The 41,823-nt window shown below is 57.3% G+C and carries 34 protein-coding genes and 2 pseudogenes; 24 read left to right on the top strand and 12 right to left on the bottom strand.

What is annotated here, in order from left to right:
• Nucleotides 1–240 precede the first annotated feature (240 nt).
• Both PKO02S_RS33910 and PKO02S_RS33905 read left to right on the top strand, forming a co-directional pair.
• Nucleotides 241–414: a DUF6075 family protein gene (locus PKO02S_RS33910; protein WP_373865220.1), complete on the top strand. Its 174-nt coding sequence runs from the start codon at nucleotides 241–243 to the stop codon at nucleotides 412–414.
• A gap of 204 nt (nucleotides 415–618) precedes the next feature.
• A pseudogene (locus PKO02S_RS33905) lies at nucleotides 619–801 on the top strand (RHS repeat-associated core domain-containing protein); the annotation flags it as partial.
• Nucleotides 802–1,305: 504 nt separating this feature from the next.
• Here PKO02S_RS33905 and PKO02S_RS19265 read toward each other — a convergent pair.
• Nucleotides 1,306–1,599, bottom strand: a complete 294-nt coding sequence (locus PKO02S_RS19265) for a DUF3817 domain-containing protein (protein ID WP_127585468.1) — start codon at nucleotides 1,597–1,599, stop codon at nucleotides 1,306–1,308.
• Nucleotides 1,600–1,874: 275 nt separating this feature from the next.
• Between PKO02S_RS19265 and PKO02S_RS19260 the strand changes: the two genes are divergently transcribed.
• Nucleotides 1,875–3,410: an MDR family MFS transporter gene (locus PKO02S_RS19260; RefSeq protein WP_127585467.1), complete on the top strand. Its 1,536-nt coding sequence runs from the start codon at nucleotides 1,875–1,877 to the stop codon at nucleotides 3,408–3,410.
• 120 nt (nucleotides 3,411–3,530) lie between these two features.
• Here the strand turns inward: PKO02S_RS19260 and PKO02S_RS19255 are convergent, their stop codons facing one another.
• A complete protein-coding gene (locus PKO02S_RS19255) occupies nucleotides 3,531–4,277 on the bottom strand; it encodes an SDR family oxidoreductase (RefSeq protein ID WP_127585466.1) in 747 nt (248 codons plus the stop codon).
• Between the two features lie 240 nt (nucleotides 4,278–4,517).
• Here PKO02S_RS19255 and sigJ point away from each other — a divergent pair, with 240 nt between their 5' ends.
• The 6 genes from sigJ to PKO02S_RS19225 all read left to right on the top strand — a co-directional run bounded on the left by sigJ (nucleotide 4,518) and on the right by PKO02S_RS19225 (nucleotide 11,180).
• On the top strand, nucleotides 4,518–5,390 hold the full coding sequence (gene sigJ / locus PKO02S_RS19250) for an RNA polymerase sigma factor SigJ (protein WP_127585465.1): 873 nt from the start codon (nucleotides 4,518–4,520) through the stop codon (nucleotides 5,388–5,390).
• Between the two features lie 184 nt (nucleotides 5,391–5,574).
• Entirely contained in the window at nucleotides 5,575–6,585 is a 1,011-nt protein-coding gene (locus PKO02S_RS19245; protein ID WP_127585464.1) for a hydroxyacid dehydrogenase, read from the top strand.
• A gap of 68 nt (nucleotides 6,586–6,653) precedes the next feature.
• On the top strand, nucleotides 6,654–7,304 hold the full coding sequence (locus PKO02S_RS19240) for a pyridoxamine 5'-phosphate oxidase family protein (RefSeq protein WP_127585463.1): 651 nt from the start codon (nucleotides 6,654–6,656) through the stop codon (nucleotides 7,302–7,304).
• A 375-nt stretch (nucleotides 7,305–7,679) separates the two neighbouring features.
• Nucleotides 7,680–8,234, top strand: coding sequence for an SLOG family protein (locus tag PKO02S_RS19235; RefSeq protein WP_127585462.1), 555 nt, complete (start codon nucleotides 7,680–7,682; stop codon nucleotides 8,232–8,234).
• A 146-nt stretch (nucleotides 8,235–8,380) separates the two neighbouring features.
• Nucleotides 8,381–9,775: a class II fumarate hydratase gene (gene fumC / locus PKO02S_RS19230; RefSeq protein ID WP_127585474.1), complete on the top strand. Its 1,395-nt coding sequence runs from the start codon at nucleotides 8,381–8,383 to the stop codon at nucleotides 9,773–9,775.
• A 73-nt stretch (nucleotides 9,776–9,848) separates the two neighbouring features.
• Nucleotides 9,849–11,180 carry a GntR family transcriptional regulator gene (locus PKO02S_RS19225; RefSeq protein WP_246067131.1) on the top strand — a complete coding sequence of 444 codons (1,332 nt, stop codon included), beginning with the start codon at nucleotides 9,849–9,851 and terminating at the stop codon, nucleotides 11,178–11,180.
• Nucleotides 11,181–11,366: 186 nt separating this feature from the next.
• On the opposite strand, the pseudogene PKO02S_RS19220 reads toward PKO02S_RS19225, so the two are convergent.
• The 3 genes and pseudogenes from PKO02S_RS19220 to hprK form a co-directional block, all read right to left on the bottom strand.
• A pseudogene (locus PKO02S_RS19220) lies at nucleotides 11,367–11,557 on the bottom strand (histidine phosphatase family protein); the annotation flags it as partial.
• Nucleotides 11,558–12,021: 464 nt separating this feature from the next.
• Entirely contained in the window at nucleotides 12,022–12,297 is a 276-nt protein-coding gene (locus tag PKO02S_RS19210) for a hypothetical protein (RefSeq protein WP_127585460.1), read from the bottom strand.
• Between the two features lie 204 nt (nucleotides 12,298–12,501).
• A complete protein-coding gene (hprK, locus tag PKO02S_RS19205; RefSeq protein WP_127585472.1) occupies nucleotides 12,502–13,419 on the bottom strand; it encodes an HPr(Ser) kinase/phosphatase in 918 nt (305 codons plus the stop codon).
• A 216-nt stretch (nucleotides 13,420–13,635) separates the two neighbouring features.
• Between hprK and araD the strand changes: the two genes are divergently transcribed.
• The 5 genes from araD to PKO02S_RS19180 all read left to right on the top strand — a co-directional run bounded on the left by araD (nucleotide 13,636) and on the right by PKO02S_RS19180 (nucleotide 20,148).
• Nucleotides 13,636–14,346 carry an L-ribulose-5-phosphate 4-epimerase gene (araD, locus tag PKO02S_RS19200; protein WP_127585459.1) on the top strand — a complete coding sequence of 237 codons (711 nt, stop codon included), beginning with the start codon at nucleotides 13,636–13,638 and terminating at the stop codon, nucleotides 14,344–14,346.
• 112 nt (nucleotides 14,347–14,458) lie between these two features.
• Nucleotides 14,459–16,189 carry a ribulokinase gene (locus tag PKO02S_RS19195; RefSeq protein WP_127585471.1) on the top strand — a complete coding sequence of 577 codons (1,731 nt, stop codon included), beginning with the start codon at nucleotides 14,459–14,461 and terminating at the stop codon, nucleotides 16,187–16,189.
• Complete coding sequence (locus PKO02S_RS19190) at nucleotides 16,183–17,760, top strand: L-arabinose isomerase (protein WP_127585458.1); 1,578 nt, start codon at nucleotides 16,183–16,185, stop codon at nucleotides 17,758–17,760. The genes PKO02S_RS19195 and PKO02S_RS19190 overlap by 7 nt, the downstream gene beginning before the upstream one ends.
• Nucleotides 17,761–17,893: 133 nt before the next feature.
• The gene (locus PKO02S_RS19185; RefSeq protein ID WP_246067130.1) at nucleotides 17,894–18,916 is read left to right on the top strand and encodes a GNAT family N-acetyltransferase; all 1,023 of its coding nucleotides are present in this window, start codon (nucleotides 17,894–17,896) and stop codon (nucleotides 18,914–18,916) included.
• Between the two features lie 410 nt (nucleotides 18,917–19,326).
• Entirely contained in the window at nucleotides 19,327–20,148 is an 822-nt protein-coding gene (locus PKO02S_RS19180) for a nitroreductase family protein (RefSeq protein WP_307720030.1), read from the top strand.
• A gap of 1,353 nt (nucleotides 20,149–21,501) precedes the next feature.
• Here the strand turns inward: PKO02S_RS19180 and PKO02S_RS19175 are convergent.
• The gene (locus tag PKO02S_RS19175) at nucleotides 21,502–23,916 is read right to left on the bottom strand and encodes an alpha-amylase family protein (protein ID WP_127585456.1); all 2,415 of its coding nucleotides are present in this window, start codon (nucleotides 23,914–23,916) and stop codon (nucleotides 21,502–21,504) included.
• 313 nt (nucleotides 23,917–24,229) lie between these two features.
• On the opposite strand from PKO02S_RS19175, the gene PKO02S_RS19170 reads away from it, so the two are divergent.
• On the top strand, nucleotides 24,230–27,802 hold the full coding sequence (locus PKO02S_RS19170) for a polysaccharide lyase family 8 super-sandwich domain-containing protein (protein WP_127585455.1): 3,573 nt from the start codon (nucleotides 24,230–24,232) through the stop codon (nucleotides 27,800–27,802).
• Here the strand turns inward: PKO02S_RS19170 and PKO02S_RS19165 are convergent.
• A complete protein-coding gene (locus PKO02S_RS19165) occupies nucleotides 27,780–28,082 on the bottom strand; it encodes a hypothetical protein (RefSeq protein ID WP_127585454.1) in 303 nt (100 codons plus the stop codon). The genes PKO02S_RS19170 and PKO02S_RS19165 overlap by 23 nt on opposite strands.
• Nucleotides 28,083–28,218: 136 nt before the next feature.
• Nucleotides 28,219–28,902 carry a C40 family peptidase gene (locus PKO02S_RS19160; RefSeq protein WP_127585453.1) on the bottom strand — a complete coding sequence of 228 codons (684 nt, stop codon included), beginning with the start codon at nucleotides 28,900–28,902 and terminating at the stop codon, nucleotides 28,219–28,221.
• A 179-nt stretch (nucleotides 28,903–29,081) separates the two neighbouring features.
• Between PKO02S_RS19160 and PKO02S_RS19155 the strand changes: the two genes are divergently transcribed.
• From PKO02S_RS19155 to PKO02S_RS19140, 4 genes are all read left to right on the top strand, one after another.
• The gene (locus PKO02S_RS19155; RefSeq protein ID WP_127585452.1) at nucleotides 29,082–29,333 is read left to right on the top strand and encodes a hypothetical protein; all 252 of its coding nucleotides are present in this window, start codon (nucleotides 29,082–29,084) and stop codon (nucleotides 29,331–29,333) included.
• A 104-nt stretch (nucleotides 29,334–29,437) separates the two neighbouring features.
• Complete coding sequence (locus tag PKO02S_RS19150) at nucleotides 29,438–30,238, top strand: YidC/Oxa1 family membrane protein insertase (RefSeq protein ID WP_127585451.1); 801 nt, start codon at nucleotides 29,438–29,440, stop codon at nucleotides 30,236–30,238.
• A gap of 128 nt (nucleotides 30,239–30,366) precedes the next feature.
• The gene (locus PKO02S_RS19145; RefSeq protein WP_127585450.1) at nucleotides 30,367–31,353 is read left to right on the top strand and encodes a bile acid:sodium symporter family protein; all 987 of its coding nucleotides are present in this window, start codon (nucleotides 30,367–30,369) and stop codon (nucleotides 31,351–31,353) included.
• A gap of 67 nt (nucleotides 31,354–31,420) precedes the next feature.
• Entirely contained in the window at nucleotides 31,421–31,990 is a 570-nt protein-coding gene (locus PKO02S_RS19140) for an NUDIX hydrolase (protein WP_127585449.1), read from the top strand.
• Nucleotides 31,991–32,130: 140 nt separating this feature from the next.
• Here PKO02S_RS19140 and PKO02S_RS19135 read toward each other — a convergent pair whose 3' ends face one another.
• Nucleotides 32,131–32,781, bottom strand: a complete 651-nt coding sequence (locus PKO02S_RS19135) for a GntR family transcriptional regulator (protein WP_127585448.1) — start codon at nucleotides 32,779–32,781, stop codon at nucleotides 32,131–32,133.
• 184 nt (nucleotides 32,782–32,965) lie between these two features.
• Here PKO02S_RS19135 and PKO02S_RS19130 point away from each other — a divergent pair, with 184 nt between their 5' ends.
• Nucleotides 32,966–33,739 (top strand): SDR family NAD(P)-dependent oxidoreductase, encoded by a 774-nt coding sequence (locus tag PKO02S_RS19130; RefSeq protein ID WP_164821553.1) that lies wholly within the window; start codon nucleotides 32,966–32,968, stop codon nucleotides 33,737–33,739.
• 18 nt (nucleotides 33,740–33,757) lie between these two features.
• Entirely contained in the window at nucleotides 33,758–35,530 is a 1,773-nt protein-coding gene (gene ilvD, locus PKO02S_RS19125) for a dihydroxy-acid dehydratase (protein WP_174819929.1), read from the top strand.
• Nucleotides 35,531–35,809: 279 nt separating this feature from the next.
• Here ilvD and PKO02S_RS19120 read toward each other — a convergent pair whose 3' ends face one another.
• Nucleotides 35,810–36,709: an aminoglycoside phosphotransferase family protein gene (locus PKO02S_RS19120; RefSeq protein WP_127585446.1), complete on the bottom strand. Its 900-nt coding sequence runs from the start codon at nucleotides 36,707–36,709 to the stop codon at nucleotides 35,810–35,812.
• Nucleotides 36,710–37,008: 299 nt separating this feature from the next.
• Between PKO02S_RS19120 and aroC the strand changes: the two genes are divergently transcribed.
• On the top strand, nucleotides 37,009–38,064 hold the full coding sequence (gene aroC, locus PKO02S_RS19115) for a chorismate synthase (RefSeq protein ID WP_127585445.1): 1,056 nt from the start codon (nucleotides 37,009–37,011) through the stop codon (nucleotides 38,062–38,064).
• 579 nt (nucleotides 38,065–38,643) lie between these two features.
• Here aroC and PKO02S_RS19110 read toward each other — a convergent pair.
• Nucleotides 38,644–39,492 carry a sugar phosphate isomerase/epimerase family protein gene (locus tag PKO02S_RS19110; protein ID WP_127585444.1) on the bottom strand — a complete coding sequence of 283 codons (849 nt, stop codon included), beginning with the start codon at nucleotides 39,490–39,492 and terminating at the stop codon, nucleotides 38,644–38,646.
• 88 nt (nucleotides 39,493–39,580) lie between these two features.
• The gene (locus PKO02S_RS19105) at nucleotides 39,581–40,588 is read right to left on the bottom strand and encodes a phosphotransferase enzyme family protein (RefSeq protein ID WP_164821552.1); all 1,008 of its coding nucleotides are present in this window, start codon (nucleotides 40,586–40,588) and stop codon (nucleotides 39,581–39,583) included.
• A gap of 215 nt (nucleotides 40,589–40,803) precedes the next feature.
• On the opposite strand from PKO02S_RS19105, the gene PKO02S_RS19100 reads away from it, so the two are divergent.
• The gene (locus PKO02S_RS19100) at nucleotides 40,804–41,040 is read left to right on the top strand and encodes a glutaredoxin family protein (RefSeq protein WP_127585442.1); all 237 of its coding nucleotides are present in this window, start codon (nucleotides 40,804–40,806) and stop codon (nucleotides 41,038–41,040) included.
• A gap of 96 nt (nucleotides 41,041–41,136) precedes the next feature.
• Nucleotides 41,137–41,730 carry a hypothetical protein gene (locus PKO02S_RS19095; protein ID WP_127585441.1) on the top strand — a complete coding sequence of 198 codons (594 nt, stop codon included), beginning with the start codon at nucleotides 41,137–41,139 and terminating at the stop codon, nucleotides 41,728–41,730.
• The last annotated feature ends 93 nt before the right edge of the window (nucleotides 41,731–41,823 follow it).

Here is a 41,823-nt window from a genome sequence, read left to right as displayed (position 1 = left end):
TTTTCCTCCAATTCGTTAGGTTACCCCTATCATAATTGCGAATCGGAGCGGTTCATACATCCTTTAGTATGTTTTTGATGCTCTTCGTTATGAGCTTTCGTTAATTGTTAACAGAGAAGCTGTTTGGGTATCAGAGAAATGCAAGTCTACAAGCCTTAACGTCGCTGTACGGACAGCTACCATCGCGCCTATTTTTACACATTGGGTCTGTTGAAGGATATCCGCACCCATATTTAGGAGTTGTTTTACTTTTTCGATGGCGGCATCAAACTGAAAGGAATGTCTGCTTCCTGGCAAACCGGAGGCTCCCTCCGCATCTGTCGCTTGGCGTTCAATTTCTGGAACGGCTTGTTTTGCGAACGTGGGAGGACGAAGCGTTCAGGAGCCGATGAAGCCCGAAGGGAATCCGCGTGATTCCCTTTTCTCATAGACACGGGACACCCTACCCCAATCTTCCAAAATCCGGTATGCTGAGATCAGTCGAATTGTCGCTGCGGTGAACTGCGGAATCTGTTCAATGAATGGTTCGTTCGCGATACGAGCCGGAAGGTCAAGAGCGGCTACCGCCAGCGGGCGTTATACGGCGATTACACGGGAGCCTTGCCCCCTGCCTCAGTTACGTATGACATTTGGGGAAATCCGCTTACGGTGTCGGAATATGTGCCGCAGCCATTCCGCTACTCTGGCGAGTATTGGGATAGTGCAACTTCATTGCAGTATTTACGTGCTCGGTGATATGATCCAAGTATTGGTCGGTTTATGGGTGAGGATACGTATGAGGCGCAGATTACGAATCCGCTAGGGCCAGACGAATTAGGAATACGTTTTTATTGTGTGGTACTCATGGGATCGCCTCCAGAGAACTATAGCTTTACATTATCCGGAGGCGGCAGTTTTTCTTCAAAAAATCTGATTTCAGAGTAGTTTCACATGCGAAATGTGGGGTTATTCTAGGTGTGAAGAATGATTTCATTAATTAATTCAGCCCCGTTAACCATATATTTATTGCAGTCAGTAGGTTTAGGGTTGCTTGTATTATTCTACTTCATTAACAAGTATTCCAAGTATCCAACTGGTATATTAATTGGTGCAATATTACTCTCTTTTACATTGATATCATCAGGCGTTATTAGACTCATGCGTGAAATGAATTATGGTCCACATTATGTGGATTTATTTGAAAGCATTTCTTTGATGGGATTGATTGGGATTTTTTTCTTGATGTACGGGGCTATACAGGCAACAAAAAAAGACCAGAGGCTAGACTTCCCCCGCCCCCAAACAAAAAAAGCAGGACCCAAGGTCCTACTCTTCCCGCAGCAAGCGGCGGTCCAGCAAGAAGTTGCCCAGCGGCACGAAGGCGGCGCCGACGGCGAACAGCACTTTGCCGATCGACCACCGATGCACGAACGTCACGTGAGCCACAGCCAGCATGTAGAGCACGAACAGCAGCCCGTGCAACGAACCGACCACCCGCACGGCTTCCGGGAGATCGGCGGCGTACTTGAGCGGCATGGCGATGCCGAGCAGAACCATATAAGATAGCCCCTCCAAGAGGGTAATAATGCGCAAACGGCCCAGGGATGTAGCGAATTGCATGGCTGGCAGCCTCCTCATTTCCGCGGTACCCCTAGTATACTAGACGACTCCGCCCCTGCCTAATGAACATATTGTTACACGCCCTGACCATGCTCGCCGGCCTCACCCTCACCATTCTTTAAGAAAAAATAAATAACCCTTTCCACCCTGCCACACTGTTGTCAAGATTGCCTTGGTATATTAGATTTAGTGAAGCGGACCGTTCCCACCATTAAAAGAGCGTGTTCAAGTCAACACTATACTTAGGAATCAAGAAAGAGTGGAGGAACAGTAGCATGGCAGTGGCAGTCAAAAAGAATCACATGGGCTACGTGATTGCGGGACTTTTGCTCAGCATTCTAATGGCTTCGATGGACAATACGATCGTCGCTACGGCGATGGGGACCATTGTTGGCGAGCTCGGCGGACTGGACAAATTCGTCTGGGTAACCTCCGCGTATATGGTGGCCGAAATGGCCGGCATGCCGATCTTCGGCAAACTGTCCGACATGTACGGGCGCAAACGGTTTTTTATCTTCGGCATCATCGTCTTCATGATCGGCTCGATTCTCTGCGGAACGGCGGACTCGATCGTCGAGCTGAGCATGTATCGCGCGATCCAAGGAATCGGCGGCGGCGCGCTTGTGCCGATCACATTCACGATCATGTTCGACGCGGTTCCTCTGGAAAATCGGGGCAAGCTGACCGGGCTGTTCGGCGCCGTGTTCGGCATGTCGAGTATTTTCGGACCGCTGCTCGGGGCGTACATTACCGACTATGTAGGCTGGGAGTGGGTATTCTACATCAACCTGCCGATCGGGGTCATTGCCTTCTTCTTGGTGGCGAAATTTTACAAAGAATCACTCTCTCACAATAAGCAGAAAATCGACTATTTGGGGGCCATCACGCTCGTCGGTGCCGTCGTGTGCCTTATGTTCGCGCTGGAGCTGGGCGGCAAAGAATTCGCTTGGGATTCCGCAGAAATTCTAGGGTTGTTCGGTGGATTTGTGCTGTTGACCCTGATCTTCCTATTCGCGGAAACGCGCGCGCAGGAGCCGATCATCAACTTCTCCATGTTCAAAGGAAGGCTCTACTGGACGAGCAACGCGATCGCTATGTTCAGCGGCGCCGCCTTTATTACGGCTTCGGTCTATATCCCGATCTTCATCCAAGGCGTGCTCGGCGGTACCGCAACGAACTCCGGTCTCGTCCTGCTGCCGATGATGCTGGGTTCCGTAGTCACGGCTACGATGGGCGGCTTTCTGATGACGAAAATCCAGTATCGGTTCATCATGATCCCGACTCTGATCCTGCTTGCGGTCGGCATGCTGCTGCTGGCCACGCTGTCGCCGGAGTCGAGCCGTCTGATCGTCACGCTGTATATGGTCCTGGCCGGTCTCGGCATCGGCGCCTCGTTCTCCGTCCTGAGCAGCGCGGCGATCCACACGTTCCCGATCAGCATGCGCGGCGCGGCGACGTCCACGCTCAACTTCCTGCGGTCGCTCGGCATGACGCTCGGGATCACCGTGTTCGGCATTATCCAGAGCCATGCGTTCCTGCGCCAGCTGAAGGAGCAGTTCGCCGGCTCCGGGCAGCAGTTGCCTCCGGGCGTTGATCTTTCCGACCCGCGGGCCATTCTGGCGCCTGAACTGCGGGCTAACATCCCGGCGGATGCGCTCGACAAGATCACGACGACATTGTCGTCCTCGATCACGTATACATTCGCTTGGGCGATCGTCCCGGCTGTCATTGCCGTCATCGCGGCGCTCGTCATGAGCAAGGAGAAGCTCGATCCGGAGACGGAAGGGCAAGGCTTCTCGGGCGGACACTAAGCTCGTAGAGGGTAAGCCGCCGAATAAAAGTAACCGCACCGGCTCCAGCTAAGAAGGGGCCAGGCGCGGTTGCTTTTTTGCCTCTAGGACGAGGCTAAAATAAGGCTCTGCCAAATCGGATTATCGCTTCAACCAATCCTCATACCGCGTCGCCATCACAACCGCCTCACCCGTAGGCACGAGGGACTCGTCGTTCACCTCGATGCCGCCGAAGTAACCCGCGCTCTCATCGGTCACCACTTGCCGGGCATCGTCCCTCTGCGTGCTCAAGTATTGGCGGACGAGCGCGTCGAGACGGATTTTCTCGGGACCCGCCACGTCGACGATGCCGTTCACCGGGCGCGAAAGCGCGATGTCGACCAGGGCGAGCGCGACGTCATCCCCAGCGATCGGCTGCGTGTACGCGGACGGGAGCCGAACGATCGGCCCTTCCGTAGCGACATAGGCGATGCTGCCGACAAACTCGAAAAACTGCGTCGCCCGCACGATCGTATATGGGATCGGAGAGCCTGCGATTTGCGTCTCTTGGTTCATTTTTGCGCGGAAGTAGCCGCCCTGCAACAGCCGATCCGTGCCGACGACCGACAGAGCGACGTGATGCTTCACACCTGCAGCCGCCTCGGCGGCAAGCAGGTTCCGCGTCGTCGCATCGAAAAATTCCAATACCGCCTGATCCTCGAACGACGGGGAGTTCATGACGTCCACTACGATGTCTGCACCCTGGAGCGCTTCGGGCAATCCTTCGCCAGTCACTACATTGATGCCAAGCGACTTGGAGGCTGCCACCACGTCATGGCCGAGCTCGCGAAGATTTTTCACCAACTTAGTACCGATCAGTCCGCTGCCGCCTACAACTACGATTTTCATCTGAATCCATTCCTCCTATGGGATAACCCGACGGCCGAAGCTTGATCGAGCCCTATTGGTTTGTTGGTACGTCTATATAACGAGGTAGGCTGGTCCGCTGTGACAAATGCTCCGAAAAAACGGACAAACTAAACATCAACCTCCGGTGTCACAAACACCGCCCCTCGCTCGTTTTATTACAGACTCCAACTTTACGTATTTTCGGGGAACGACTAGACAAGGACGGAAGTGGATCCATCGATGCAAGAGCTATTCACGCAATACAACAGGCTGCTGTTCAAGCTCGCTTACCAGCTGACGGGATCGGTGACGGATGCGGAGGATGTCGTGCAGGACGTGTTCCTGAAAGTGTACGATGTGCCTGCGGACAAGCTGACCGAGCCGAAAGCCTATCTGTGCAAAATGGTCGCGAACCGATGCCGGGATCTACAGAAGACGGCGCGAAAGAAGCGGGAGCAGTACTACGGGGAGTGGCTGCCGGAGCCGTTCAGCAGCTCGGATAACGATACGATGGATGCCGTCGTGCGCGACGATCTGCTGTCCTACGGCATGCTCGTGCTCCTGGAGCGGCTGACGCCTTCGGAACGGATCGTGTTCGTGCTCCGGGAAGCGCTTGGCTTCGAATATGGCGAGATCGCCAGACTGACCGAGAAAAGCGAGGTGAACTGCCGCAAGGTGTTCAGCCGCGCCACCGCCAAAATGGGCCTCGATGCCGATGACGAGCCATTCATCCCCTCGCAGACGGCGAACCGGGAATGGGTGCAAGGGTTTATCGGCGCCCTGAAGCAGGGCAACATGGATCAGATCCTGGCCCTGCTCGATCAAGACGTCGTCTCGATTGCAGACGGGGGAGGCAAAGCGACTGCGGTCCTCAAGCCCCTCGTATCGAAGAAAAAGGTGGCTCATTTCCTACTAGGTGCATTGCGTAAAGGCGCCTTGGTGGATGGAGAAGCCAGATTCGATCTCGAAATGATCAACGGACAGCCGAGCTTTGCCGTTCGTTCCGCGGAGGGCTTGATTCATACCGTGGGTTTGCTTCAGGTGGAGGACAATCGCATTCGCCATTTGTTTATTATCCGCAACCCGGATAAATTGAAGCATGTAGGAGCCTGAACCCAATCCCGGCGCAAGACGATGGATCATCGGAGCTTGCTTTCCCGCGGCATGTACAAATCTTGTCCAACTCGGCTCATCAAATGTGGTATAATCGTGTTCGAATGCTGGACCGGTCAACTGTTATAACGTCAGAAACCGAGTTCAATCGACCGGAACGAGGAGCGCAGGAGGGTGAGGCACGTTGAAGAAAAAAGCGGTATTTTTGAGTATGGCGAATAATCGGAACATAGGCAATGTATACAACGAACGGACTCAGAGCCGGCTGCGCGAGAAGCTCGACTTATCCCCGGAGATGATCAACCCGGAGAATATGGAGCAGCACAAGGAAATGCTGGCGGAAGTCGAGGTGGCGTTTGCTACTTGGGGAATTCCTAAGCTGACCGAGGAGCAGATCGAGCAATACTTTCCGAAGCTGACAATATTGCTGTATGGGGCGGGCTCGGTCCAACATTTTGCGAGGCCTTTCCTGGCCAAAGGGGTAACGATCGTCAGCGCTTGGGCGGCCAATGCCGTACCGGTGGCGGAATTTACAGTAGCCACAATCATTCTCGCGAATAAAGGGTTCGTGCAAACGGCGAATCGATATAAGCAGGTCAGCCATAAAGCATCGAGAGAGCATACCGAAATGTACAAAGGCAACTATGGCGCGACAGTCGGCATTCTTGGCGCAGGCATGATCGGCCGCCGCGTCATCGAGATGCTGCAGAGCTACCGCCTGATCCTCAAAGTGTACGACCCCTTCCTGCCGGATGCCAAAGCCGTCGAGATGGGCGTGCATAAAACCGATCTCATCGATATTTTCTCCAATTGCGATACGATCTCGAACCACCTGGCCAACCTGCCGGAGACGCAGGGCATTCTGAACAAGGATCATTTTGATAAAATGCTGCCGCACGCAACGTTCATCAACACGGGACGCGGCGCGCAAGTGGTGGAAGCGGATTTGATTCAGGCGCTCAAGGATGTGCCGACCCGCACGGCGCTGCTCGATGTGACGTACCCGGAGCCGGTCGAGGTGGACAGTGAGCTGCTGAAGCTGGACAACGTCGTCCTGACGCCGCACATCGCCGGTAGCTTCGGGCAGGAAGTGGCGCGGATGGGCGTCTATATGGAAGAAGAGTACGAGCGCTTCACGAAAGGCGAGCCGCTGCGGTACCAAGTGACGCTCGAGATGCTGGCTACGATGGCTTGATTTTGCAAAAGCTTCCCCCGATGACCGTGGCGGTTCGTCGGGGGTTTTGATTTGGGAGGAGTGGGAGCATGAGAGAGACGTTCACGCATCGGATCGAGTCGCTGGAACAGTTGGAGACGGAGCTGCGGCCGATCGCAGGTTACCCTGGCAAGCTGGCGGATAGCAAGATGAAGGACCGACTGGACGAGCATGCGATAGGCTGGATCGCCAAGTCCCCGTTCGTGATGATGGCCACCTCGGATGATCAGGGCCGCTGCGATGTGTCGCCGCGAGGGGATGCGCCGGGGTTCGTTCATGTGGTCGACGAGCGGCATTTGTTCCTGCCGGAGCGTCCGGGCAACCGCCGATGGGACTCGATCCGCAACCTGCTGACGAATCCGGGGATTGGGTTGATTTTTCTCATCCCGGGCGTGGAGGAGACGTTCCGCGTGAATGGCCGAGGCGTCGTCACGCGCGATCCGGCGCTGCTCGAAGCGACGGCGGTCCAAGGCAAGCTGCCGCTGATGGGCATCGGGGTGGAGATCGATGAATGTTACCTGCATTGCGCGAAAGCTTTCAAGCGGTCGGGGCTGTGGCGGCCGGACACTTGGCTGGAAGCGGGCGACAGGCCGAGCGTGTCGGAGCTGCTGGTGGCGCATTGTCGGACGGCGATGCCGGAGGTTACGCTAGGTGAAGTGGAGGCTAGCTTGCAGGAGAGCTATACGAAGCGGCTGTATTAAGGTGGCGGAGGCAGACGGCTAGAGGCTGGCGCCATCGGCAGCGAAACCGCGCGGCGCCTCGCTGCCGGCTGGCGTAGTCCGATGACCGTTAAAGATAGTGAGCCGAGTAAGGCTCAATTGAGTTCGAATTTTCATATGAAACGTGCATCCTTTGCGCCATCTTGGCCCACTTTGTTCGATATTTCATATAAGATCGGCTTCATCCCGGCAATCCATGCTCACTCTGTACGATATTTCATACAAAGTTTGCACATTGTCGGTTATCTCGGCTAAATGTGGTCGGTTTTTCATACAAAGTCCGCATCTAGCCGAAGATCTCGGCAAAGTTTGTTCGCTTTTTCGTATAAATTCATCGGTAGAGGAGGAGGTGGCGGCGTGAATCGCGTGCTGGTGACGGGGTATCGGGCGAATGAGCTTGGCATTTTTTCGATGAAACATCCGGGTATCCCGATTATTCGCAAGGCTATTCGGCGGCAGCTTCTCGTTCTGCTCGAGGAAGGGCTGGAATGGGTCGTCGTGAGCGGCCAGTGGGGCGTCGAGCTGTGGGCGGCGGAAGTCGCGCTGGAGCTGAAGACGGAGTACCCGCAGCTGCAGCTTGCGGTGATCACCCCTTTTCTGGAGCAGGATGAGAAATGGAGCGAGGAGAAACGCGGCGTGTACGGCAGTGTGCTGCAGCGAGCCGACTTTGTGTCCAGCGTAACGAAGACGAAGTACGACGGGACGTGGCAGTTCGCGGAGAAGGACAAGTTCTTGCTGCGGAATACGGACGGGCTGCTGTTGGTGTATGACGAGGAGAATGAAGGCTCGCCTCGGTTCATTCGCCGTCAGGCGATGCAGCTGGCCGAGAAAGGCAGCTATCGGATCGTGACCATCAACGCCTATGATTTGCAAAATGTCGCGGAAGAGGAGCGCGCCGAGTCGTTTGAGTAACGGGTGAGCTTCAGGTGGAGTTGCTGAAGTTGCTGGAATTGCTGGAGTTGTTGGACTGAGCTGGGGCCGGCTCGCTTGTGATTGATTTCCAATTGGAACGGGTATTCTATGGGCATCTGATTTGAAAAAATGGGAGGCTGTTTATGATGGATTACCGGGTGGAGAAAGATACGATGGGCGAGGTGCGCGTGCCGTCGGACAAGCTGTGGGGCGCGCAGACGGAGCGCAGCCGCAATAACTTCCGCATCGGCGGGGTCGGGGACCGGATGCCGATCGAGGTGGTGCATGCGCTGGCGCTGCTGAAGCGGGCGGCGGCAGAGGCGAACCGCGAGCTGGGCAAGCTCGATGCCGAGAAGGCGGCGGCTATAATGGAAGCAGCGGGCGAAGTGGCGGAGGGGAAATGGGACGAGCATTTCCCGCTGGTCATCTGGCAGACGGGGAGCGGGACGCAGACGAACATGAACGTCAACGAGGTCGTCGCCCGGCTTGCGAATGAGCGGCTGGAGGCGGCGGGGAGCTCGGTGCGAATTCATCCGAACGACGACGTGAATCGCTCGCAGAGCTCGAACGACACGTTCCCGACGGCGATGCATGTCGCGGGCGTGCTCGAGGTCGAGCGGCGGCTGCTGCCGGCGTTGGCCGCGCTGCAGGAGACGCTGCGGCTCAAGATGGAGGCGTTCGCCGACATCGTCAAGATCGGGCGGACGCATCTGCAGGACGCCACGCCGCTGACACTCGGGCAGGAGGTCAGCGGCTGGCACGCGATGCTCGAGAGGAGCGCGTCGATGCTGCGGCTCGGCTTGCCGCATATGCTCGAGCTGGCGATCGGCGGCACCGCCGTCGGCACAGGGCTGAACGCCCACCCGCGCTTCGGGGAGGCGACAGCGGCGGTGCTGGCCCGCGAGACGGGCCGGCCGTTCGTATCGGCGGCGAACAAGTTCCACGCGCTGACGAGCCACGACGCTGTCGTGTTCGCGCATGGCGCGATGAAGGCGCTGGCCGCCGACCTGATGAAGCTCGCCAACGACGTGCGTTGGTTGGCGAGCGGCCCCCGCTGCGGGATCGGCGAGCTGACGATCCCGGAGAACGAGCCGGGCAGCTCGATCATGCCCGGCAAGGTAAATCCGACCCAGAGCGAAGCGCTGACGATGGTCGTCTGCCAGGTGATGGGCAACGACGCCGCCATCGGCTTCGCCGCGAGCCAGGGCAACTTCGAGCTGAACGTGTTCAAGCCGGTCATCATCAGCAACTTCCTGCATTCGGCGCGGCTGCTGGCCGATGCGATGGACTCGTTCCGCGAGCATTGCGCGGACGGGATGGAGCCGAACCGCGAGGCAATTCGTCGTTATCTCGACGAATCGCTGATGCTGGTTACGGCGCTGAACCCGCATATCGGCTACGAGAACGCCGCCGCCATCGCCAAACGCGCGCATCGCGAAGGGCTGACGCTGCGCGATGCGGCTTTGCAGAGCGGCCTGTTGACCGGGGAGAAGTTCGATGAGGTTGTTCGGCCGGAGCAGATGATCCATCCCCGCGATTAAATAAGTTGTACATACAACTTGCCGCGATGCTATAATGGTTCCTAATAGAGCGAGGTCGAGGAGCCGAGACAGCATGGCAGATTCACGAGCATTGCCGAAATATTTGCAGCTGAAGCGAGAAATATTGGGCTGGCTGGAAGCCGGACGGTACGTGGAAGGCGACCGGATGCCGACCGAGCATGAGCTCGCCGAGCGGTACGGGATGAGTCGGCAGACGGTGCGGCAGACGTTCGGGGAGCTCGAGCAGGAGGGGCGCATTCACCGCGTACAGGGCAAGGGCACGTTTGTGTCCGGGCCGAAGGCGTCGTTGCGGTTGCGTGTCGACGCCGGTGGGCTGAAGGAGCGGCAGGCGTGGGACGACGAGCCGGATGCGCATCAGCCGCAGGCCGGCAGGCCGGAGGAGCAGCAATCGCAGTATGGCGTGCTGAGCGAGCTTCAGTTGCGAGATGGCGGGCCGCGCGAGCTATCCTCTGCATACCGGGAGGCATTGTCCCGGGCGGCGTCGGCGGACTCGCCCCTGTCTGCGGCGTCGCACCGGCCTGCCCCGGTCGATGTACAGACGATCGGCATCGTGACCACTTACATCTCCGACTACATCTTCCCGCATATTGTGCGGGGGGCGGAGGCTGCCCTGCGCAGCCGCGGGTACCGGATGGTGCTGACGAGCACGGACAACGACAAGACCAAGGAGCGGGAGAGCCTCGAGATGCTCATGCGCGAGCCGCTGAGCGGCTTGATCTTGGAGCCGACGCGCAGCGCCGAGGGGAATCCGAACTCGTCGTTGTACCTGGCACTTGACTACAAGCGCATCCCGTACGTGATGATCAACGAGCGATATGCGGAGATGAGCTGTCCGGTGATCAAGGTGAATGACGAGGCTGGCACATACAAGGCGACAGAGCACTTGATTGCGCTGGGGCATCGGCGGATCGCCGGTTTCTTCAAGACGGACGACCTGCAAGGGATGAACCGGTTGAAAGGATTCACGGGCGCGCATCGCGATCATGGCGTGCCGCTTCTGCCGGAGGGCGTCGTCCAGTATACGACGGCGACCAAGGACAGCTGGCCGGAGCAGGCGGCAGCGGCGATGCTGGGCGACGCGGCGGCAGGGCCGACAGCAATCGTCTGCTACAACGACGAGCTGGCGGTGCGCCTGCTGCAGACGATCCGCTCGGCCGGGCTGCGCGTGCCGGAGGACTTGTCGATCGTCGGCTTCGACGACGCCTCGCTCGCCACCGCGACCGAGGTTAAGCTGACAACGCTGACGCATCCGAAGACCGACATGGGCGCGCGTGCGGCGGAATGGATCGTCGCCCTGATCGAGGGTCGGCCGCTCGAGAGCCGCGAGTACGTATACGAGCCGGAGCTGATCTTGCGCGGGTCGACCAGCGAGCCGCGTGGGTGAAGACACGAGCGGGCAAAGAGCGAGTAGGGGGAAGGCATCTTAGATGGCAGTAGCGGACTTCGATCTGTTTTGCTAGCGTCAGCGTCTCCATGGATTATCAAACGTTGGGTTGGCCCAATGATAGTCGTTCGCGTGGTCGGCTGCCGTCAAGTCATGATTTAACTGTCGTACCCTTCCCTAGCTTAATCAACAACCCTCATTCCAAAGTCTTATTACTTCTTTAGTTCAAAATTTTCAAAACTTAATTTATAAATATCTGGTTTCTTTAGTTGATTTAAAAAATCCAAACCATAACTTGAATCAAAATAATTCATCATCAAAGTCATTACAAGTCCATGTGTTCCAATAGCTATTTTTTTCCCGGAGTGTTCTTTCAGTTCCTTCATCGTATGGTGATTCAGCATGCCTAACCATTTAGACAATGGTGTTCAAAATAATCCTCCTTGAATACTGTGATTTCACATAATGTTACGTTGACCAAGTTCCAGAAAACAACTTACAAAACGTTAATGAAAAAACAGACCGTGATACGGTCTGCTTCATACTTTACTTGTTGGCTACTTCATGCCTGGAGCTTTGATACCTTTGACAATAATGGAATCATCTTTGAAATTATAGAGATAGTAGACCTTATAACTTTGTACAAGAATTCGGCGCGTTTTGGCCCATGGTCCCTCTTTGTACTCTTTATATCCTTCGAAAGGTGTAATTGCGACAAGACGATCTTGTATCGCCTTAATCAGTCGGACTTGAAACTCTATCGTTTCCTGATCAGTAAAATGAACGCTTTGTATATTTGCAATCCGTTTTAAAACGGTTTCGGTTAGAGTGACTTTTCGCATTATTTTGAATGGTAATCCTTGATAAAGCGAATAGCCTCTTCTGTCGTATATACTCTGCCAGCAATTATATCCTCTTCGGAGTCTAGTAACATTTGTTTAAGTTCCGGATCGGCTTCAATTTCTGCAGCTATGTCTTCCGGGATGAACGAGTGATCTCGATTCACCGTCATTCTAACTTCCGTTCCGTACACATCGACAATAACATCATTTTCACCATGAAGCAGTTTCCAAAGCGTATCTTTGGCTTGATTATCCAAGGTTATTCTTTTCGGCATCTTGATCAACTCCTTATGTTTACAGTATACACCACACACTTAATTCAGGATACCGCGGAGTTGGTTCAATTACACTATCCTGCCCGATAACGTAAAAACGGCTACTACACAGTAGCCGTTCCAGTAACCTCGATTACATTAGGTGCAATTATAGGCGCTGACTTTAGAGGAGAACGCCCCCTCCGAATTCAATCAGCTTCCGGGTTACTTCGGATGCTCCTGCTCCAACCGCCGCATGAACTCATCGACCGCGCTGTAGCCTTGCATTTTCAAGTACCAGTTGTTCGCCGCCGCTTCCACCAAACCCGCCACATCGCGACCGGGCTGCAGTTGAATCTCGATATGCGGGATCCGCACGTCCATGTACTCCGTGAACTTCGGCTCCAGCTCCAAGTCGTTGTTGAGCGCGTTCTCCTGCCATTTCGACAGCTCGATGTCGAGCACGATCCGCGTCTCGTCCTGGAACGCCTTCCGGCCATACAGCCGGGAGACGTTCACGAGCCCGATGCTGCGCAGGGCAAGAAATTCCTTGTTCATGCCATTGTGCGTGCCGAGAATCGATTCCGAGCTGAGCTTTTTCAACACGACAATGTCATCCGCCACCAGCCGGTGCCCGCGCCGAATGAGCGTGTGGGCCGTCTCGCTTTTGCCGACCCCGGACTTGCCCCGCAGCAAAATGCCGATCCCGCTTACGTTCACGCACACCCCATGCACCGCGATTTCAGGCGCCAGCGCTTTGGACAAGTAGTTGTCGACAAGATCAAGGAACTTGAAAGTCGGCAGAGAGGTGCGCAACAGCGGAATGCCCTCCTGCTCGCAATGCTTCAACAGGTACGTCAGCCCCTCCAAGTCGCGCGTCACCACGAAACAAGGCGGATGATACTTCACGATGTTGCCGATCCGATCGTTGCGCTCGTCCTCGGTCAACGTATGCAGGTAGTTGATCTCCTTGCGGCCCAGCACCTGCACATGCGCATGCGAGAAAAAGTCGAAATACCCGGTAAACTCCAGCCCCGGCCGATGTGCCTTGGGCTTCTCGATCTTTCTATGCAAGTCGTCGCTTCCGGCCAGCACTTCCAGCTTGAACCGCTCGACCAAATCTTGAACGTTAATGCCTTTAATCATCAAGAACTCCTCCAATAAAACGGGTTATCCATATATACGTTATATACGCGCAAATCCCTGCTCTGTATTCAAAATAGTTTGTCCGAGAAGGGACATTTTTTCTGGGAAAAGGAAGGGGGAGGGTGGAGGAAAGAGGAGAGGAAAAAGTGCTAGCCAAATTTGTACGTACAACTATATAATGGGGGTATATTGCGGCAAGGTGGGGTGTATAGGTTGTTAGTACAACTGAAGCAGCAGGTGCTGCAGGCGAATTTGGATTTGCCCAAACACGGACTCGTTACATTCACGTGGGGAAATGTGAGCGGCATCGACCGCAAGTCGGGGTTGGTCGTCATCAAGCCTAGCGGCGTGCCCTATGAAGAGCTGGAGCTGAACGATCTTGTCGTCGTGAACTTGGAAGGCGAGGTTGTAGAGGGGCGGCTGAAGCCGTCCTCGGATACGCCGACGCACATCGCGCTATACCGGGCGTTCCCGCAAATCGGCGGCATCGTGCATACGCATTCGCCGTGGGCGACGAGCTGGGCGCAAGCCGGCCGGCCGATTCCGGCGCTGGGGACGACGCATGCGGATTATTTTTACGGCGAGATTCCATGCACCAGGGCGATGACCGAAGCGGAGATTCGCGGCGCCTATGAGCTGGAGACCGGCCATGTGATTATCGAGACGTTCCAGAAGCGGGGGATCGATCCGGGCTACATGCCGGGCGTGCTCGTGAACAGCCATGCGCCGTTCGCCTGGGGCAAGGATGCGCATCAAGCGCTGCATAACGCCGTCGTGCTCGAAGAGGTGGCCAAGATGGCGCTGCAGACGTACCAGCTGAACCCGGCGGTGCAGCCGATGGATCAGGCGCTGCTTGACCGCCATTTTCTGAGGAAGCATGGGGCCGCCGCTTACTACGGGCAGACTCAGGAGAAGAGCTTGTGATTGGCATGGGTAGAGCACGGGCGATAGAACAACCGAGGGGATGAGGAACGAAATGGGGAACGAGAATGGGAGCGAGTTGGGGAACGAGCTGGGGAGCGGAGTGAGGAGTGAGATGAGGAACAAGGCGGGGAACGAGCTAGGGAAAAAGTATGCCATCGGCGTCGACTATGGAACCGAGTCGGGGCGGGCGGTGCTGGTCGATCTGGCCGACGGGACGGAGATCGCCGATCATGTGACGCCGTATCCGCACGGCGTCATCGATGAAGCGCTGCCGGGCTCGGGGCTGAGGCTCGAGCCCGACTGGGCGTTGCAGCACCCGAGCGATTACATCGAGGTGCTGCGCCGTTCGGTGCCTGCCGTTCTGCAGGCATCCGGCGTGTCGGCCGACGACGTGATCGGCGTCGGCATTGACTTCACGGCATGCACGATGCTGCCGGTGGATGAGGGCGGTCAGCCGCTGTGCCTGGACCCGGCTTGGGCCGACAATCCGCACAGCTGGGTGAAGCTATGGAAGCATCACGCCGGGCAAGACGAGGCGAACCGGATCAACGCGGTAGCCGCGGAGCGCGGGGAGACGTTTCTGTCGCGGTACGGGGGCAAGATTTCGTCCGAGTGGATGATGGCCAAGGCTTGGCAAATCCTGAACGAGGCGCCTGAAGTGTACGAGAAAGCCTCGCTTATGATGGAAGCGACCGACTGGGTTATTTACCAGCTGACGGGCCGATTCGTGCGCAACAGCTGCACCGCCGGCTACAAGGCGATGTGGCACAAGCAGGATGGTTATCCGAGCCGCGAGTTTTTCGCTGCGCTTGATCCTCGGCTGGCTGACCTGACCGAGACCAAGCTGGGCGGCGACATCGCGCCGCAAGGGGCGAAGGCCGGCGAGCTGACGGAAGAGATGGCCTCGCTGACGGGGTTGAAGGCGGGGACCGCCGTGGCGGTCGGCAATGTGGATGCGCATGCCGCGGTGCCGGGCGTCGGGGTCGTTACCCCGGGCAAGCTCGTCATGGCGATGGGCACCTCGATCTGCCACATGCTGCTCGGCACCGAAGAGAAGCAGGTGGAGGGCATGTGCGGCGTCGTCGAGGACGGCATTATCCCGGGCTTCTTCGGGTATGAGGCGGGGCAGTCGGCGGTCGGCGATATTTTTGCCTGGTTCGTGGACGAGGCGGTGCCGGGGTATGTGCGGGAAGCTGCCGAGCAGGAAGGCTTGAACGTGCATGAGTGGCTAGAGCGGCAGGCGGCGCGGTATGAACCGGGGCAAACCGGGCTGATCGCGCTCGACTGGTGGAATGGCAACCGCTCCGTGCTTGTCGACACCGATCTGACCGGATTGATCGTCGGCTGCACTTTACAGACTAAGCCGGAGGAAATGTACCGCGCGCTGTTGGAGTCGACGGCGTTCGGCACGCGCAAGATTATTGACGCTTTCCACTCGAACGGCGTGGAAGTGAATGAAGTATATGCTTGCGGCGGCTTGCCGCAGCGCAACCGGCTGCTGATGCAGATCTACGCCGATGTGACGAACCGGGAAATCAAGATCGCCGACTCGAAGCAGACCCCTGCCCTGGGGGCCGCGATGTTCGGAGCGGTCGCGGCCGGTTCGGAGCGCGGAGGCTACGAAAGTGTAGTTGAAGCTGCGGCACGTATGGCCCGGGTAAAGGAAGAGACTTATCGACCGATACCTGCGAACGTCGCCGTGTACGAGAAGCTTTACCAGGAGTACAGCTTGCTTCACGACTACTTCGGCCGGGGCGGCAACGACGTGATGAAGCGGTTGAAGGCGATCAAGGAAAATGCAGTTCATGGCAGCGGGAGCGGGGAGGCGGTATCGACATGTTAACGATTGGAGCTTATGAGTTTTGGTTGGCTACGGGGAGCCAACATTTGTACGGCCCGGAGACGCTGCTCGAGGTCGAGCGGGATTCGCGGGATATCGTCGAAGGGCTGAATCGGAGCGGCATGCTGCCGTTCCCGGTCGTGTTCAAGCCGGTGCTGACGACGCCGGATGCGATCCACAGCTTGTGCGTCGAGGCGAATGCCGCGGCAACATGTGCGGGCGTCATCACTTGGATGCATACATTCTCGCCGTCCAACATGTGGATCGCCGGCCTCGCCGAGCTGCGCAAGCCTCTGTTGCATCTGCACACGCAGTACAACCGCGACATTCCATGGTCCGGCATCGACATGGACTTCATGAACTTGAACCAAGCCGCGCATGGCGACCGCGAGCATGGCTTTATCGGCGCCCGTATGGGCGTGGCGCGCAAGGTGATCGCCGGCCACTGGGCCGACGGACGCGTGCAGGAGCGCATCGCCGGCTGGATGCGCGTCGCGGCGGCCGGCACCGAGAGCCGGCGGCTCAAGGTCGCGCGCTTCGGCGACAACATGCGCCAGGTCGCCGTCACCGAGGGCGATAAGGTGGAGGCGCAAATCCGCTTCGGCTGGTCGGTGAACGGCTACGGCATCGGCGACTTGGCTGCGCGCATGCGCGACGTGAGCGACGCCGAGGTGCGAAGCTTGTTCGACGAGTATGCGGAGCTGTACGACTTGCCGGCCGGGGTGTCGGGGGCAGGCGGCAGCGCGGGCTTCGGTTTGGCAGATGTGTCGGGCGGTTCTGTTGGCGGCGTTGGTGGCAATGGAGGTTTCAGCTCCGGTAGCGCTGTGCGGGATTCCATTCTGGAGCAGGCTCGCATCGAGATCGCGCTTAAGGCGTTCCTCGAGGAAGGCGGCTTCAGCGCCTTCACTACGACGTTCGAGGACTTGCACGGCTTGAAGCAGCTGCCGGGATTGGCCGTCCAACGGCTTATGGCGCAAGGCTATGGGTTCGGCGGCGAAGGCGACTGGAAAACGGCGGCGCTCGTACGGGTGCTGAAGCTGATGGCCGGCAACGAGGGCACCTCCTTCATGGAAGACTACACATATCACATGGATCCGGCCAACGAGTTGGTGCTCGGCGCGCATATGCTGGAGATTTGCCCGACGATCGCTGCGGGTCGCGCACGCATCGAGGTGCATCCGCTGTCCATCGGCGGCAAGGAAGACCCGGCGCGGCTTATCTTCGATGGCTTGGCGGGACGCGCGGTGAACGCCTCGCTCATCCAGCTGAACGGCCGCTACCGCCTCGTCGTGAACGAGGTAGAGGCGGTGGAGCCGCCGCATGCGATGCCGAAGCTGCCTGTCGCGCGTGTGCTCTGGAAGCCGCTGCCGTCGCTGAGCGAATCGGCCGAGGCTTGGATCTACGCCGGCGGTGCGCACCACACCGCCTTCTCCTACAAGGTGACCGCAGAGCAGCTGGCGGACTGGGCGGAGCTGACCGGCATCGAGTGCGTGGTGATCGACGGCTCGACGAATGTGAGCCGATTCCGCAACGAGTTGCGCGTGAACGAGCTGTTTTGGCGGCTGAAGCCATAGCAAGTTTTGGAAAAGTGAACAAAGTGTTTAGAAGTTGAAAAAGTGTCTCTAGTCCGGCAGGACTCGTTGCGCTACAGTAGGGGTAGATTCGAGCGTACAGCTTGTCCGGCTGGAATGGAGGACTTTATTCAATATGACTATTACATTGAAGCCGATGACGCCCGAGCATACCGCTGCGATCGTCGACATCTGGAATAAGGAATGGATTGATCACTATCCGATGCGGGAGCGGCTCATTCGGCAGAACATCATGGAGGACCGCAATACTTGCTGGTCGGGCTCGATGGTGGCTTGGGATGAAGCTGAGGGACGGGTTGTCGGATTCGTTGCGGCGAAATTTTGGCAGGACCCCGAGGCAGGCGTCGATCTGAGCTCCGATCAGGGGTGGATTCATGCACTGGTCGTCGATCCGGCCTGCCGGGGCTGCGGAATCGGCACCCTGCTGCTGCGCGAGGCGGAATCGGCTTTGCGTGTCTGTGGCGTAAAACAGGTGAGGATCGGCAACGATTTTCATTGGCGCGTGGTGCCGGGGATTCCCGGCAAGGGCGGCGAGGCTCTGGCGGAGGGACCGGAAGCGAGGCGATGGTTTCTGACGCGCGGGTATGCGGACGTGGACATCGTCTATGATTTGCTCAACGAGTATTCGGCGTCTGATCGTGTGGAGCTGCCCGTGTCGGCCGGCGTAACGTTCCGGTTGGCGAAGCCGGAAGACCGCGAGGCGCTGAACGCTTTCATGGAGCGGTGTTTTCCCGGGCGATGGGAGTATCAGACGAAGCAGTATTGGCAGCGGGGCGGCACCGGACGCGAATTCGTCGTGCTGGTGAAGGACACCGAGACGGAGATGGAGACGGGAGACCGCGGCGAGATCATCGGCTTTTGCCGGCTGAACGATGCGCAGTCGCCGTTTCTGGCGCAGAACGTGTACTGGTCGCCTCTGTTCGAGCAGGAGCTCGGCGGCGTCGGCCCGCTCGGCATCGACGAGCAGTTCCGCGGCTACCGCTATGGTCTCTCGATCGTGCAGGCGGCGATCCATTTTCTGCGCGAGCGGGGCATCCGGCACATCGCGATCGACACGACGCCGTACGTCGATTTCTATGGCAAGCTCGGGTACCGGACGTGGAAGACGTACTGGCGGGTGAATAAGCAGTTGGAGTAGCATAGCTGTGTGAACAAGAAAGCCGTCCCGGTTGGGGCGGTTTTCTGCTATTCCAAGACTGCCGCCCTCCACCAGCCCCGCCGTATCCGCAACCCGGCCACTTTTCCCACCAGTAACTGCGAATTGTTGACGCTCCTCGACCAGACCGATCGTTTCCTCACTTCACACGCTCCCCCAACCAAATGTATGTGGAAATCCACATCCATTGAACCCCATGTTACTTTGTCGTTCCCACCAGCCCTACCGTATTCCGCACCCAGCCGCTCTTACGCTACAGTACCATCTGTCCGGCTTTTCTTATGTTGGGAAGGTTCCGATCTTAGCTTCGCAACTTCTGCGGACAGCAGAGCCCCCTTATTTGTGAAGAAAATGCCTGTTTCGAAAGTTTAGCGGACCCAGGAGCCCTTTGGGTGAAACGCGAGGAATCGAAGAGCAAACCATGCAAGGTCATCTGTGTCCGCATTCGGTCGAGTGAAGCCTTATTTGAGCAAAATAAGGTCCGCTGTGTCCGGCAAAGTCGCCTGGCTATGTTGAAATGGAACTCATCGGCTCGTTTGTTTTCCTGCGCGTCATTTGGTAAGCTTTGGGGTAATCTAGTGTACGAGGAGGGGAGCGCCATGAGTGATCAATTATCCCCGGAAGCGGCGGAGCACCGCCGGCCGGAGCATGAAGTGGATACGCAGTTTTTGAACCGTTGGTCGCCGCGGGCTTATTTGCCGAAGGAGGTGCCCGCCGACGTGCTCGGCTCGCTTCTCGAGGCTGCCCGGTGGGCGCCTTCCAGCGGCAACGGCCAGCCGTGGCGCTATGTAGTGGCGCGGACGCTGGAGGACCGCGAGCGCGTGCTGTCGTTCGTCAATCCGTCGAACGCCGAATGGTGCGCCCAAGCGCCGGTGCTCGTCGTCGTGTTCGCCCACCAGGTGCAGGCGAACGGCAACCCGAACCGCTGGGGCGGGTTCGACGCCGGCACCTCTTGGGGCTACCTCGCGCTGGCGGCGTCGCAGCTTGGCCTCAGCGCCCATGCGATGGGCGGCTTCGACAAGGACAAGGCCCTCGAAGCGCTCGGGGTGCCGGGCGACGGCTCGTTCGAGGCGATGGCCGTCATCGCCCTCGGCTACCGCGGCCCGAAGGAGCAGCTCACCGAGCGCAATCGGGAGCGGGAGAAGCCATCCACGCGTCGAGCGTTCGAGGAGTCGTTCTTTGAAGGCCGTTTCGGGACCGGCTTGAAGGTGTAGCCGGAAGCCGCTAGAAATGGCGAAGACCGTCCAATGCCAGCAGGCTGTTGAGCATAGGGCGGTCTTTTTGAACAGATTTTTGAACAGATAAGAAATTTAAATCCTTTACAGAACTAAAGCATAAGGGGGAATTGCGGAGCCGGGTTCGCACACCCCGTCTGGAAAAAACCGCTCCAATTCGGCAAATTCGGCCTACAGACACCGTGCTGCGAGGCGGCATCATGGATGCTAAAAATGGGGCGGCTGTGCAGAGTAGCAGAGGAGCAGAGGAGTATCTTCGAAGAAGCCAAGTTACTGGCCGGGCATGAGAGAGTCGTTCTGAAACCTGGGGATAGTGCCGAGAGGGACTGTACAAGCAGAAAATAGCCGCCGACCTCCAAGTAACCTTGCTCATTATGCTCTGTAAGATCTGTAAGCTCCGAATGCTCCGAATGCTCCGTAAGCTCCGCAGTCCGAAAAAATCGGACTACAGATTGCGTCCCCGTCGACAAAAGCTCTGCAGTCCGAATTTGTCGAATTGGAGCGGTATTTTCGGGAGGGGGTGCGTGGAAATGGCTCTGCAAGTGGGTGAATTCGGACTACGACGCCTATCACGTTTCGCTCACGCCATGCAATCCGAAAAAGTCGGACTACAGACACCGATGCCGCGAGGCGGCACTTTGGATGCGGACTCATGAGGCGAATTTTCAGAGTTGGCCCAACGGAATCCTTACGCCAGTGGACCGCCAGAGTGATCTTCCCTGCCGGTTCCTTACCGTACTGAAGCGGTGGAGAACCTTCCTTAACCTCCCTACAGAACCAAGGTTGTGTGAAAGAAGAATGAGGGTGCTCGCACAGGAAGTTTAGCGGACAATAGGTGCGCTATTTGTGAACAAAGTGACCTTTTCGCCAGGTTGGCGGACCCAGCAGCCCTTATTTAGCTCAAAAGGGAAGCCCGGAGGGCAGAAAGGAAAGAATAAGGTCCGCTGTGTCCGCAATCAAGGGGTTGGGCCCATGTTTGGACGAAATAAGGTCCGCTGTGTCCGCTCAAGATCGGACCGAATTCCTATAGTAGCGCTGAGCACGGAAGCAGGACCGATCGGAACCCGATGCTTGCCCTCCGCACGCGACAAACTGAATGCCACAGCTCAAGGACCGTCCAGCGATCTTTTGGATGGTTTTCTTAATATGCGGTGGGCAAGAAGAGTAAATTTAGCTTACTTGGTGGGAGGAGTGGTCGGAGGCGGGCGAAGAAGGGTAAAAATGGGTCTACATGGAGGGTGGAACGGTCGGCGATGAGCGAATGACAGAGCTAAGAAGCCAAGATCCCAGCTTCAGTAAGATTGAAGCTGGGATTTTGGCTTTTCGTGAATGTTACTGGCTCACAACGGCGTACAATTCCACGCCGGTCAAGTCGATCGACACCCGCACTTTGGTGTTAGACAACCGTTCCACCACAGCCGGACGCGTCTCAGCGCCGAGCTCGGGGCTGCGCACGACGGCAGCCGAGGTCCAAGCCGGAGCGTCCAAGCCGCCGAGGTCGATCTCGTAGCTCAAGCGATTGTCCGTGCTGAGCGAGCGGAAGTCCCGCAGCACGACGGAGCCGTTGTGCGCGTCCTTGTGCACCGGGTCAGGGATCGCTTCGAGCGCCTGGTTCAGCACGTGCAGGACGACACCTTCCTCGGCGTGCACGCGCAGCCGCAATGCCCAGCTTGCGTCGCCCGCGAGCTGGCCGATGCGAGGCTGGAAGGCGCTGCTCTCGATCAGCTTCGTCAGCGCTGCCGAGGCGATCGAGCCGCCGGCTGCCTGGGCCGCTGCCGCGGCGATCGCGGCTTCGCTGCCGGGGCTCACGTCGTGCCCGGACGCTATGTCGCCCGTATCGCTTACGCCGGTTGTACCAGCCACGCCGCTCGAATCAGCAGCGCTGACTCCCGCCGCCGCGCTGCCCGTACCGCTCGAATCAGCAGCGTTCACTCCCGCCGCCGCGCTGCCCGTACCGCTCGAATCAGCAGCGTACACTCCTGCCGCCGTGCTGCCCGTACCGCTCGAATCAGCAGCGCTGACTCCCGCCGCTGCGCTGTCCATCTCGCTGACGCTATCACCGCCCGCATCAACCGTGCCGTTCCCACCCGCCGCCACGCTCGCTGCCGCCACGCCTCCCGCCGCGCGCTCGTCGCCCGCCGCGAGCAGGTGCAGCCCCGGGTACGCCGCCCCGGCGGAGCCCCGCAGCAGCGCCGCCGACAGCGGCTCCGGCCGTGCGAAGCCGCGCTCGTCATGCGTGCCGAACGGCAGGCACAGCCACACCTCGCCGCCGGCTTCCAGCATCGAGCGCACCGCCTCGAACTGCGCGTCGGACACGCAGCCGACGCCGTCCAGCACGAGCGGCGTGCGGTCGCGCTTCAGCGCCTCCGCATCGGCCAGCTCGTCGTTCCGCACGAGGCGGTAGCCGACGCTGCGGTTCACGAAAGCGCCGGACCAGCGCAGCACGCGGTCCCAATGCTCGGCGCCGTCGGCGTCGCGCCAGCCGTTGTCGCGGCAGTACTTGCTGCTCGCGAGCCGCACCTCGGCCACGTCCGCCCCTGCCTGCCCGTCCAGATCGCTGTGCGCTTTCTCCCACACGTTGTAAGGACCGACGATCTCATGCGTCTCCTTCATGTCGACCGGATCTTCCACCAACCGGCCCGGCAGCGTGCTGCTCCAGTTCACGACGCCCCAGAACCGGCTCAGCGCCCAACCGAGGTAGCCGCCCTTGTCATAGATCATATAGCTGAGCGCCATGGCCGGCGCGCCCCCCATGCGTAAAGCAATGTCCTTCTGCTGCAGCGCCTCTGCGTCCATGCGGGCCCACTTCACGCTGCCGGTGCCGATGCCGCAGTTCTCGAGCATGAGCATATCGAGGTGCGGCGACATTTTCTCCAAGTTCAGCGACACCGCATTAAGCACGATCGGACCGGTGCTGGAGCAGCAAGTCATCAGCGGCTTGTCCGGAAAGTAGCTCTTGATATGCTTCACATGATCGGCGATGCTGTCCGTCCGCATGCGGATCCAGTCGCGGAACGCCGGGTGGTCGTAGTTGCCCCATGTGATCGGAGCGCCCGACGTTTCGCCCCAGAACGAAGTGTCGCTCAGCTCGGGCAAAGTATGCCCGTAATCCCGCTTGAACCGCTCCCGGCAGTGTACGCAGCCGCAAGTCGACAGCCAGCCGTAATCGGCCATATCGTCGATTTCCGCCCCGTCGAGCTCGACCTCCCGCAGCAGCCGCTCCAGATATTTACCGTGCATCTCAAGAAACATAGGATTGTTATGGCAGAACATTTCGCCCTGATAAGCGGTTGTGTAGCCGCGTCCGCCATCGCGCAGGTCGACTTGGCACATATCGTGGAAGCGATACCCCAGGTAACCGGCATATTCCGCCGCCACCGGATCGGGATGCAGCAGCACGTGATGGCGCTGGGCGGCGTGCAGCTTGGCGTATTCCTTTTCACCGCGCGGGCGTTCGAGCAAATTGCAGGAGTAGTGGTCGATAAACCGGATGCCGTACTTGTGTAGCTCTTCGCATACTTCGTTCATATAGCCATGCAGCTGGCCGAAATGATTCGCGAAATCAAACCGGATATGAAACCCGAAATTGATCGCCGTATCGATGCCCGCCTCCGCAAAACCTTCCGCACGCCGCTTGATTTTATCCTTCACGGATTTTTGCGGCCACATCAAGTCATTGATCGTGTTCCACCAGCTGGCCGCCCGCCTCGGACGGAAGTAGCTGTAAGCGCTTCTAGTTTCGATCACGGTTCATGCTCCCCTTTTATAGATTTAGATATAGGTATAATACAAGTACTTGAAACGATGCCCTTATTTTATCATAGAAGGCGCCTGAGTCCACCTGTTTTTCGCAAGGAATAAAGGCCACCCCTCGATAGATGCGGCTTTTGACTGCTATAAGATGGTAATAGATAAGAATCCTGTATATTGTACCGGATCAACTAGGCAAGTAAACTAACGTCGAATCCCAGAGAAAGGAAGTGAAACCCACTCCTTAAGACAACCCAGAAGCGGCTGAAAGAAGATCAACCCAAATGAGGACTATTTGAAGGAGGTACTAATGTTGAAGATGAAATTCCGGATTTTGAAAGTGCTTATTTCGGTGTTGGCGATGCTGGTTGCTGTAACATCCACGCCCATTCATCCTGCCTATGCTGCAGATGAGTACGACACGTTGCGTGCCAAGTACTATGATTTTTCCACAGGTGGCCCCAGCTATGATCCGGCAGACCCTGACATATCCGGCAAAATCAGCAGTATTACATCGCTTGCTCAAACGAACTGGGATTCCATGAACAAAAGCGCAGGGCGGACCTACCTATGGAGCGACTTGGCGTCCACGACGATATCGGCGCATGTTTCCCAGAGCTATCAGCGCTTGGAAGCGATGACTTTAGCTTATGTCACGAGAGGCTCAGCTCTTAAGAATAATTCCGCTCTGCTGGCCGATATCATTAGCGCCATGGACTGGATGTATGCGAACCGGTACAATACCAGCGTGCCCAAAAGAGGGTATGACAATTGGTTCGACTGGCAAGTCACTTCGCCGCTGTGCATCAACAACATTACGACATGGATTTATTCCAGCCTTACACCAACGCAGATTAGCAATTGGCACGCCGTAATCGACTGGCAAGCGCTTGCATGGGGAGCCGGCCTGGTCGGAGCCAATCGGGTGTGGGCGTGCAACATTAAAATTGTAAGCGGAATCATTATGAAAAATAGCGCCAAAATCACCGAAGGAAGAGACCAGCTTAGCCCGGTATTCGATTATGTGACTTCCGGCGAAGGCACATATAGCGACGGCTCGATCCTGCAGCATACCGCGCTTATTGCTTATAACGGCGGCTATGGGATTAGCCTGATGGACAATTTGACCAAGGTTATGTATGTAATAGCCGGCTCCTCCTGGGATATCGTCGATCCGGACGTGGCTAACATTTATCAATGGATCTATACCGCCTTCGAGCCTCTATTTTACAAGGACAACATAGCCGAAATGGTAAGGGGAAGAGGCTTATCCAGATTCGCCAGCGACGATAAAGGATTGACCTCCATGGGGGCTCTGGGAGCTGCCGTTGTCAGGATGGCTTTATCCGCCCCTTCGTCCAGTGACCGTGCAGCATACAAATCGATGGTCAAAAAGTGGATGCTGGAGGCTACTTCTCCAACCAAGTATGCGGATCTAAGCTCCATCACCACCATCGTGCAAACGAAACAAATTATGAATGATGCGACGGTTACCGCAAGACCGGATCTCATCATGAACAAGCAATACCCGAATATGGCTAGAGCTATGCACCTTAGACCGGGATTTGCCTTCGGAATCAGCATGTCCTCGAGCCGAGTGGCCAATTATGAGAGCCTTAATAATCAGAATTTAAAAGGCTGGCATACCGGCGACGGGATGACCTATCTCTACAATTCGGATTTGGCCCAATACAAGGATTCTTTCTGGCCTACCGTCAATAGCTATCGTATGCCCGGTACTACCGTCAATCAGAATACGACAGCTGCGCCGAATGCCAAAAATCCGAACAGTTGGGTTGGAGGGACAGAGATATCGGGACAATACGGGATCTCGGGCATGCAGTATACGGCAAATGGCGCCACCCTTACGGCCAAAAAATCATGGTTCATGTTTGACAACGAGATCGTGAACTTGGGAGCCGGCATTACATCGACCGATAATAAAGTGGCGGAAACGATTGTCGAGAATCGTAAGCTGACCAGCAGCGGCAATAACGCCCTCACGGTGAACGGAACCGCCAAATCAACTGCATTAGGATGGAACGAGACGATGACCGGGGTGAGCCGGATTCATTTGGCCGGGAATGTGGCAGGTTCGGATATCGGTTACTATTTTCCAACGGCACCATCTGTCAAAGGCTTGCGGGAGTCGCGCACCGACCAATGGTCAAGTGTCGATCTGTACTATTCGGGACCTGACTATACGACCAATTACACACGCAACTACATGAACTTATGGTTGGATCACGGTACGAATCCGACAAACGGCTCCTACTCCTATGTCCTGCTGCCGGGTATGTCCAGCGCGCAAGTGGATGCTTATGCTGCGAGCCCGGATATAACGGTGATTGAGAATTCAGGCGATGCGCAAGCGGTGAAGGAAAACAATCTGGGCATACTGGGCGTCAACTTCTGGAAGGATGCTGTCAAAACCGTGAGCGGCGTCACCAGCAACAAAAAGGCATCCGTCATGGTACGCACTAGCGAGAATGGAACCGAGGTTTCCGTATCCGACCCTACGATGGCCAATACAGGCACCATTACCCTGACGATCGCGCAAAATCTGGGGCCGGTGGCCTACAAGGATTCGCGCATTACAACCAGCACCAGCGGAGGAACGACTACCCTTACTGTTAATGTGAACGGCGCCGGCGGCAAAAGCATCAAGGCCTTTTTTGCAACGCCTTCCGGAGCCCCGATTGCCGGCTACACGGTGAATGAAGATTTTAACGATATGCAGCTGGGCAGCCTGACCGGACAAAACGGCTGGATTTTCAACAACGCCGGAGTGGCTCAGAATACCGTAATCGTGCAGCCGGCAAACAGCGATGCCACAGACAAATCGTTGAAGGTTGTAACGGGCTCCACAAGCGGCAGCGCTGAAGCGTATCGTCTGTTTAACGCTCCTCAAAACGGTTATATCATAGCGGAAGCTACTGTAACGGCCGATGACAGTAATTGGAAAAATGCCCTGATCGTTGCGGACGGCAGCTTAACCGCCAATAACAATGCCGCCCAATTGGTTATGCAAAGCGGCAAGATTTGGGGCTACAATGGAAGCACGAAAACGGACGTTTTATCAGGAATCACGAACGGTCAACCCTATCGACTGAAGGTCGTGATCAATACGTCTACGAAAAAATACGATGTTTATGTCAACGACGCGTTGCTCGCAACAGGGTGGAGCTATCGATATGCGGTGAATACGCTCGACAAATTCTCCTCCTCCATTGCCGGCAACGCCAGCTCGATGAGTGTGGACGATGTGAAAGTATCCTATGCACCGCTTACTTTAACCACGCTGGTCGATGAAGATTTTAACTCCATGACACTCGGCAATTTGAACGGGCAGAACGGCTGGACCTTCGATAACGGCGGCGTTTCGGGGCATACAGGTGTGGTTCAGTTGGATAGCGGAGCTTCTACGGACAAATCCGTCAAACTGACGACAACGTCAACAACCGGCAAAGCGGAGGCCTACAAGCTGTTTACCGCACCGGCTGGCAGCCTGGTGATCGCCGAAGCGACCGTCACGGCGGACGACAACAACTGGAAGAACGCCCTAGTCGTCTCGGACAGCAGCCTTACTTCGAATGGCAGCGCTGCTCATATCATTATGCAATCTGGAAAAATATGGGGATACAACGGAGGCACCCAAACGAACCTGGTGACCTCGACTACGAATGGAGTCCCGTACCACCTCAAAGTGGTGATGAACACCGCAACCCAAAAGTTCGATGTCTACGTGAACGGCGAACTGCGCGGCTCGCAGTGGAGCTACAGGTATTCCGGCCTGACCAAGGTCGACAAGCTGTCTTCCTCCATCGCCGGCAATGCCAGCTCGTCTAGCGTAGACGATGTCAAGGTGAGCTATATTCCTTAAGTTGGGCAAATAAACGAGGCCGGTGACGCTTCTCCTTTAATTCGCTGGCGGAATATCCCTTCATATCTGGATTATCCAAGTAGCGCTGCAGGGAAGCTTTTAGTTCAGGATACTCTTCAATTTCTTGGGCTGGATCGGACTCTGGGACATTTTCATTAACCGACTCGAAGTTTTCGATCTCAACAGAAACCAGTTTTCCATCAATGACAAAAAGACTAGACCTTTTGCCTTCAAGTGCAAGGAGAAGCTCTTCCTTGGTTTGATCACTTAACGGATTCATTTGGATCACCTCAAAATCATTATAACAGAAGCTTTAGCTTAACAAGCAATATCAACAGTAAGAAAGTTACAAAAACACCCCGTCTCCCTTGCAGAGGGAACGGGGTGTTTGGTATTATTCGTTGCGTCGCAACAGCTTACAGCACCCGTCTTGCTTTCACGTAGTGCGTGTTCCAGTAGCCGGTGTTGAGGCTGTTGATCGCGACGCCGTTCTTCGACGGGGTATTATGGATGAATTGCCCGTTGCCGATGTAGATTCCTACGTGATTGATGCCGCTGCCGCCCGTTGTGTTGAAAAAGACGAGATCGCCTTTTTTCAGGTTGCTCTTGCTGACCGCGGAGCCGGCGTTTTGCTGGTATTTCGTGCCCCACTTGAGGTCGATGCCCTGATTGGCGAATACGTATTCGGTGAAGGAGGAGCAGTCGAATATCATCTTGGAAGGATTGCGCGTGCCGAAATCGTAGGTGACTCTGCCCTGTAAGCTCTTCGCGAAGTTAATGATCCGGTCGGCTTTCGTGTTCGTCGTGCCTTGGCCGCTGCCGGGTGAGGAGCCCTTGTAGTCCGTATATTGCGGATCGGCGGAAATGAAGCCCTCGGTGCCGTCCTTCACTTTGATTTTCAGCCAGTACTGATTGTACTTCTCGATGACGTGGATGTCCTCGCCTTTCGAAAGCATCCGGAATATGTATGCGTTGGTGCTTGGGGCCGAGCGGAAGTTGACGCCTTTCTCTATCTCGGTTTCATAGGAAGTGGCGGCTTGGACGACGGTCGGGACGAGTAGAGAGATCGCAAGACCGAGTGCAACTATTTTTTTCTTCAAGTGCTAATCCTCCTCTAGTTGAAAAAAGATTTTGTTCTCTATTATTATTGTAACTGGAGGGAATTAATAGAGTCACTAGTAAACCGTTTCCAATTACAATATGTAGCGGTTTAGGCTCAACTTTTTTCGTTCTGGTCCGTAATAGAATAGATACGCTGTAGAAAGGGGGTGAACCGAACGTGTTTCCATTGGATGAATCGACGTTGCTGCTGCTGCTTCTGAGTTTGGCCGGTTGGCTGGGTGTAGTTGGGCTGCTGCCTGTCCCGAGTCGTCGGGAGGAAAGGCTCGTATCGGCTCATCCCTGGCGTAGCGCTGCTAGTGCCAGCCGTTCCTCGGTTCCTGTAGGATCGAGACGTCCGTTCGTTTTTCGGCGCAAGCAGCCTTCGTTCCGGGATGTCTCCGCTGCGGATGCGGATCCGAGTGCGGTTTGATGGGGTTAGGCGGTTACTTGGGGCTTGGGCTTTGGGTTGCCATCCATCAAATCGACGCTTCGCATGGGTCTATGCGGAGGCGCTAATAAGGAGACTATTTCGCTATGTATTCATGGTTCCACTCGATCACTTCGCTGCTCGTCCCGCCGTTGCAGGGACTTTTTTGGATTTTGCATGACTGGGGGCTGGCGGTTATCGCTCTCACTCTAGGTGTGAAAATGGTGCTGTTCTACTTCAATCTCACGGTAGCCCGTCAACAGGTGCGGAATGCCGCCGCTCGTCCCAAGATGCTGGAATTGCGCGCCAAGCTGTCCGACAAGCCGCAGGAAATGATGAGAGCTATGTCTTCGCTGTATCGGGAGCATCGCATCCGTCCATTTGCGCCGTTCGTTGGGTTGCTCGTGCAGATGCCCATTCTGATGGGGATGTACGGGTTGTTTCTGACGCATGGCGGCACGATGACTTCGCTTCTGATCCCGTGGGTGGCGAGCTTGGCGGAGACCGATTCGTGGCATCTCGTGCCGATCGCTACTGCGTCGCTTAGCTTCTTGACCGCTCTGATTCCGCTTACCAATGTGGTTGGGGCTGATCCGCTCGCTGCGTCGGTAGCGGTTGGAGTAGGCGGCGTTGCGAGTGTAGGGGCTGGTGCAGGTGCAAGTACAGGTGCTGGTACAGGTGCAGGTGCAGATGCAGGTGCAGGTACAGTTGGTGCAGGTGCCGGAGTGGGTGGCGGGCTGCTGCCGAGCCGCTGGCTGCTGGCCGCGCTGGTCGCGCTGTTGCCGCTCTTCGTCATGTGGCGGTCTCCGGCGGCGCTTGGCCTGTACTGGATGACCGGGACGGTGTTCGGCTTGCTGGAGCGCGGATTTTACAGGACGGCTTGGGGGAAAAGGCTGCTGTCCCGCTAGGCGTGTCCGGCTTCATTTTTTTCTTGAACACGTGTGCAAAAAGGAGTAGTCTGTAGAAGAATTCCGTGTCCGGAACTGATTTTCGCATTTTCGTCATCGAGCCGGGACAGCAGGAGGGACCTACAGAGATGTTAACCGCATTAAATAAGGGCTTGGAGAAATGGATGCCGCTGATCACTCCGACTAGCGTGATGATCGGGTTGGCCACGGCCGGCGCCCTGTCGCCGCTCACAGGATGGGTCCCTTGGATCTTCGCCTTTATGACGTTTACAGGCAGCTTGAGCATGAACTTCCGGGATATGCAGAGGGTGCTGCTGCATCCTCTACCTATCCTGGTGTTCATGTTCGTGCTGCATTTGGTCATGCCGCTGCTTGCTTGGGGGGCCGGCCATCTCGCTTTTCCGAACGATCCGCTCACCCTTACCGGCATCGTGCTCGTGCTTAGCATACCGACGGGCATCGTCAGCTTCATGTGGGTGTCGATCTATCGCGGCCATACGGCGCTTACGCTAAGCATGATTCTGATCGATACGCTGCTGTCGCCGTTTATCGTGCCTTATACGTTGTCGGTGCTTGTAGGGGCCAAGGTGGAGATGGATCCGGTCGGCATGCTGACGCAGCTCGTCTGGATGGTCGTGCTTCCGTCAATCCTCGGGATGGTGCTGAACCAATTGACGCGAGGGAAGGTTAAGCAGGTGTGGAGCCCGACGCTGTCGCCGATTTCCAAAATCGGGCTGGCCGTCGTGATCATCATCAACAGCTCGGTCATTGCTCCGCTCATCACGGAGTGGAACCGGAAAATCGTCTACATCGCGCTCGTCTGCGTGGTCGTCGTGGCTGTGGGGTACTTGCTCGGCTGGCTCGCGGGCCGGCTGCTGCGGTTGGACCGTGAAATGGCGGTGTGCATGCTGTTCAACTGCGGGATGCGCAATGTAAGCGCAGGCGCGGTGCTGGCCATCTCGTTTTTCCCGCCGCAGGTGGCGTTTCCGACGATCGTCGGGATGCTGACGCAGCAGCTGTTGGCTTCCTTGTTCGGCTATTTGTTCTTCGGCCGGCGCGGGGCGGCCAAGTCCCGAGAGCTGCCGCAGGAAGTGGGCGTTAGTCGGACGGGGTAGCAGGGTTGCGAGGCAACACGAGGCGGACGTGACTTACTAACTTTGAGAGAGATGAAGGTGGACTAGGGTGGAACCGAAGTTTTGCTCGGCTTGCGGACAAGCGCTGGTTTTGAAGGATGTAGACGGGACGGAGCGCCTGGGATGTCCGGAATGCAGCTTCGTGCATTGGGGCAATTACAGCGTCGGTGTCGGCGCTTTGCTGGAGAAGGACGGCAAGTACTTGCTCGTACGCCGGGCGCAAAATCCCGGTAAAGGGTTCTGGACGAACCCGGGCGGCTACATTGAACAGCTCGAGCTGATCCACGAGACAATCGTGCGGGAAGTGAAGGAGGAAGCGGGCATCGATGCGGTTGTGCGCGGGGTTGTTGCGGTGCGCGACCAGCCGCGGAGCATCCACAATCTGTACGTCGCGTTCGCGATGGACTATGTCGACGGGGAGCCGACGCCGGATGGTGTGGAGGTGGACGGGGCGGCGTTTTTCAGCCTCGAGGAGATGCAGGAGCTGAACGTGGCGCCGTTCACGCGCTGGCTCGTCGATGTAGCCAGCCGGTCGGCCGGCGGCGGGTTGGCTTTGGACAAGGAGCCGCCTGCGGCGATCGCGGCCTATGGGTTGTTCCGGGCGATACCGGAGCAATAAGCGGGATGGCGCAGCAATGGTTGTCTGAATTCGCACCGACAGATCGATTCCCGAGGGAGATGATCCCGTAACGCTATTTTTTGCGGATTCTAACAAAAAGACCTGCTCGGATTCATTCCGGTCAGGTCTTTTCGTTGAAGTTACGGGGTAGGCTTCACATTCCGGATATGCGCGGTGAGAGCTTCGGCCACCTGGTCCGCATCTCCCTCGACGATCGCCTGCAGCAAGCTCTCATGCTCGCGGCACAGATCCTCCAGATCCTCATAGGCGCGCGCCTGGCTGATGAAGAACAGCCGGATGCGATTGTAGATGGACGACCAGATGCCGGTCATATTGTCCATCCCGGCCAGGCGCACTAAGTATTCGTGGAACGCCAAGTCGCTGTCCGCGAGCCGCACGTAATCATGGAGACGGGCACCTTCTCGCATGTCGGCTATGATGGCGCGCAGCCGCTCGTGATGCTCCTCGTTCAGGAGGGGCAGCGCCTTGCGGATCGTGAAGCGCTCAATGGTGAGGCGAATCGGGATGAGCACCTCCGTCACTTCCTCACCGCTGATTTCCGCCACGACCGTCTCTTTGTACGGATGCGAGTAGAGGAGACCCTCTTGCTCGAGCATGCGGATCGCTTCCCGGATCGGCCCCCGGCTGACGCCCATCTGCTTGGACAGCTCGACCTCCCGCAGCCGGCTCCCCGGCTTCAAGCTCCCTTGCAGGATCGCCCTGCGGATATCTTCGGTTATTTTATGGCGAAGCGAAGTCGCCTTTTGCTCGTCGAATCGAAAGCCTTCCATGAATCCAACTCCTCTTTCACATTAAGCCAAATGATACGCCAAACAGGGAACGCTGTAAACAGCGCGCTACAGTATTGTCATTTGTAACATTGTAGACAATATTACAAGTACTTATTATACTGAACTTATGGATAGGGAAGCAAGTCAGGTCGTCATGATGATTTATGAAGGGGAGGGTGGCATTTTGAAAAGGAAGCTAGAGGGACAAGTGGCGCTCATCACCGGGGCGGGACAAGGCATAGGGGATGCGGCGGCTCGTCAGTTCGCGGCAGAAGGCGCGGCGGTGGCCGTGCTGGATTCGAATCGGGACGCAGCCGAGCGCGTGGCCGAACGGATTCGGCAGTCGGGGGGAGAGAGCTTGGCGATCCATGCCGATGTGAGTCGCTCGGAAGCGATGCGGGAGGCGATCGATCAGGTCCACGCGCGGTACGGTGCGTTCGATGTGCTGGTCAACAACGCCGCCGTTCAGATCATGGGACTGCTGCATGAGTACGAGGAAGCCGACTTCAGTCGGACCATCGACGTCAATCTGAAGGGAGTGTTCCTCGGCTGCAAGTACGCTCTTCCTCTGATGATGCGGCAGAAGCGGGGAGTGATTTTGTCGGTCAGCTCGGTGCTGGGTGTAGCAGGCGATCCGGATTTGGCTGTGTATGGGGCGACGAAAGGCGCGCTGATCGCGCTGACCAAATCGATGGCCGTTGCGTACGGACCGCATGGGATCCGAGTGAACTGCATTTGCCCGGGGGATGTTAGGACGCCGATGGTGGAACAGTTTTTTGAGTTTCAGCCCGATCCGGAGCAAGCGAGGCGGCAAGTGTACGGGCATTATCCGCTGCGGCGAATCGCCGAACCGGTGGAGGTGGCGAAGACGCTCGTGTTTCTCGCTTCGGACGATGCTTCCTTCATCTCGGGCAGTCATTTGTTCGTGGACGGCGGGTTGACCGCGGAAGTGTATTGAATAGGGAGGTTGAAGCATATGGACAGCAGCAACAGCAACAGCAGCAAGCTTAGCGCTCTGGAGAGCCAGAAGGTGCGCAAGATCAGCTTCGAGGGCGATGCGCTTCGGATGTCGATGGATTGGACAGTCGAGGACTTGAACCGGGTGCAAGTGCTGGTCGAGACTACGCATGGGGCGAGCCATCCTAGCTCCTACCACTTAGGGGAGCTGGCGGGAGAAATCGAGAAAGGCGTGTTCCAGCAAGGCGGCAAGCCTGCCCTCTACACGACGACCGATATTTGCGACGGCATCGCTCAAGCCCATAACGGCATGAACTATTCGCTGCCTTCCCGCGACATGATCGCCTCCATGGTGGAGATTCACGCGCTCGCCACGCCGTTCGACGCGATGGTGCTCTCGTCCGCCGGCGACAAAGCGGTCCCCGCCCACCTGATGGCGATCGCCCGGCTGGATATCCCGGCCATCCATGTGCCAGGAGGCGCTATGGGCGCAGGACCTTGCCTGCGCTCGAACGAAGAGCTGTGGCATATGAGCGTGGAAGTGGACGAGGGCAAAATGACGAAGGAAGAATTCCTCGCCTTCCAGCGAGCCTGCTGCCCGACCTGCGGCGCCTGTCAGTACATGGGCACGGCAGCCACGATGCAGGTGATGGCCGAGGCGCTGGGCCTGGCGCTCCCCTGGTCGGCGCTTATCCCGGCGACCAACGCCGAGATCAAACGAGCCGCGCGAGCGGCGGGCAAGCAGGTGATGCACCTCGTCGAGGCGGATATCCGGCCGTCGCGCATCCTGACCCGCGAGGCGTTCGAGAACGCGATCATGGTCCATTCCGCCATCGGAGGGTCGCTGAACGCCGTCATGCACTTGATCGCCATTGCGGCGGAGGCGGGCATTCGGCTCGACGCACAGGAGATCGACCGCATCCATCGCGGTATCCCGGTTCTGGTGGATACCAAGACGGCGGGCCAGTACCCGACGGAGCTGTTCTGGTATGCGGGCGGCGTGCCGGAGGTTATGCTGCAGCTGGAAGAGCATCTCCATCTCGATGTGCTGACCGTCACGGGGAGGACGCTGCGGGAGAACCTCGAGGACTACCGGCGCAACGAAATGCCGCGTATGGCCGAGATGTTCCTCGCCAACTACAAGCTGAACCGGCGCAACGTGATCTATAAGCTGAGCAAGCCGCTGAAGCCGGAGGGCTCGCTGGCCGTATTGACCGGCAACTTGGCCCCGCAAGGCGCCACGATCAAGAAGTCGGCGGTCGTCGCCGACATGCAGGTGCACCAAGGGCCCGCGAAGGTGTTCGACACCGAGCGGGATGCCGTTGACGCGTTGCGCGGGAAGCGAATTGTCCCCGGCGACGTCGTCATCATCCGCTACCAGGGGCCGCGGGCGACCGGGATGCCGGAGATGTTCTTCATGTCCGAGCTGATCGCTTCCGATCCGGTGCTATCCCATTCGACGGCGCTTGTGACCGACGGCCGTTTCTCCGGCGCCACTCGGGGACCTTGCGTCGGGTATATGGGACCGGAGGCGATCGACGGCGGACCGATTGCCGTTGTGGCCGACAACGATCTGGTCTTGATCGACATCCCGAATCGAACGTTGAACATCGTCGGCATCGACGGCACGCCCCAGTCTGCGGAGCAGGTGGCCGAGACGTTTCGCCAGCGCTTCGAGCGCTGGTCGCCGCCGACTATCCAGCACAAAGGCGTGCTGGGCCAGTACGCCAAGCTGGCCAGACCCGCGTTGGAAGGCGGCTCGTGCTCGATTCCCCGTGCTCCGCGGGACTAGCTAGCGGATGATAACCGGACCATGTAACTCTCACTCGCCACCCTCTATTCCATGCACAACATTTGCAACCCGACAAGTAACCTGGCACGGCCTCCAGGGATTTGCTGCATCAGTCAGTTGGGGCAAACCGGGCCCCTAGAAAATTCGTTTAGATCCAAGCAATGCCCCATCGTGCAACCCGTCTGCGTGTTCGAGGTCTTTCGGCGCGGAGCGGCTCGATCCGATGAAAAGTCTTTGGGAAATCGGTTATTCGCGCAAGGGAGGAGCAGGGTAGTTATTTTACAGCTCTAAGCCAGTCACCAGTAAAATTTCATCAAGCATCCGCTTGGCGACACCGGCGAAAACGGGGTTTGTGTCCTTGTAGTATGGGAGTGCAATCAGCCCCATGGACAAAGCAAAGCCCCGGCCTCGCGCCCAAGTCGCATCATCCACCTGCAGGGCCGTGCGGAAGATGTCCCGTGTCCCCGCCGTCAGGATGCTCCACGCCGCAAGCATGTCCCAAGCGGGATCCCCGACTCCCACACAGCCGAAATCGATAACGGCACAAATCCGCCCTTGATCAACCAGCCAATTTCCCGCATGGAGGTCTGCGTGAATCCAGACGGGCGGTCCTTGCCATTCGAGCGATTGAAGGGCTTCCTCCCACACCAACGCTGCTGCCTTCGGGTCGATCAAACCTTCCAGCTCGGCGATCGCTTGGTGCACCTTGGCATCTCTCACCTGCAGAGACATGTCTCGCGGACATGGAGGAGGCGTTGCGCCTTCGGCCAGCTTGATCTGCTGCATGGCGTTGACGAATTGAGCCATCGTCAACGCGGCTTCACCTAGATCGTCGATGCGTCCGGTTATCGCATCTTCACCCTGAAACCATGGGTACACCGCCCATGGCCATGGGTAGCCCTCGTCAGGTGCTCCAACAGCGAGCGGAGTCGGAATCGCCAGCGGCAAATGCGGTGCAAGCTGCGGCAGCCAAAGCCGCTCTTTCTCCACCTGGCCGGCGGCCGACTTGAGGCGGGGCAGGCGTACAGCTAGCTCTTCCCCTAGCCGATACAAGACGTTGTCCGTGCCGCTGGACTGTGCTCGAGTGAGCGGTAGAGTCGACCATTGCGGGAATTGAGCCGCCAGCAATCGTTGCACAAGCGCGGTATCGATCGCTACCTCGTTATTATGAAAGGTCAAAGGGAACCTCCTAAGTTGAAGTCAGACATAATTGTTCTTCTCTAGCACAACACTACGCGGATAACCCTTCCTTCGCAACCGACGCGGCGGTGGACTCCCAGGAAATAGCAACAGCAAGCTACCTAAGCGGGAGTATGTGCAAGAGGCGCTCGAGCGGGATCGTGTCAGGAAGGAGAAGGATGGGGATGTATAGATATAATATAGATAGATTTTATGGGTAACTAGTAATATTTCGATTTCTCTTATGCATCCAACACCCTGTATACTAGCTGAAAAAGAAGCAGGGAGCTGGACGAGAAGTGGCAGGGAATAGCTTTGGAGAACGATTCACAATTACAACGTTCGGAGAGTCGCACGGGGAAGCGGTTGGAGTAATCGTCGACGGGGTCACGCCGGGTGTCGAGCTGGATGAAGCTTACATCCAAGTCCAGATGGATCGCAGGAAACCCGGGCAATCTTCCGTCACCACTCCGCGCAAAGAATATGATCGTATCCGGATCGTGTCCGGCGTATTCGAGGGGAAGACGACGGGGGCTCCCCTTTGCATATTGCTCAGCAATCAGGATATGCGACCGGGGGCTTACGCCGACATTCGACACATGTTCCGTCCGGGCCATGCCGATTACACGTACATGCAAAAATACGGCATCCGCGACCACCGCGGTAGCGGCCGGGCATCCGGCCGGGAGACGGCTTCGCGCGTGGCGGGTGGTGCGGTGGCCCGCAAGCTACTGGAGCGGCGCGGCGTCTCGGTCATCGCGTATACGCTGGAGGCCGGCGGCATCCGGTGCCGCACCTTCGACGAGCGCGAGATCGAGCGCAACCCCGTCCGGGCTTGCGACCCGGACGCTGCTGCGCAGATCGTCGCCAAGATCGAGTCGCTCGCAGCTATAGGCGACAGCTGCGGCGGGATCGTGGAGTGCCGCGTGCGAGGCGTCGCGGCCGGGCTAGGCGAGCCGGCGTTCGACAAGCTGGACGCGGAGCTCGCCAAGGCGATGCTGTCCATCGGCGCGGTCAAAGGCATCGAGTTCGGCGCGGGTTTCGCCTCCGCCTCGATGCGAGGGAGCGAGCACAACGACGCGATGGATGCCGGCGGCTTCCAGAGCAATCATGCCGGCGGCATTCTGGGCGGCATCAGCACCGGGCAGGACATCGTCTTCCGCATTGCCGTGAAGCCGACTTCCTCGATCTCCGTCCCGCAGCGGACGATTGGAATGGACGGCGCCGAGCGGGAAATCGCCACCGTGGGACGGCACGACCCTTGCATTTGCCCGCGCATCGTGCCCGTCGTGGAGGCGATGGCTTGTCTCGTGGTCGAGGACCACTACAAGCGACAAGCCGCTTTGCACGGGTAGCAGGCCGAGGGGACCCTGTAGCCAGGAAAGTCGGACTCCAGCTACAGCCGCTGCATTAAGAAGCGATGGTTACTGGCCGTGATCGAAAGGGTTGTGCACCCAACGTGGGATATTGCTGTGAGTTACGATTGAGAACACCCTTTGCCGCCAACCACCAGGTAATTTTCTCTTCGATGTCCGACAACCCCCACTTACAGAGCGGACTGAAGCGCCTTTTACGGCTGTAGTCCGAGATACTGGTATCGCAGTGCCACGGGCTACTCGTCTCAGCCCGACGGTGCCCTCGGCTCTCCTTTGCGGACACAGGAGCCGCTATTTGGATCAAAACCCACCACTGCGCCAGTTTGCCGGACACAGGAGCCGTTATTTTACTCCAAACGAGCCAATCGGCGTGCTTTTCGAGCCAATCAAGGGCTTATCTGTCCGCCAAACTCCCCGGAAGCCCCTTTTTCAGGCAAATAAGGGCTCCTGTGTCCGCTAACCCGCCTCCTCGCCCCTTCGCCAACCCTCGCCACCCCAACAAAACAAAAAGCAGCACCCCCGAACGTCCCGTCCGGAGCTGCCGCTTGCCTGCACACCTTAAACCCTAACCTCCCACAATTGCTGCCAATAGTCCAGCGATTGCGCGATCATCTCGCCCTCCACGCCTTCCAGCGTGATGTCGGCGAAAGGCTTGTACTGCTGCGCGAGCGAGAGGAACAGCGGCACATTCACGTCGCCGGCCCCCAGCGCCGCCTTCCCGCGTGCCCCGCCATGCCGGATGCGAGCATCCTTGGCGTGGAACGAAACGATCCGATCCCCGAACAGCTCGAACGCCGTCCGGAAAATCTCATCCTGCCGATCCACATTGCCCGCTTCCAGCAAATTGCACCCGTCCAGCACGACGCCCAAGGCGGTCGAAGGCACCTCCTCGAGCAGGCGCCGCATCTCCTCCGGCGTCTGCGCGACCAAAGACACAGCGGGCTCGATGCCGACGGTGACGCCCCATTTCTCCGCTTCCTCACTCAGCTCGTAGACCGTGTGCCGCAGAATGCCCCAAGCCTTTTTATGGTAATCTGTCGGAAAGTCCTTCATATACGTGGAGAGATGTCCGGTCTCCGTGGCCACAACGCTGCACCCGAAATCACGCGCGTACTTCAAATGCTCCTTGAATCGCCTTACATTGCGGCGCCGTTCATCGGAATCCGGATGGATCGGATCGATATAGCAGCCGAGCACGGCGATGCGTACCCCGTTGCGGTCGAACGCTTCGGCCACATGATGGCCCAGCCCCGGGCTCAATCGGCCTGTGGAGCAATCGATATCGGACAACGCTTTGGACAAAGCGAGCTGCACCGTCCCGAATCCTGCTTTTCCAACCTCCAGCGCAAGCTGGCTCAAAGGCTTCTGACCAAAAGCATGTGCCAGAATGCCGAGCTGACGAGCCACTAGTAACCCCTCCTCATCTCTATTCTTCTCTACTATAGCAGGTCTAGGAAAGGTGGGGAAGGTGGTTTTGCCAGACGTACGGCTGCCGCTACCGCACGGCCAGCTCGCTCGACACGCGAAAGCGACGGCGATCCTCGTCCAAGCTGTGGGTCAGCTTTGCAAGAAGCGGCTCCCACCAGGCAGGCGTTGCACTACACTCGGCATCATCCAGCGAACGCAGCACCCGAGCGAAACGAACCAATCTTTGGAATCGTTCGAACCAGTCCCTTTGCTCCCAAAGCGACTCGTCAATCGGCATCACGGAGCGATACCCCTGCAGAAACTGCGAATATGCACGTGCGGCGGCATCTGCCGGAAGCGAGCCCAGCTCCCGAGTAGCCGAGACGATATCCATAACATACCAATGATACAGGGCATCGTCGAAATCAATAGCAGTAAATTGCCGCAGCCTGTCGTTCCAGAACAAATTGTCCAGCTCGAAATCATAATGGATAAGGCCGAAGCTGCTGGAGCTGCGCGGCAGTGTGTGCAGGTGCTTTTCAACTAATAGAAGTTCAGTTGTTGCGTCGGTTTCAGCAGGGTGCTCGGCCAGAACGGAACGAACCTTCTCCAAAGCATCTTCCCAAGTAGGCCGGCGCAACCCTATATCCGGAGGACTGTAAACGGCGGATTGCTGATGAAGCAGGGCTAACGAGCGACCCCATTGCTCCAGGTGGTGCGGGGTCATGTGCGGCAAGTAGAGGGAGTGTCCGGTAGCTTCAGTGAACGTTACGGCGTGCAGGGTGCCAATGGGGGTGTCCGGGATTGTTACGATCCGGTGGCCTTGGGCCGAAGAGACAGGTACGACCGTCGGGATGCCCATTTGCTGCAAATACGTCAGGAAGTCCAGCTCCGCCTCCAACTGATCGCGAGTTCGGTCCTCATCCGAGGCGAAACGGAGATAATAACGCGTCCCCGCCCGTGTGTAGCGGTACACGAAATTCGAGCTCGCCCTCCAGAACTGCAAGCTGCCTGCATCATGCTCCCAGTGCGTCATACAAGTCCGAGCGGCTTGGTCTTCCGCCGACCCTTGCACCACCAGGTTTAACTTCATCATCAAATAGCGCCATCTCCAATCAAAATGTAAGTTGTACGGGGCTTCCGCCCACATCGAAAGTATAGCCAGACGGGAAGCTGTGAACTAGAGGTCAGTTTGACTATAGCTAAAGTTACCTGCCTGTTTTCGAGCGGCCTTGAGACGAGAGCCGAGATCGGGCATAATAGAGGGACCAAGCAGCTAACAGCAGGTGTAAATAAGGAGGAACGTTCCCGATGAGTCAAGCGATCGTCTATTCCGCCAAAGGGTGCCAGGACTGCGAGAAGGTGAAGCAGTATCTCAGCGAGCAAGGTGTGGCGTTTGAAGTGAAGGATGTAATGGCCGACGTGCAGGCGCGGGAGGAAGTGGAGAAGCTTGGGTTTCTCGGCATTCCGGTTACCGTGATCGGCGATCAAGCGGTGAAAGGTTTCCAGCCGGGCGAGCTGAAGCGGATGGTAGCGGCCGTGCAGTAAGCAGGGAGTGTATTGTTGGGAGTTGGCTTAGACGGCCGGCTCCTTTTTTACTGTGGTGGGGATAATTGGGAACGGCTATAATGGGAGTGGCAACTGATGAATAAGGTCGGGACCTCCATGTATAAAATCGTTCGAAAAGTACTCTTAATAACTATATTCGGGTGGGGGCTGGGCTTATCGTGTCTATCGACTTTCGATCATGTCCTCGCGCTGAACTGCGCGGCACCAGGGAAGCCTCGAGAGGAGCTTGCCAAGTATGATGTGGTGTTCTCCGGCGTGGTGAGGATGGTGGAGACGAAGAATGTCCGGTTCCCAAACGCAATCGAGCCGAAGAAGGTTGTCATTTTCGATGTGCATTCAATCTGGCAAGGCTTGCAGCAAAACCGTATTAAAGTGGTCGGTACGCCAGATCATTTGCAATTCGAGCGAGGAAAGCCATACTTGGTCTACGCTTACACCCAGCAGGAGGATAAACATATTTGGTCCAAAGGCGATATTGTCGTCAGCGCATGTACTCGAACGGTGGAACTGGCGAAGGCGGACTATGATTTACAGCAGCTTGGCCAAGGCTATCCGCCGACTGAACGGACCGACGTCAAGGATCGAGTTTGGATGATCGTGCTAGGGGTGTTTGCGGCTGCTGTGTGTGCCGCACTAGGGGCTCTCCAGTATTGGCAAAAAACAAGGTGACGCCGGATTGTTATATCCTCCCCAAGCTGCTTCTGCAACGAAATAACATTACACCATAGCAGGAAACGCGGCTGACGTCGGACTATGTAGGGT

Origin of the sequence: Paenibacillus koleovorans NBRC 103111, from assembly GCF_004000845.1 — a bacterium.
In the GTDB taxonomy this organism is placed as follows: Bacteria; Bacillota; Bacilli; order Paenibacillales; family NBRC-103111; genus Paenibacillus_AA; species Paenibacillus_AA koleovorans.
This window is presented reverse-complemented; position numbering and strand designations above follow the sequence as displayed.

Coding starts and splice junctions, on each gene's coding strand:
- PKO02S_RS19265 (WP_127585468.1), bottom strand. CDS start 1,599: ATGCAATTCGCTACATCCCTGGGCCGTTTGCGCATTATTACCCTCTTG.
- PKO02S_RS19260 (WP_127585467.1), top strand. CDS start 1,875: ATGGCAGTGGCAGTCAAAAAGAATCACATGGGCTACGTGATTGCGGGA.
- PKO02S_RS19255 (WP_127585466.1), bottom strand. CDS start 4,277: ATGAAAATCGTAGTTGTAGGCGGCAGCGGACTGATCGGTACTAAGTTG.
- sigJ (WP_127585465.1), top strand. CDS start 4,518: ATGCAAGAGCTATTCACGCAATACAACAGGCTGCTGTTCAAGCTCGCT.
- PKO02S_RS19240 (WP_127585463.1), top strand. CDS start 6,654: ATGAGAGAGACGTTCACGCATCGGATCGAGTCGCTGGAACAGTTGGAG.
- fumC (WP_127585474.1), top strand. CDS start 8,381: ATGGATTACCGGGTGGAGAAAGATACGATGGGCGAGGTGCGCGTGCCG.
- PKO02S_RS19225 (WP_246067131.1), top strand. CDS start 9,849: ATGGCAGATTCACGAGCATTGCCGAAATATTTGCAGCTGAAGCGAGAA.
- PKO02S_RS19210 (WP_127585460.1), bottom strand. CDS start 12,297: ATGCCGAAAAGAATAACCTTGGATAATCAAGCCAAAGATACGCTTTGG.
- PKO02S_RS19195 (WP_127585471.1), top strand. CDS start 14,459: ATGAGGAACAAGGCGGGGAACGAGCTAGGGAAAAAGTATGCCATCGGC.
- PKO02S_RS19190 (WP_127585458.1), top strand. CDS start 16,183: ATGTTAACGATTGGAGCTTATGAGTTTTGGTTGGCTACGGGGAGCCAA.
- PKO02S_RS19185 (WP_246067130.1), top strand. CDS start 17,894: ATGACTATTACATTGAAGCCGATGACGCCCGAGCATACCGCTGCGATC.
- PKO02S_RS19170 (WP_127585455.1), top strand. CDS start 24,230: ATGTTGAAGATGAAATTCCGGATTTTGAAAGTGCTTATTTCGGTGTTG.
- PKO02S_RS19165 (WP_127585454.1), bottom strand. CDS start 28,082: ATGAATCCGTTAAGTGATCAAACCAAGGAAGAGCTTCTCCTTGCACTT.
- PKO02S_RS19150 (WP_127585451.1), top strand. CDS start 29,438: ATGTATTCATGGTTCCACTCGATCACTTCGCTGCTCGTCCCGCCGTTG.
- PKO02S_RS19145 (WP_127585450.1), top strand. CDS start 30,367: ATGTTAACCGCATTAAATAAGGGCTTGGAGAAATGGATGCCGCTGATC.
- PKO02S_RS19135 (WP_127585448.1), bottom strand. CDS start 32,781: ATGGAAGGCTTTCGATTCGACGAGCAAAAGGCGACTTCGCTTCGCCAT.
- ilvD (WP_174819929.1), top strand. CDS start 33,758: ATGGACAGCAGCAACAGCAACAGCAGCAAGCTTAGCGCTCTGGAGAGC.
- PKO02S_RS19105 (WP_164821552.1), bottom strand. CDS start 40,588: ATGATGAAGTTAAACCTGGTGGTGCAAGGGTCGGCGGAAGACCAAGCC.
- PKO02S_RS19100 (WP_127585442.1), top strand. CDS start 40,804: ATGAGTCAAGCGATCGTCTATTCCGCCAAAGGGTGCCAGGACTGCGAG.
- PKO02S_RS19095 (WP_127585441.1), top strand. CDS start 41,137: ATGAATAAGGTCGGGACCTCCATGTATAAAATCGTTCGAAAAGTACTC.